Genomic DNA, 57671 nt, shown 5'->3' on the forward strand with positions numbered 1-57671 from the left:
GCAACATATTATGATGATGGATTTTATGCATATCTGGAGAAATAATAAAATAACTCAATATTTTATCTACCTTTTTATTCATTTTAATATTTGCGTGTGTAAACTGTGTAAAAATTAACGACATCGATTGGTAAATCATAACAATTGCAATTGGAGCACCAACTACAAAAACACCAAATAACGTAAACGCAAAACGAATCATACTTTCTAACGGATGATGCCTGTTTGCTGTAGTTGTATCTACTTTATGATCTGTATGATGCACCAAATGAATCATCCATAAAGGTTTTATTTTATGTTCAACAAAATGTGCCAAATACGCTCCGAAAAAATCCAATAATAAAACCCCTAAAACCACATACAACCATAATGGCATTGCTGGTAACCAATTGATAATTCCGAAATTATTGGTCTGCACCCAATCTGCAGATTGCAACAGCAAAAAAGCCAGTGAAAAATTAATTAAAATGGTTGTTGCAGTAAAAAATAAATTAGGAAAAGCATGTTTCCATTTTTTATAATTGAATCTAAAAAGTGGCAATGCACCTTCTAAAACCCAAAAAAAAGTGATTCCGCCAACAAGTAGTAAACTTCTATGTAAAGACGGAATTGTATCGAAGTAATTTATGATTGTTTCCAAAGAATTATATTTTTTCTAAAAATAAGAAAATTAAATAACACTTTATCTAACATAAATTGATGTTAAATTTTAAGTTTTTTTTTATTAAGTTTATGAAACATTTTGTATGTTTACTGAAATACTTGTGAAATTTAACTAACTAGGTTGATTTTAAACTACAAAAAACTAGATTTGCGTAATCTAAGTTAAAGTAGATTTAAGTAACAATAAAATTCAAGAAAACAATGAGCACGGTGATAGAAAGAGCTATAAAATTTAAAGAAACAAGCTTAAAAGCATTAACTACAAATCAAAGAATAATTATTTCAAGAGAAGCAAAAGAATTAATATTAGGGTTAAATGAAATCTACAAAGAAGAAAAGGACCCAGCTATTATGGACCTTATGAAAGAATTAACTTTAATAAAACAGAAAGTAGAAAAGCGTTTAAAAGGAAAACCTACAAGTTCTTAAATATTATAAATTAACTTCTTCTTTTTTTAACTTTAGACACCAAAGGCAAACGCTTCTTTAATGCTTCTACTATGTTATAAGCAGCAGGACAAATTTCGGTATTGCTTAGTGTTAAATCTGTAAGTTGAATAAACTTTTTTCTGTTTGTATGCGGATATTCTGAACAGGCTTTTGGACGCACATCATATATAAAACACGTATTATCGTTTTCATCAAAAAACGTACATGGCGCAGATTTTAAAACCATAAAATCATCTTCGTCTCTTTCTAAATATTGACTTTCAAAATTTGCGACTTTCATTTTTAAATGCTTAGCTATGCGCTCCACATCTTTCTCTGTAAAAATTGGGCTCGTTGTTTTACAACAATTTCCGCATGATAAACAATCCGTTTTTTCAAATTCAGCATCATGCAATTCTTGCATTACATAATCTAAATTTTTAGGAGTTCTTTTTTTAAGGTTTAAAAAATATTTTTTACTCTCTTTTTTTGCTTCTTCTGCTAATTTTAGCAGTTCTTCTAAACGTTGATTCATGTCTTTCATACAAGTACAAAAATAAGGGTATTTCTAAGAAGAAGCCTTTAAAATTTCATCTTTAAAATTTGAAAGAAAAAATGAAATAAAATATGTAATTTTGCACTTCAATTTTAAGAAACCAATGAGTATTCAAAACCATATAGAAGCTGCTGTAAAAAAAGGATTTTTAACTTTATATGATGCCGAAATTCCGACTGTAGAATTTCAAGCAACACGTAAAGAATTTGAAGGAGATATTACGGTAGTTGTTTTTCCGATGTTGCGATACAAGAAAGGAAATCCAGTTCAAATTGGAAATGACTTAGGAAATTACATTGTAGAAAACGTGCAAGAAGTAACTCGTTTTAATGTGGTAAAAGGGTTTTTAAATTTGGTGATTGATGATGCTTTGTATCTAAATTCATTTGATGCTATTTATAACAATGCAACTTTCGGATTTGTAAATCCATCAGAAAACGATGCCGTTTTGGTAGAATATTCTTCTCCTAATACAAATAAACCGTTGCATTTAGGACATGTTCGTAATAATTTATTAGGATATTCTGTTGCTGAAATTTTGAAAGCTTCTGGAAAAAAAGTCTATAAAACGCAAATTATTAATGATAGAGGGATCCATATTTGTAAGTCGATGTTAGCTTGGCAAAAATATGGGAATGGTGAAACTCCAACTTCTACAGGATTAAAAGGAGATAAATTGGTTGGGAATTATTATGTAAAATTCGATCAAGAATATAAAAAAGAAATCTCTCAGTTAATATCCGAAGGAAAATCCGAAGAAGACGCTAAAAAACAAGCTCCGTTATTATTAGAAGCACAAGAAATGTTACAAAAATGGGAAGCTGGCGATAAAGAAGTTGTTGCTCTTTGGAAAACCATGAATGCATGGGTTTATGAAGGGTTTGACATTACTTATAAAAATTTAGGCGTTGATTTTGATTCGTATTATTACGAAAGCAATACATATATATTAGGAAAAGACAATATTGAAGAAGGCTTGAAAAATGGCGTTTTCTTCAAAAAAGAAGATGGTTCTGTTTGGATTGATTTAACCGAAGACGGATTGGACGAAAAAATTGTGTTGCGTTCTGACGGAACAGCGGTGTATATGACGCAAGATATCGGAACTGCTGTGCAACGGTCTAAAGATTATCCAGATGTAAATGGAATGGTGTATACAGTTGGAAACGAGCAAGAATATCATTTTAAAGTATTGTTTTTAATCTTACAAAAATTGGGGTATTCTTGGGCAGATCAATTGTATCATTTGAGTTACGGAATGGTAGATTTACCTTCTGGAAAAATGAAATCTAGAGAAGGAACTGTTGTTGATGCTGATGAATTGATGGTAGAAATGACAGATACTGCAAGAAGTTTATCGCAAGAATTAGGAAAATTAGAAGGCTATTCTGAAGAAGAGAAAGAATCTTTGTATAAAACAATCGGATTAGGAGCGCTGAAATATTATATTTTAAAAGTTGATCCAAGAAAAAGAATTTTATTTGACCCAAAAGAATCGGTTGATTTTCAAGGAAACACAGGTCCATTTATTCAATATACCTATGCAAGGATTCAGTCGATTTTAAGAAAAGCTACATTTGATTTTTCTAAAAAGATAACTGATTTAGAATTGCATCCTAAAGAAAAAGAATTGATTAAAATTATTGAAAATTACCCTGAAATCATTCAGCAAGCAGCTGCAAATCATTCGCCAGCAATCATTGCTAATTATACGTATGATTTGGTAAAAGAGTTCAATTCTTTCTATCAAAATGTGTCTATTTTAGGCGAAGAAGATCAAGATAAAAAAATAATCAGAGTACAATTGTCAAAAAAAGTAAGCGATATTATAAAATCTGCTTTCTCTTTATTGGGAATTGCTGTTCCTGAGAGAATGTAAATCCCACCTTTAATCTTCCTTTAGGGAAGAAACTGTTGTGGAAAATACTATCCTAACCTTTCCAAAGGAAAGGAACTATTGTGGAAAAAGTTGATTATAGTTTTAGTAAATAATAAAAGTTAGTAAATTTGCAAGCGTTAGGGATTGAAGTGACATCCTTTTTTACACATTGTAAATTAACTGTCATTACAAGGAAGTATGACACAGTAATCTGTTTGGATTAAGAGATTGCTTCACTTTGTTCGCAATGACGTTGAAATTTAAAAAGTAAAAAAGATACAACGGAAAGCCCGCTCGAACGCCCAAAGAATTCAAAAATTAAAGAATTAAAAGATTGAAGACTTATTGAATCTTTTAATTATAAATCATTAAATAAAAAAACATGAAATACGACATCATTATTATAGGAAGTGGACCTGGAGGATATGTAACTGGAATTAGAGCATCTCAATTAGGCTTTAAGGTTGCCATTGTAGAAAAAGAATCTTTAGGAGGAATTTGTTTAAACTGGGGTTGTATTCCTACAAAAGCATTGCTAAAATCTGCACAAGTGTATGATTATTTAAAACATGTAGATGCCTACGGATTAAAAGCAGAAGCTATTGATAAAGACTTTGAAGCAGTTATTAAAAGAAGTCGTGGTGTAGCAGAAGGAATGAGCAAAGGTGTTGCTTTTTTAATGAAGAAAAACAAAATCGATATTATTAACGGTTTTGGAAAGATAAAAACTGGCAAAAAAGTTGATGTTACTGCAGAAGATGGTAAAGTAACAGAATACAGTGCAGATCATATAATTATTGCCACTGGAGCGCGCTCTAGAGTGTTGCCAAACTTACCTCAAGATGGTAAAAAAGTAATTGGTTATAGAGAAGCAATGAGCTTGCCAGCTCAACCAAAATCGATGATTGTTGTAGGTTCAGGAGCCATCGGAGTTGAATTTGCACATTTTTATAATTCGATGGGAACTGATGTAACAATTGTAGAGTTTTTACCAAATATTGTTCCGCTAGAAGACAAAGATGTTTCTAAACAATTTGAACGCTCTCTTAAAAAAGCAGGAATTAAAATTATGACAAATTCTTCTGTAGAATCTGTTGATATTTCTGGTGATGGCGTTAAAGCAACTGTAAAAACTAAAAAAGGAGAAGAAATTTTAGAAGCTGATATCGTTTTATCGGCAGTCGGAATTAAAACAAATATTGAAAACATTGGATTGGAAGATGTTGGAATTGTAACGGATAGAGATAAAATTTTGGTAAACGATTTCTACCAAACCAATTTACCTGGTTATTATGCAATTGGAGATGTGGTTCCAGGACCAGCATTGGCACACGTTGCTTCTGCAGAAGGAATTACTTGTGTAGAGAAAATTGCAGGTTTAGACACTGAAGCTATTGACTACGGTAACATTCCTGGTTGTACCTATGCAACTCCAGAAATTGCTTCTGTTGGAATGACAGAAGAACAAGCAAAAGAAGCTGGTTACGAATTAAAAGTTGGTAAATTCCCATTTTCTGCTTCAGGAAAAGCAACTGCAGCTGGAACGCCAGATGGATTTGTAAAAGTAATTTTTGATGCAAAATATGGTGAATGGTTAGGTTGTCATATGATTGGTGCCGGAGTTACAGACATGATTGCTGAAGCTGTATTAGGAAGAAAACTAGAAACAACAGGACATGAAGTTTTAAAAACAATTCATCCACATCCAACAATGAGTGAAGCAGTAATGGAAGCTGTTGCGGATGCTTATGATGAAGTAATTCATTTATAAAATTTCATAAAACAATATATTTATTAAAACCGAAGTTTAACTGCTTCGGTTTTTTTATATTTGGAACTTCAATAATTTTTCATGAAAAAGAATCTATTTGTTTTTTTTACATTTTGTTTTATTTTTTTGAGCTACAGTCAAAAAGCAAAACAAATAGATTATTCATTTATAAATTCTAATAAAGATTTTATTAAAACATTTGGAGATTTTTTTAATGTAAAATATAATGAGTCAGATTACAATATAATGGTTCGATATTTTCCAGAGACTATTTATCACGGAAAAAATGTAGTAGAAGTTTGGATTAGAACAAGTAAAACTTCAAAAGAATCAATAAAAAAACAGAAAATAAAAGTACATTCAGATAAATTAGGAAGGTTTTATAAAAGTAAAAAGGTTCACGATTTAAAAGAATTTCCTCAAGTACTATTTTATAAAAAAATGAGGTTTAAAAACCTCAACAAGCTATTAAATGACACAATTACTGTTTCAATAAATAAGAAAAAATATTTATTTTTCTTTTAACCGAAATCATCAATATGAAATCAACCAAGTTTTTATTTGCCTTTTTATTTTTATCAACGTTTGTTGTTGGTCAACAAAAAGACATTTGGCATTATATAGAAAATGAACAAGTAATAGCAGAAAATAAAGAAGACGCACATGCTAGTTTTACTTCGTTTTCAACTTTTGCAAATTTTCTAAAAAACACTCCTGATTATAAAAAATCTTTAAACGGAATTTGGAAGTTTAATTGGGTGAAAAACCCAGAGAACAGACCAAGAAACTTTATGAAACCTACGTTTATTTTAAATGATTGGAAAGAAATTAAAGTTCCGTCTAATTGGGAAGTTGAAGGTTTTGGAACACCCATTTATGTTAATCACCAATACGAATTTTCTGATTACAAAGCAATGGTTGCTGATGACATGGAGTTGATTGATAAAATTTATCCGAAGAATCCAGGGAAAGTTCCGCATTCATACAATCCAGTTGGTTCGTATCGCAGAGACTTTGAAATTGATAGTTCATGGACAGAAAAAGAAATTTTCTTACATATTGGTGCGTTAAAATCAGGTGGATTTGTTTGGTTAAATGGCAGATATATTGGGTATTCTCAAGGAAGTAAATTACCGAGTGAGTTTAACATTACTAAAGCTGCTAAAAAAGGAAAAAACACGATTGCAATTCAGATTTTTAGATGGACAGACGGAAGTTATTTAGAAGCACAAGATTTTTGGAGAATTAGCGGTATTGAACGAGATGTATATATTTATGCACAACCAAAAGTTAGAATTCAAGATATAGATATTCATGCAACACTAGACAATACGTTTACTGAAGGGTTTTTAGATGTAAGCATAGATTTTCAAAATCACGGAAAATATAATAAAGAACTTTTTGTTTCTTACCAGTTATTTGATGCAGATAATCATCTAATTGCAGAACAACAAAATAACACTGCGGTTTCTCCAAAATTTCGTAAAACTTCAAGTTTTTCAACGAATGTTATTAGTCCAAAAAAATGGAGCGCAGAACATCCTAATTTATATACTTTACGAATTATTACTAAAGATGCTCGTCAAAATTTAATTGAAATTACAGAACGAAAAATCGGTTTTAGAAAAGTTGAAATCAAAAATGGTTTGTTATTAGTTAACGGACAACGAATTACGTTAAAAGGTGTAAATGCGCATGAAGCAGCTCCAGAAACTGGTCATGTAATGAGTGAAGAATTGATGTTAAAAGATATTAAATTATGGAAAGAAAATAACATCAATGCTGTTCGATTAGCGCATTACCCAAGAGGAAGTCGCTTTTATGAATTGTGTGATTTGTACGGAATTTATGTAGTTGACGAAGCTAATATAGAATCGCACGGAATGTATTATGGAAAATATTCTTTGGCTAAAAAAGAAAATTGGAAAAAAGCACATCTAGACAGAATGTTACGAATGGTTGAGCGTGATAAAAATCATCCATCAGTAATTATTTGGTCGATGGGAAATGAAGCAGGGAATGGAACTGTTTTTTATGATGGTTATGAAGCAATTAAAAAATTAGACAAAAAAAGAAGACCTGTTCAGTACGAAAGAACATACAAATCTGATAATAACTTATTTAATATGGATTGGAACACAGATATTATTGTTCCACAATATCCATCTCCAGCAACTTTTGAAAGAATTGGAAATACAAAAACCGACCGACCATTTATTCCGAGTGAATATGCACATTCGATGGGAAACAGCACAGGAAATTTTGCTGATTATTGGGAAATTATAGAAAAAAATGATCATTTACAAGGTGGTTTTATTTGGGATTGGGTAGATCAATCTATTTGGAAAACCAATAAAAAAGGTGAGCGCTTTTATGCGTATGGCGGAGATTTTGGAGAAAATATGCCAACTGATAATACTTTTTTAAATAACGGAATTGTTTTTCCGGACCGAACGCCACAACCAGCTTTATACGAAGTTAAAAAAGCTCATGAATTCATCAATTTTAAAGATGTTGGTACAAATGATTCTAATGAGAAAATTATCAATATTGAAAATTTATACGATTTCACAAACCTAAATCAGTTTGATTTTAAAGCGGTAATTAAAGCGAATGGAAAGATTTTAAAAACCATCAACTTAATAGATGTAAATGTAGAAGCACATCGAAATAAAGATATTTTAGTTTCTTTAAATGATGTCAATTTTAAAGAAAATACAGAATATTTTTTAGAAATTTCTGCAACTACAAAAAACAAATGGAGTTTGTTATCAAAAAACTTTGAAGTAGCAAAAGAGCAAATCTATTTAAGTAATAAATTCACAAAAAAAGCAATTAAAGTTGACAATGGTTGGTATTTAAAATCTACAGATAACAACTCTAGTTTTACCATTTTTAACAATTACATAAAAGTAGCATTTGACAAGAAAAAGGGAAATATTACTTCATACGTTTTTAAGAAACAAGAATATATAAATTCTAAGAATGGTCCACAAATTAATTTTTGGCGAGCACCAACAGATAATGATTTAGGTAGTAGAATGCAGGAAAGAAATTTAGGCTGGAAAAATGCATCTCTAAATGCAACAGTTTCTAATTTTGAGTTTAAAAAATTAGATAATAATTTAATGCAAGTTATTGTAAACTACCAACTACCAACAGTAAAAACAACTCATACAACTATTTATACAGTAAATGGAAATGGTGTTGTGAAAATTGAAAACACACTTAACGAATCTACGTATAAAGGAGATATTCCAAGAGTTGGAATGCGCATGCAAATCCCAAAAGGATTTAATGAAGTTACCTATTATGGTCGTGGTCCTTGGGAAAATTATCAAGATAGAAAATCATCGACTTTTGTGGATGTTTTTAAAACAAATGTTTCTGATTTTTATGTTCCATATATTCGTCCGCAAGAAAACGGAAACAGAACAGATGTACGTTGGATGGCATTGATGAATTCAGAAGAAAACGGTTTACTAATTTCTTCTCCTTCTCAAAAAGGATTAAGCATTACCGCATTACACATGCCCAATGAAGATTTTGATATCACCAACGATTTAGATTATTCTAAAGAAAACAAAAATGCCGATTTTAGCAAACACACAACTGATATTAAAGAACAAAATTTAGTGCAATTAAATATTGATTTAGCGCAACGTGGATTAGGTGGTGATAATAGCTGGGGAGCAAAACCACAAGATAAATATCAGTTAAAAAGTGATAAAAAACATTCGTATTCTTTTTATTTAATTCCGTTTACAAGCGGAACAGTAGAGAAATTTGTAGAACTACAACAACAGTTTAAATAATGGCATTAACTACAAGTCAGAAAAAAGAAACTTTTAAAGTGCTGTTAATTGCTACATTAAAAATAACTATACCGGGTATCATTATTGGAGTTTTTCACAAATACGATTTTTGGGTCGGACTTTTATTATTTGGTTATTTAATGGTTTTTTTATACAAGAACTATTATAGATCAACAACCAAAAACTGGATTCTTTTAGCAGGAATGATTATCACAGGAATCCTTGGAATTTGTGCAGAAATTTGGGGAGTAAGTTTTCAATATTGGGAATATCACGATTTAACAAACAACAGACAATTGCCTTATTGGTTGCCATTTGCTTGGATGTTTGCATTCCGATTTATTTATGTGTTAGAAACGAAATTAATTCATTCTTTAGGATTACAAAAAATGAGTCATAAAACCTGGTTAGCTGTTTTTATCACAGCGTTTTTTCCTGCTTACGGAGAAGTAATCACAATTAATTTAGGGGTTTGGACGTATTCTTGGCCGTATCAATTTTTAGGCGTTCCATTATATGCAGTAATTTGTTTGGTTGCTCTGCATATGGGAATTAACTTTTTATTGAGTATTTGGGTGAAAAAGAAAAAAATAAACGACCCTGTTTTTGTTCGTCTAGATAAATTCTAATAACTCCAAGCAACAATTCTTGTTACTTTATTTCCTTGATGCATCGGAATTACTTTAAAAGATGTTGCTCCTAATTTTTTAGCTGATTTCTGTAAACTTTCTACATTTTCCTTTTTAGAAACCAAACTTGTAAACCAAATTACTTGTTCTTTATATAAAGAGCTTTGGTATAAATAATTGTGTAAAAAGGCTTTTTCTCCACCAACATACCACAACTCGTTATTGTTTCCAGCAAAATTCCGAACAGCATTTGTTCCTAGGTTTCTAGTTTTTCTTCTATTTGCTCCTCTTGCTTCTTCGGCTGACTTATAAAATGGCGGATTACACATTGCTGCTGTAAACGCATCTTCCGGTTCTATAATTCCGGTTAAAATATTATTTTCATCAAATTGTTGACGTAATAAAATCTGAGGATCTAACTTATTATCATCAATAATATCTTGAGCAGCATCTAAAGAATCTAAATCGATGTCTGTACCGACAAAATTCCAACCATAAACCGCATTTCCTAACAACGGATAAATACATGTTGCTCCCGTTCCGATATCTAAAATAGAAACATCTTTTTCATCTTTTAACAAATCATTTAAATGATGAATATAATCTACTCTTCCAGGAATTGGCGGACATAAATTTTCGTCCGGAAATTCCCAAACAGAAATTTTATCATAAGTAAATAATAATGCTTTGTTTAGTTCTTTTACTGCATTTGGATTTGAAAAATCAATTGTAATTGCATCAAATTTATTTTTAGTAACAAACTCTTTTAACAAAGGATTTTTATTGATTAACTCATCAAAATTATATCCTTTATTAAATTTATTTTTGGGATGAAGCCCTTTTTCTTTCATATCTGTTGTCATTGCGAGGAACGAAGCAATCTTTTAATAAAATCACAAATTTAAATGAGATTGCCACGTCATTCTTCCTCGCAATGATAGGCAATATTAATTCTTATAATTCCAGAACAGTAAACTCTAAATCCAATGGTTTTAAAGTTGATTTTAAAGCATCGATAAATGCGTCGCCATATTCTAAATAATATTCAGAAAAGTTGCGTTGACGTTCTTCTAAACTTTCATTTGGAAATAATTGCTTTTTAAGTTCTGTGATTCGAGTTACCAAATCGTGTTGACGCCTTTTCTCTGCTCTTAACAAGCGTTTCTCAAGATTCTCTAATCCATTTAGTTGCTTTTTTTCTTGCGCATTAACAGCGCCAATAAAAGAAACATCAGTTTCGTTAGCAACTCTTCTTAATGCTAAAAACTGTTGTTCTAATAATGTTTTTGCATCTAGAAAGTTAAAAGCAATATCTGAGTTCTCATTGACTTTCAGCTTCAACAAATCATCTTTATTCAAGAACAATTCCTCTGTAGAAATACTTAATTTTTCTAACTTCTTTTGTTGTTTGGTCGAAATCACTTGAACAGAATTTCGCAACACTAAAATTGGAAAAGGAACAGAAACCGAGTTAAAATAATCTTTTAATTGTAACCAATACGCCAATTCTCCACCTCCACCAATATAGGCTAGATTTGGTAAAATAACTTCCTGATATAAAGGTCGCATAATTACATTTGGCGAAAATAATTGTGGATTTTCTTTTACTTTGTTTAGAATTTCTTCTTTAGAAAAAGAAATCTCTGTGTTGTTTACTTTGTAAATTCCGTTTTCAAAAATAATACGTTCTCTCGAGTTTTCACTTAAATAAAATAAGTTGATTTCTCTTGGATTTACTTGTACTTTATAATTTTCTTCTAATTCTTTTATGGTTTTTGTAACCGTTTTAAAAGAAACTTGTTCTTCTAATTCTTGCTCAACAAACGGAGCAAATACTTCTTTTAATTGTTGGTCGTCTCCATCAACAATTACCAAACCGTATTTTGCAAATAATTGATTGGCAATATATCTTGTTGCTTCTGCTAAAGTGTTGTGCTCTACATATCCTTTTGTAAATAAAACTCTTAAAAAATCAGCATTTCTAGTAGTTCCGAGTTGTTTTGAAAAGCCTTCAAAAACTTCTTTTAATCCTTCAGTAGAAAAATGTCCTACTGCTCCGCCATCACTTCTATTCCACTGTACTTTTTTGTTTTTGAAATTAAAATAATTGATTTCATCAAAATCATGATCTTCTGTTGCCATCCAATAAATAGGCACAAAATGATCTGCAGGAAATTGCTCTTGTAATTCTTCTGCTAAATTTATGGTAGAAATAATTTTATATAAAAAATACAACGGCCCAGTAAACAAATTTAATTGATGACCTGTTGTTATTGTAAATGTATGTACTTGGGAAAGTGAATCAATATTTACTTGTGTTTCTTCAGAAATAGCAACATTTTTATATTGATTTTTTAATGCAGAAACCAATACTTTTCTGGTTTCTAAAGAAAAAGAAGTTCGTTTTTCTTCTAATTGATTTTTAAATCCGTTTACATCTGAAAAATGATTATAAAACGGCTTGATAGATTCTTTTTGCTCTAAATAATCGAGCATGGTATTAGAGAAAAAACCTGTTTTTTGAAAAGGAATTTGTGTTGCTTTCATCTATAACTTACTCACTTTACACTGGTTAAACAATATATTTAAAGTAGTATTAAACCTTAAACAATCACAGTCACTTTTCATATTAAAAATCTTTTGCTATTAATTTTATAAAAATACGAATTTTTGGTGGTTGGTCGAAATTGGCATATCAATCTAACAAATTTTTAACGCTTTCTTAGTTGTAAAATTTTTTATTTAAATAATTACAAGTAGATTTGAAAAAGCTAATCAAAAAACATCAAAATAAAATGAAACACAAGTCGATTCTCTTTCTTTTCATTTCAGTTATTTCATTTCAATTAACTGCTCAAAAACTTCAAACTCCAGATGAGTTTTTAGGTTATAAATTAGGTTCTCGTTTTACAAGACACCACAAAGTGGTTGATTATTTTAAATACATTTCTGAAAATACAGACAAAGTAAAATTTGAAGAATACGGAAAAACAAACGAGCTAAGAACCTTGGCAATTGCTTATGTTTCTTCTGCAAATAATATTAAAAATTTAGAAACTATTCGTAAGCAACATTTAACAAATGTTGGTATCGAAAACACTACTGAATTAAAAGATAAATCGATTGTTTGGTTGAGTTATAATGTACACGGAAATGAAGCTTCTTCTACAGAAGCATCTATGCTTACTTTATATAAATTGGTAACAGAAAACAGCAGTTATTTAGAAAACACGGTTGTAATTATGGATCCTTGTATCAATCCTGATGGAAGAGATCGGTATGCAAATTGGTACAATCAAGTTATGGCTTTGCCAAATAATGTAAATCCAGATGCTAGAGAACACAGTGAACCTTGGCCTGGCGGAAGACCAAATCACTATTTATTTGATTTGAATAGAGATTGGGCTTGGGCAACACAAGTTGAAACACAACAACGTTTAAAAGTATATAATAAATGGTTGCCTCATATTCATGTAGATTTTCATGAACAAGGAATTAACAATCCCTATTATTTTGCTCCAGCTGTAGAACCTTATCACGAAGTTATAACTGATTGGCAACGTGATTTTCAAACGCAGATTGGAAAAAACCATGCAAAATATTTCGATAAAAATGGTTGGTATTACTTTACAAAAGAAAGTTTTGATTTATTGTATCCAAGTTATGGTGACACCTATCCAACTTATGTTGGAGGAATTGGAATGACATACGAACAAGCTGGGCACGGACGTGCTGGTTTAGGAATTACAAAAGCAGACGGAGAAGTATTAACGCTTTGGGATCGTTTAATTCATCATACAACTTCTGGTATTTCTACGGTAGAAATGGCTTCTAAAAACTCTGGAAAACTTAATGCTGAGTTTAAAAAGTATTTTAGTGATAATAACTTTAAATATAAAAGTTATGTGTTACAAGGAAACAATAATAAAACCAATAAATTAATTGAGTTGTTAAACAGACACGAAATTACATATGGTTTTGCACAAGGAAAATCAGTTTCTGGTTACAATTATAATACAAGATCTAAAGGAAGTATGAAAACTTCTGTTAATGATTTAGTTATTTCTACAAATCAACCAAAAGCAAGATTGGTAAAAGCATTGTTTGAACCAGTTGCAAAATTAAGTGATTCTATTACTTATGATATTACGGCTTGGTCTTTACCTTATGCATACGGATTTAAAGCAATTGCTAGCGAAAGATTAGTTGCTACAACAAATAACACCATAAAAGTTGCAAGTTCTACTCCAAATTTTAATGCATACGCTTATACATTTGAATGGAATCATATTTCTGATGCAGCTTTATTAGCTGATATTTTAAAACAAGATTTTAGAGTTCGTTTTAATAGAAAAGAAATGATTAATTCTGGTAAAAAGTTAAAAACCGGAAGTTTAATTATTACTCGTGGAGATAATAAACACATCAAAAATTTTGACAACACACTTATTGCAATAGCAAACAAACATAATAAGAATACAAATTCAATAAACACAGGTTTTTCTGAAAGAGGTCCAGATATGGGATCTTCTGATGTAAGAGAACTTAAAAATCAAAAAATAGTTGTGCTTTCTGGGAAAGGAACTTCATCTTTAAGTTATGGAGAAATACAATATTTTTTCGAGCAAGATCTTAAATATCCTTTTACAGCAATTGATACAGACAATTTTTCTGTTAATATGTTAGATAATTATCACACATTGGTAATTCCGAATGGATATTACGGCGGCGTATTTTCTAAAAGCGAATTAACCAAATTAACTTCTTGGATTAGAAGCGGAGGAAAAGTGATTGCAATTGGTGGTGCAAACAGCATTTTTGCAAATAAAAGTGGATTTGGTTTAAAAACGAAATCTTCTAAAGATAATGATAAATCTGATAAAGAAGTTGAATTGATTAATTACAAAGATTTAGAAAGAGATCGTATTCAAGGAAGTATTACTGGTGCTATTTTTAAAACAAAAATTGATAATTCTCATCCGTTAGGTTTTGGTTATGGTGATGCTTATTTCACTTTAAAACAAGGAACAAGATCTTATGATTATTTAGAAAACGGATACAATGTTGTTCGTTTAGAAGACAATACTGCTTTTTCTGGTTTTGTTGGAAGCAGAGCTGATAAAAACTTAGCCAAATCATTAATTTTTGGTGAAGAAAATGTTGGTAGAGGAAGCGTTGTTTATATGATTGACAATCCTTTATTTAGAGCATTTTGGGATAATGGAAAATTGTTTTTCGCAAATGCATTGTTCTATACAAATCCAAATATGAAGAAATTGTAATTGTCCGTTCGAGCGGAGTCGAGAACTATGTATTTACCTCTCGACTCCGCTCGAGGAGACATTCGTTTAAAATAAAAGCCCACAAATTTGTGGGCTTTTATTATTTTCTAAAATGAATACGTAACTCCAATCATGGGTTCAATTGAAGTTGCTCCGGCTGAATCATATTTCAACTGACCAAGAATTCCGACTTTATCGTTGAGTTCAAAAATAACTCCACCACCAGCATTAAAACCGATATTACTCGCAGATACTCCACCAACTTTCACCGTTAAATAATTAAAACCTCCAATTCCGTAGTATTTTATTTTTTCGCCATACGTTAAATAATAACGCATGTCTAAATTGATGGAATAGGTTGTGATTCCTTTGGCAGAAAAGTAATACGAAAAACTTGGTGCAAATGCTGTATTTCCTGTAAATATATATTCAAATCCAGCGTTAATTCCCATATCAGAATTATTTGTCAGCTGATAAGAAGCACCAAAAAAGGCAGAAAAATCTCCTTTTTGTTGCGAATAAGAAAGCGTAGAAATACAAATTGCAAAAATAAAAAGTACTTTTTTAAGTTTCATAACTAGTTGTTTAAAAATTAATTAAACAATAGTACAAACTCTCTAATAGAAATAAAATACGACGAATTACTTATTTACCGGAGTTCCGTATAAATCGTAATCTCCAGCTTCATCAATTTTTACATCAATAAACTCTCCTATTTTTATATAATGTTTGGTTGCATCAACAATTACATCGTTATCTACATCTGGCGAATCAAATTCTGTACGTCCGTAAAAATATGCTCCATCTTTTCTATCGAATAAACAACGGAATGTTTTACCCACTTTCGCTTGGTTTAATTCCCAAGAAATCTGAGATTGAACTTCCATAATTTCGTTGACTCTTTTAAACTTTACCTCTTCAGGAACATCATCTTCTAACACATAAGCGCCTGTATTTTCTTCGTGAGAATATTCAAAAGCACCCAAACGTTCAAAACGCATTTCTTCTACCCAATCTTTTAATTCTTGAAACATTTCTTCAGTTTCTCCAGGATAACCAACAATCAACGTAGTTCTAATTGCCATTTCTGGAACCGTTTCTCTAAACTTATGAATCAACGCTGTCGTTTTTTCATGTGTCGTTCCACGTTTCATCGATTTTAACAATTCGGTGTTGATGTGTTGTAACGGAATGTCTAAATAATTACACACCTTTGGTTCGTTTTTCATTACTTCCAAAACATCCATCGGAAAACCAGTTGGAAATGCATAATGCATTCGAATCCATTCGATGCCTTCTACTTTTGTCAATGCAAGTAACAAATCTGCTAAAGCACGTTTTTTATAAATATCTAATCCGTAATAGGTTAAATCTTGCGCGATTAACATTACTTCTTTGATTCCTTTTTCGGCTAGTTTTGTCGCTTCTGTAATAATATCTTCAATCGGAGTAGAAACGTGTTTTCCACGCATTAACGGAATTGCACAAAAAGAACACGGACGATCGCAACCTTCTGCAATCTTTAAATATGCGTAATGTTTTGGTGTTGTAGTTAAACGCTCGCCAATCAATTCGTGTTTATAATCTGCTTCTAAAACCTTTAATAAATTTGGCAAATCATGCGTACCAAAATACTGATCTACATTTTTAATTTCTCTTTCTAAATCTGGCTTATAACGCTCACTTAAACAACCAGTTACAAAAACTTTATCAATTTCTCCAGCTTCTTTACGTTGCGCATGGTGCAAAATAGTATCAATAGATTCTTCTTTGGCTTTACCAATAAATCCACAGGTATTAATTACCACAATATTTCCTTCGTCATTTTCATCTTCATGAACCACATCTTTTCCGTTGGCTTTTAATTGCCCCATTAACACTTCACTATCATACACATTTTTAGAACAGCCCAACGTAACTACATTGATCTTGTTTTGCTTGATGGTTTTTGTACGCATATTTTTATTTTAAAATGCAAAGATACAATCTTAATCTACGTTTTTAAACATATTAGATTGTTAATAATGAGGGAAAAACTTTAGTTGATTTTGGGTTGATTTTTTGGTAACTTTGGATATTGCTGATATTACACATTGAAATGTTCGATTTAATATAAGTTAGGCACAAGCAGAAGAAAGTCCCCTGCAACGACAAAACTAAACCGTTAAAATAAAAAGAATGATAGCCAACCCACAAAGCAAGAGTCTTCCAGCCCGTCCCGCAACCATCCCTTCGCTTCCACACACTTACTTACTTTACCGACACTAACGATATTCGATTTAGATAATGAATGAAAAAGAATTAAATACATCAACTTTTAGTAACACATTTGAATCATTGAGTTTATTTAAACCGATTCATACGGTTAAAGAGTTTGATATAAAGAAAAACTTTGAGGAATTTATTGATATACCCTTCAATGATTTTCATTTATGTCTTAGTCGATTTTCAGTTAAAAGACCTTTAAAGTACGTTAATCACAATTTAATAACAGAATTATATGGATTTCTTGAAGCAAATTCGGTTAATTTTAAAAAGTCAATTATCGAATCTAAAGACGTAATTAATGATTCCGTTTTTAGTTTATTAAGAAAAGGGTCTTTCTGGGGAAAAGAATATGGGCTTGATATTTCAACTCCAAGAAAAATTGAAGAGTTTGAGACAATATGGCATCCAGAATATGTAAGACTTTTTGAATCTATCTATAAAAAATTATTACTGCCAATAATTAAAACCATTGATAAAAAGGAGAAATCAAACTTTGAAAAGACAAATGAAAAAAATCAATCAGAAAAATTAGAGGATTTAAACCTAAACGAGTTACTCAAAGGTAATAACAGAGTTATAAGAAATTCTATTTCACATGGAAAGGTGTCATACGATTATTCCCAAATAATCTACAACGATAGACACACAACAGAACAACATTTCCCTTCAGATTTATTGCGAACTTTTGATTCCTTAGCTGAGACTTGTAATTCGATTGTTGTAACATATATCTTATTATTAGCGAGATTCTATCAATCCGACAAAAAGATTGTGACAATGTTGCCCTTGAGTCTAAAGTTTTTATTCATGGATGGTTTATTATCATCAGACTATTTTGAACTTCTTTCTTTTCATGAGAGTATTGTGAATGGTAGCCCACAGCTCAATACAATTTGCAAAATTAATTCAACTAATAGGACAACGCATGTTTTTTATTCATTGAATCTTTCTTATAGTATATTTAAACATGTAGATACAAATTATGGCAGATTTGCAATCAGTCTAGAATGTGGGAAACCTATCCCTAGTTCAATCTTTATAGACGGGAAAAAGCTAAAAAAATCAATAAAAAACAATCTATCAATTGATGCATCTAAAGATGTTATTGAAACGAGCATGTTATGGCACGATTCTAATAATATTAGACGAAAAATTGCAAATTGGAGACATATATTAAAAATTCAATATAGAATATATAAAATTGAAAGGCAGAAGGAGCTTCGTCAAGCTGGATTTAGACAATTTAGTAAAAGGTTTGAAATTAAGGAAATTGAAAATAGAAGTACTGAAAAAGATGTGCGGATATATTCCCATGTCTGGATAAAAGATATTGACGATTTAGATATTGACAATTTCCATCGGCTGGTTAAGCATATTATAAAAAGCCTTAGAAGAAAGAGGTTTTCTCTTTCCAATTTCGGAGAATTGTCTAAAATAAAATATCATCCAAAGTACATATGGTTAGATATTTATTCTCAAGACAAATGCATAAGGTTTTATAAAAGACATTTAAATTCTGATTATCATGTTTTAAAAGCGGAATGGATAAAAAATATTCAAAGGAGAGAACCAATTCTGTTGAAGGAAACAGATGCAATTATTGGAAAAGTAAGATACAAGTACAACAAGGACTCTAAAATATTAAATTTAGTTAATAATGAAAAGAATAATAAAACTTAAATGATTCGATTTCAAGACAAAGAGCTATTTCACTTCATCCCTTCGCTCTCGGACGCTGAATTGAGAGACACTACAATCCTGATAAATAAACTGCAACTGCCTAACAATAAATATACTTAAGCTGGGGGCTTGCAGGTTAATTAAACTTTTATACTTTTATTGAAAATTGTAACGGTCAGATAGTTGGGAGCGGTTAAAGTCCCAGCCTCCGAATATTCTGTACGTTAGCGAAACACATAAAAACTCCTTCCTAAAATCTAGAATGCATTTTTCTTTACAATTGCACTATTTAGTAATTCATCCAATTTCAGTAACTTAGCTATCTAAGCGTATTATTTTCAAAACCAAACTCATGAAAAAAATAAAATTACTATTCTTCACAGTTCTGTGTTTATGTATAGCACAATCTACATTTAGTCAAGCATATACTTCAAGCCAAATAGATTCTATTGTAAAAAAAGCCATGTCAATTGGACCCAATGCAGGAGTTGCAGTTGCCGTTTTTAAAGACAATAAAATAGTGCATTTAAAAGGCTACGGAGTTACTTCTGCAAATACCAAAGAAAAGGTAAATGAAAATACATTGTTTGCCATTGCATCCAATTCTAAAGCATTTACAACCGCTGCTTTGGCAATGTTGGTAGATCAAGGAAAATTAAATTGGTTAGATAAAGTAGTCGATTATATACCAGAATTTAAAATGTACGATTCTTATGTAACAGAAAACTTTAACATTCAAGACCTACTAACTCACAGAAGCGGTCTTGGTTTGGGCGCAGGAGATTTAATGTTTTTTCCTGATGGATCAGATTTTAAAATTAAAGATGTACTCAATAGTTTTCAATATCAAAAACCAACCTCAGCTTTTAGAACAAAATACGATTATGACAATTTATTATATGTTGTTGCTGGAGAAGTTGTTGCTAGAATAAGCGGAATGAGTTGGGCGCAGTTTGTAGAAACCAACATTATGAAACCTTTAGGAATGCAACGTTCGGTTGGTGTGTATCAACGTTTAAAAGACAAAAGCAATGTGGCTTTTCCGCATTCTATAGAAAATGGAAAGCTCAAACAACTTGGACATTATATTAAGAATGATGAATCTTTAGGAGCTGCTGGCGGAATTTACGCAAGTGTAAACGATTTGAGTAAATGGTTGATGATGAACTTAAATAATGGAAAATATGGCAACGCTTTTAACAAGACCATGATTTCTAAAAAAAACCATGATGAACTTTGGAAACCTCATACAAATATTGGATTTAATGTAACTCCAAATGCTCCATACAAAACACACTTTAATGCGTATGGTTTAGGTTGGCGAATTAGCGATAAAGGAGGTTTTGTTACAGTTGAACACACTGGAGGTTTACCAGGAATGTTGTCTAGAACAATTTTAATTCCTGAGTTAAATGTAGGAATCGTTACACTTACAAATACGGCTCCTGGAGGAAATAGTTATTGGACCATTCCGAATTTAATTATGGATGGATATTTAGGTGTTCAAAAAACAGATTGGATTTCATTTATGGAAACCAGATTGAAACAAAATGCTTCTCAAAGCGATGCTGTAACAAAAGCAGTTTGGAAAACCGTCTCTAAAGCAAAATCAAATCATATTAAAAATTCCGATTATATTGGAACTTACAAAGACAATTGGTTTGGGAAAATAAAGATTTACGAGAAAAATAATAAGTTATGGTTTGCATCTGTTCGTTCTCCAAAATTAACTGGCGAAATGTTTTTCTACAAAGCAAATACCTTTGCCATCAAATGGAATTATCAAGACATGCCTGCTGATGCATTAGCAATGTTTACCTTGGATGAAGAAGGAAAAGCTGTGCGTATAAAAATGAGAGGAATTTCTCCAAACATCGATTTTAGTTTTGATTTTCAAGACTTAGATTTAAAACGGGTCCATAAGTAGTTAGGAATTAGTAGTTAGTAACCTATTATAAAAAAACTCCTTTCTAGATTTAGAAAGGAGTTTTTTATTTTGATAATATTTTATAGATCTTAACTAAACTCGACTAGACATAAAATTTATTTATAATTTTCAGGCGTTTTTCTCGCTTTAGTCAATTGTTCAAAAGCATATCCAGCTTTTAATAAAGTTCTTTCTGTAAATGGTTTTCCAACAAAGGTTAAACTAATGGGTTCTCCGTTTTTCTTGTATCCCATCGGCACTGTTAACGTTGGATATTTTGCAACAGCCGCAACACCAGAATGACGATTATTGATGGACAAAACAGCATCTAATTCTTTATCAAATAAGTCAATAAAAAATTTCTTTCCAACAGCACTTAAGCCATCTTTTATTAGTTCTAATTCTTCTAAGGTGGTTTTGTCTTTTACAATTCCGTCAAATAATTGTTGTCCGTACGGAGCGCGTAAAACTGAATCTTTTAAATTAAAAAGGGTAACATCTTTTACTGAATTTACACTTACATCTTTATCTGCATTATTTGCTAAATAGCTTGGTAAATCATGTTTCATATCAATATTTAACAAGGTTGTAAAACCCTTAAATTGTGCTCTTTCTGGATTGATTTCTATCATTTCTGCACCAGCATTTTTCATTTTCTGAACAGTTGCATTGTAAATAGAATCGGTTAACAAACTTTTTAAAACACCAAAGCGTTTGCCTTTTAAACTAGATGCTAAAATTGCATTTTGGAATTCGTTTTCTTTTAAGTTTTTATCAATGGAAGCAGCATCTTTTGTATCATGCCCAAACATTGCTTCTAAGAAAATCGCATTATCAATAATACTTTTTGTCATTGGTCCAGGCGTATCTAACGTACTAGAAATTGGTACAATTCCCGTTCTACTTAACACACCAATTGTTGGCTTTAATCCAACTACAGAATTTAAACTTGAAGGAGAAGTAATAGAACCAGAAGTTTCTGTTCCAACTGCTGCCACTGCAAAATTTGCAGCAACGGTTACACCACTTCCAGCAGAACTTCCGCCCGTTTCAAATTTCCCTCTTCCGTACGGATTTAATGTTTGTCCGCCAACTGCAGAATATCCTAACGGGCAACCAGAACAGAAAAAATACGCCCATTCACTTAGGTTTACTTTTCCTAAAATCAATGCGCCATTTGCTCTTAATTTTTCTACAATAAAAGCATCTTCTGTATTTTTATTTTCAACCAACGCAATTGCTCCTGCTGTTGTTGGCATGTCATTGGTATTGATATTGTCTTTTAATAAAATCGGCATTCCGTAAATAGAATATTCAGAATTGGCGCCTTTTTCTTTGTCTTTTTGACGCGCTTCTTTTAATACATTCGGATTTAATGCAATGATTGAGTTTAACGATTTTGTGCTATCGCTTTCAAACTTTCTGATTCGGTATAAATAAAATAGCGTTAGTTTTTCGTAAGATAAATCTCCATTATTAATATGTGCTTGCAACGTTGGAATATCACGTTCCAAAATTAGTGGCTTTAAGGTATTGTATTCTTTTTCTGAAAACTGCGTAAGTTCTTTTTGAAAAGGTGCAAAAACGTCATTCATATCTAAATATTTAGATTGAATCAGTTTGAATTGCATTCTTCTACTTCTATGATTTTGTTGTGCTGCTAATTCAGCAGATTCATCATATTTTTTAAAATTGACTGCTGGAGATTCTTCTTTACAAGAAATAATCAGCAAAGTAATTGCGAAAAGGAAAAGTATTTTTTTCATTGGTTGGTCATTTGAGAATCAAATATAATTCTTTTTAAAAAGAAAACTCCATGCTAGATTTTAGAAAGGAGTTTTTATGAATAAATTCACTATTAATCAATGATCAATATATTAAGTAGAATGTCTCCTCGAGCGGAGTCGAGAGGTGAATAATTATTTAAAATTACAAGGTCTCGACTCCGCTCGACCAGACAATAGTACGCTATTTAAAGAAACTATCTACAAACTCGTGTTTGTTAAACACTTGTAAATCGTCGATTCCTTCTCCTACTCCGATGTATTTAACAGGAATTTGAAACTGATCTGAAATTCCGATTACAACGCCACCTTTTGCTGTTCCGTCTAATTTGGTAACTGCTAAACTTGTAACTTCAGTTGCTTTTGTAAATTGTTTTGCTTGTTCAAAAGCATTTTGTCCAGTTGATCCATCCAACACTAATAATACATCGTGCGGAGCATCAGCTACTACTTTTTGCATTACGGTTTTTATCTTTACCAACTCGTTCATTAAATTGACTTTGTTGTGTAATCTTCCTGCAGTATCAATAATCACCACATCAGCATTTTGAGCTTTTGCAGATTGCAATGTATCAAATGCCACAGAAGCTGGATCTGAACCCATTTCTTGACGCACAATTGGCACATCTACTCTATCAGCCCAAACTTGTAATTGATCGATTGCAGCTGCTCTAAATGTATCTCCTGCTCCTAAAACAACTTTTAAACCTTTCTTTTTAAACTGAGAAGCCAACTTACCAATTGTAGTTGTTTTTCCAACTCCGTTTACACCAACAACCATAATTACATATGGTTTTTTATCCGCAGGAATTGAAAAATCTGTTTGATCTTCAACATTAGTTTCAGACAATAAACCAGCTATTTCTTCTCTTAAAATCTGATTTAACTCTTCTGTTCCTAAGTATTTATCTTTTGCAACACGTGCTTCAATTCTGTCAATAATTTTTAGCGTTGTATCTACACCAACATCAGATGTTACCAATACTTCTTCTAAATTATCTAATACATCATCATCTACAGTTGATTTTCCTGCAACTGCTTTTGATAATTTAGTAAAGAAACTCGATTTAGTTTTTTCCAATCCTTTATCTAAGGTTTCTTTTTTTTCTTTTGAAAATATATTTTTTAAAAAACTCATTATTATTTTTTAGAATACCCAAAAATACGGTTTTATTAAACAACAAAAAAGCTACTCTCAATAGAAAGTAGCTTTGTATATTTTTAGTATAAAGTAATTACTTTTTTGCTAAAAAGCTATCCACTTTAGATGGATCCATGATTGCTTCAACAAATGTATAAGCTCCTGTTTTTGGAGATTTAATCATTTTGATAGCTTTTGATAATCTTTTTGATCCTGTTTGTAATGATGCTACTGATTTCTTTGCCATGTTTCCTAATTATTTAATTTCTTTATGAACAGTCATTTTCTTTAAGATTGGATTAAATTTCTTTATCTCTAATCTATCTGGAGTGTTCTTTTTATTCTTAGTTGTAATATATCTAGAAGTACCTCTTTCTCCTGAAGCTTTATGCTCTGTACATTCTAAAATCACCTGAACTCTGTTTCCTTTTTTTGCCATCTCGGTTTACTTTTTTAAGGTTGGTTTATTTAGTTAAAAAACCATTAGCTCTAGCATCTTTTAAGACAGCAGAGATTCCTTTTTTATTAATATTTTTTAAAGCAGAAGCAGAAATTTTTAATGTAATCCATTTATCTTCTTCTGGAATATAAAAACGCTTTACCATTAGGTTAGCATCAAATTTTCTTTTGGTTCTGTTCAATGCGTGAGAAACATTGTTTCCAACCATTGCTTTTTTTCCTGTAAGTTCACAAACTCTAGACATCTTCTGACAGTATTTTAGTGTTATTTCTAAACGAGGTGCAAATTTAAGGTTTTTTTACACATACAACAAAACAATTTCAACTATTTTTTATAATTTCTTTTTGTAAAATTTCTAATGCTTTGCTTACCGTTCTATTTATTACTTTTTCTCTTGGTTGTCCAAAATTAAATCCTTCTACACAAACCCTTGTTTTTGTAGCTAATGCAATAAAAACTACACCAACTGTTTTATCTGTTTTATCGGTAGTTGGACCCGCATTTCCTGTTACTGCAATTGCATAATCTGTGTTTAATTTTTTTCTTGCTGCAATTACCATTTCTTCTGCTACCTCTTTACTTACAACTGTAAATTTTTTGATTGTTTTTTCTGTAACACCTAACAAACTTTTTTTAGCCTCTGCTGAATACGTTACAAAACTTCCTTTAAAATAAGCTGACGCTCCAGGAACAGAAACCAACGTTGCAGCAATACTTCCTCCTGTCAAACTTTCTGCTGTTGCAATTGTTTTTTGCTGCTGAGATAACAATTCGCCAACTCTTTTTTCGATAGAATCTCCTTCTTCAACTCCAACAATAATATCTAAAATTAAATGCTGAATTTCAGAAACTTTTTGTTGCAATTCTTTTTCTAAAATATCTTTATCATTTCCATTTCCAGACAAACGCAATCTTACCCTACCAAAAGATGGTAAATAGGCCAACTTAATATGTTTTGGTAGTGCGTTTTCAAAATCTTCAATTCGTTGTGCAACAATACTTTCTCCTTGCCCGTAAGTCATAATTGTTTTATGACTGATAAAAGGAAGTTTAAATTCTTTTTGAATTCTCGGCAATACTTCCATCGTCATTAATCCTTTCATCTCATAGGGAACACCAGGCAGGGAAATAAAAACGGTATCATTTTCATTAAACCACATTCCGGGAGCTGTACCATAATGATTTTTTAAATAAATAGCTTTTGATGGTAATTGCGCTTGGTATTTTTGAATCTCTGTAAACGGATGATCAACTTTTTTAAACAACGCTTTTATATGTTCAATAACTTCTGGATACTCTATAAACTGAGTATCGTTAAAATATGCTGCAATTGTTTTCTTTGTAATATCGTCTTTTGTTGGACCTAAACCACCAGTTATAATTACAATATCAACTCTTTCTTGCGCTTCTTTTAAAGCGTTTAAAATATGTTGCTCGTCATCCTGAATCGAAGTGATTTGATACACCGAAACTCCGATTTTATTCAATTCTACTCCAATCCATTGCGAATTAGTATCTACAATTTGACCGATTAAAATTTCGTCTCCTATTGTGATGATTTCTGCTTTCATATTTTTTAGTTGCAAAGGCGGCTCAAAGTTTTACTTTCTGTAATTTATTTTTTCTGTTTGACTTAAAATGTTCTCGAACTGATAAACTGCTACTGTCCACTGATAACTGATAACTGATAACTGATAACTGAATACTACTTTACTCTAATTTGAAAAGCTTGTTTTCCTTCAAGAGTTCCCGTTAACACATCGTTTTCTAAAACTTTTCCAACTCCAGCCGGTGTTCCTGTAAAAATAATATCTCCTTTTTTTAAAGTAAAAAACTGAGAAACATAAGCAATTAATTCATCAGTTTTCCACAACATTGCATTTGTATTTCCATCTTGAACAATTTCTCCGTTTTTATCTAATTGGAATTCTAAATTTTCTAAATCGAATTGTTCTTTCGGATAAAACTCACCAACAACTGCGCTTCCATCAAAAGCTTTTGCTTTTTCCCAAGGAAAACCATTTTCTTTACAATGTTGTTGAACATCTCTTGCGGTAAAATCAATTCCCAAACCGATTTCATCGTAATATTTATGTGCAAATTTTGATTCTATATGTTTACCTACTTTATTGATTTTTACTAAAACTTCTACCTCATAATGTACATCATCAGAAAAAGGCGGAATAAAAAATGGATTTTTTCTTGGTAAAATAGCAGAATCTGGTTTCAGAAAAATAATTGGATTTTCTGGTTTTTCGTTTGCTAATTCTTCAATATGCTTTGCGTAATTGCGCCCAATACAAATTATTTTCATCTTACTTTTATTGAAAGATTGAATGATTTAAAGATTAAATTTAGGTCTCGACTCCGCTCAACCTGACAACTGTTAATTGTTCACTGACAACTGATAACTGATAACTGAAACCTACGGAATCCAAACTTTAGGAAAATTAGGTTTTCTTTTCTCTAGAAAAGCGTCTCTTCCTTCTTTTGCTTCATCTGTCATATATGCTAAACGAGTTGCTTCTCCTGCGAAAACTTGTTGCCCAACCATTCCATCATCCGTTAAATTCATAGCGAACTTTAACATTTTAATAGATGTTGGCGATTTTTCTAAAATCTCTTGCGCCCATTGATAAGCAGTATCTTCTAATTCATCATGCGGAACAACAGCATTTACCATTCCCATTTCATAAGCTTCTTGAGCAGAATAATTTCTTCCTAAAAAGAAAATTTCTCTCGCTCTTTTCTGTCCAACCATTTTTGCTAAATAGGCAGAACCGTAACCACCATCAAAAGATGTTACATCAGCATCCGTTTGTTTAAAAATTGCGTGTTCTTTTGATGCTAAAGTCAAGTCACAAACAACATGCAAACTATGTCCGCCGCCAACTGCCCAACCTGGAACAACACAAATAACTGCTTTTGGCATAAAACGTATCAAACGTTGAACTTCTAAAATATTTAAACGATGATATCCATCTTCACCAACATAACCTTGATGTCCACGTGCTTTTTGATCACCTCCAGAACAGAAAGAATACACTCCGTCTTTTGTACTTGGTCCTTCGGCTGACAAAAGAACTACTCCGATTGAAGTATCTTCTCCTGCGTCGTAAAAAGCATCGTATAATTCTGAAGTTGTTTTTGGACGAAAAGCATTTCTTACATTTGGTCTGTTAAATGCAATTCTTGCAACTCCGTTTGATTTTTTATAAGTTATATCTTCGTATTCTTTGACAGTTTTCCATTCTGCTTTTATCATAATTGCTGTTTTTTATCGTTATGATTTAAAATCTAAAAGAACTTTAAATTTCTATTTACAAAAATAGGATATTAAGAACTATTATTAACAATTTTATAGAAGGTTTGTAATTAGCTCTAATTATCTGAAAAAAATAGTATTTTTATCCTCAATATTTTTACAACTTATGAAAAAAAATCTTTCTTTTTTGCTGCTTTTTATTGTTAGTATTTCTGCTTTTAGTCAAAGAGTAATTACTAAAAAATACGAATCTGAAGAGTTACAAGATGTTAGATCACTTCAAATCAGCTTACCTAAAGGATACGAAAGAGATACAATTACTAATTACCCACTAACAATTGTATTAGATTCTGAATATTTATTTGATTTATATGTTGGGAATTCTAAGTTGTTTTCTTATACAGACAAAGCACCCAAGCAAATTGTAGTAGGAATAGAAATGGCAGACACACGTTTAAAAGATGCGTCTTTTGACGAAACTAGAAATAGCGAGTTAACTGCAGATAGCAGAAGTTTTATCAAATTTATAAGAAATGAAGTATTGCCATATATCGAAGGAAATTATAAAACTTCTCCGTTTTTAACAATTGTTGGTAACGGAATTTCAGCAAATTTAATTACCCACTTTTTAAAAGATGAAACACCCCTTTTTAACGCTTACATTTGTTTGAACCCAACTTTTAGTCCAGACATTAGTATTCAAATGGAATCTTACGATTTAAACAAATTAAGTTCTATTGATAACACCTATTACTTTTATTTTAATGACGGAAATTTTATTAGCGGAGAAAAGCAACAACGAATTGGTTTGTTAAAAGCATATTTAAGTTCTTTATCTATAAAAAACTTTAATGTAAAATACGATTTTATAACTGAATCTCCAAGTAACGTTTCTGCAATTGGAGAAGGAATTCCGCGGGCTTTTGATAAGATTTTTGAAATTTATTCTGGAATTAACAAAGAGGAATTTGAAACAAAAATAAAAAATCTTTCTCCGTTAGATGCCATTACCTATTTAGAAAATAAATACATAGAAATTGATTATTTATTTGGTTCAAATTTAGGAATTAGAGAAATTGATATTATTGCAATTGAAAACATTATTATTGAGAAAGAAAATGGAGATCATTTAAAAACTTACGGAGAAATGATTTTAAACTTATATCCTTTTTCTCCTTTAGGACATTATTATCTTGGCAGATATTACGAAGCTGGTCAAAATTATTCTAAAGCTTTGCGAGAATATAGATTAGGTTACGGAAAAATGGATCCAGCTGACCCGAATGCAGATAAATTTTATCAAAATGTACAACGAATGCTTAGAAAAGGATAAAATTAGTTGACCAATTCTATACCATCTTCTTTAATCAATATTGTTTTTTCTTTATACAAAGTGCCAACAGCTCTTTTAAACGCTTTTTTACTCATTAATAATTTACGCTTAATTTCTTCAGGAGAACTCTTATCTGTTAACGGTAAAAATCCATCATGATCATAAATTGCTTCAATCACTTTTTCTGTATCTAAAGAAATTACATTTCTAAAACCTTGTGGCTGTAACGAAACATCAATTTTACCATCTTCTCTAATATTTTTGATGTAACCAGCAATTCGTTGGTTTTCTCTTAATTCCTGAAAAATTTCATTTCTATATAACAAACCTTCAAATTCTTCATCAATTAAAACGGTAAAACCTAAATTGGTTTCTGCTCCAATAATTAATGCTACTTTATCTCCTACTTCTATATCCATAATTTGTTATTTTAAATGATTAAAATATTCTTTTAATACTGTTTCGTTGATTATTTTATCTGTAAAGATTTCTAACACTTTTGGCGCATTTGACTCTTGATAAAATTCTTGTAATGCTGATGATACTTTTGTTGTTTCTAAAGCCGATATATATTCTAATTGATGCATTTTACACAAATGTTCTGCTGTTAACTGATGTGGAGTTTCAAAATACTCCAATGCATTTGTTGATTTTGGTCCAGGAATAAATCTAAAAATTCCGCCACCATTATTATTGATAAGAATAATTCTAAAATTCTTCGGAATGTAATTATTCCACAACGCATTGCTATCGTAAAAAAAACTCAAATCTCCAGTGATAAAAACCGTTTGATTTTCACTCGCAAAAGCCGCCCCAATTGCGGTGCTTGTACTTCCGTCAATTCCGCTTGTTCCTCGATTACAAAATATTTTAATCGAATCTTTAACATCAAATAATTGTGCGTATCTCACTACTGAACTATTCCCCAATTGCAATTGAGAATTTTCTGGAACACTTTCTAAAACCTGTTCAAAAACTTTTAAATCTGAATGCAATATTTTACTTAAATACTGTTGATGTTTTTCTGCTCGTTTTTCTTTTTCACGCAACCATTTTTGTTGATAATTACTTTCAATTTTATTGCTTTTTGAAATTAATTTTGATAAAAATGTAAATGGTTTCTCTTGAACATATTCTGACAAACAATGAAACGTGTTCATTGCTTTTTGTTCGTCAATATGCCAATGATGTGTTGGTTGGTGTTTTCTTAAAAATTGTTTTATTTTTTTAGATACAATCATTCCGCCAAAAGTTAATAAAACATCTGGTTTCAATTCAGAAAATTCTTCTTCTGATAACGGAAAAATTAATTTATCAATTGAATTAATGGTGTTTTCTGAGGCAATGTTTGAGGTGGTTTCTGTTAAAATAATTACAGAATTATCATTTTTAAATTGCTGAATTACACCTTGAAGTTCTTCATCTGGAAAAAGTGTACCAACTAAAATCATTTTTTTGGTTGATGCATTCCAAATTTCAGAAAACTCATTTATATCAAGAGATTGCTTCGTTTCTCTCGCAATGACAATCGGAAAAGTAAATTCATCAAGTTCTTCAACCGTTTCATACAAAGGTTCATCAAACGGAACATTGATATGAATGGGTCCTTTTTTAGTAATTGCAATTTGTAAGGCTTCTGAAATTATTAAAGAGTTCTCGACTCCGCTCAAACCGACATTTTTATTTGTTATATCATCTACTAAATTTGCAGAAAATAAAATATGGTTTTGAAACACATTTTCTTGTCTAATGGTTTGTCCGTCACCAATATCAATCATGTGCTTTGGTCTGTCCGCAGAAATTACAACTAACGGAATATTGCTGTAAAAAGCTTCTGCAATTGCCGGATAATAATTCAATAAAGCAGAACCAGAAGTACACACAATTGCAACAGTTTTTTGAGTTTGTTGTGCTATTCCCAATGCAAAAAAAGCAGCACAACGTTCATCAACAACGCTCATTGTTTTAATCTCTGGATGATTAGAAAAACCAACTGTTAACGGAGCATTTCTAGAACCTGGAGAAATTACAACGGTATCAATATGAAATTGATGACAAGCTGAAATTACAAGTTGTGCTAAAGGTTTCTTTGGGTACATATTATAGTTGCAAAGGTTCAAAGTTGCAAAGGCACAAAGCGTTTACAAAGACTACTTTGCAACTATTCTGAACTTTGCGACTTTGTAACTTATTTCTTTAATTTCCTTTTTTATAATCTTCTAAAAACTTTGCCAAACCAATATCCGTTAAAGGATGTTTTAACAATCCTTCAATGGCACTTAAAGGTCCAGTCATTACGTCTGATCCTAATTTTGCACAATCTATAATATGCATAGTATGACGCACAGAAGCTGCTAAAATTTGAGTTTCAAATCCGTAGTTGTCATAAATCTGACGAATTTCTGCGATTAAGTTTAATCCGTCAGTAGAAATATCATCCAAACGACCAATAAATGGCGAAACATAGGTTGCACCAGCTTTAGCAGCCAACAATGCTTGTCCGGCAGAAAACACTAACGTTACATTTGTTTTAATTCCTTTTGATGAAAAATATTTACACGCTTTTATGCCGTCTTTTATCATTGGTAATTTTACCACAATTTGCGGATTTAAAGCTGCCAATGCTTCTCCTTCTTTTACCATTCCTGCAAAATCTGTTGCAATGACTTCTGCAGAAACATCTCCTTCAACCAAATTACAAATTGCTTTGTAGTGGTTGATGATATTTGCTGCTCCTGTAATGCCTTCTTTTGCCATTAAAGACGGATTTGTAGTAACGCCATCTAAAATTCCTAAAGCCTGCGCTTCTTCTATTTGCGATAAATTTGCTGTGTCTATAAAAAATTTCATGTTCTTAAATTTAGTTCTGTAAAATTATAATTTATAATGATTCATTAGTAGTTTTTCGTACATTTTATCTGGTAAAATTCGTTTTAAAACAATCGAAAATTTTTCCATAATTCCGCCTACTTTATAATGAATCTTCGGATTTTTATTTTCAATAATGCTATAAACTGCTTTTGCCATTTCTATCGGATCCATTCCGCCATCAACATGTGCATCCATCAAATCTAAATTTTCTTGATAGGTTTTTTTATACGCAGAATTTTCAAAAACTGGCGTATGATATCTTCCTGCTGCAATGTTTGTGGCAAAATCTCCTGGAGCAACATTTACCAACTGAATTCCGAATTGCTTCACTTCCATTCGTGCTGCTTCAGTAATCAATTCTAATGCGCCTTTTGTTGCAGAATACACGCCACGAAAAGGCAATCCCATATAACCAGCAATTGAAGTTACATTAATTATTTTTCCGCTTTTTTGCTTTCGCATTTGTGGCAATACTGCTTTCATTACATCAATAGCACCAAAAAAATTAGTATCAAAAACCTTTTTCATTTCTGCTGTTGGTGTATCTTCTATTGAACCTGTAATTCCCATTCCAGCATTATTGATTAGCACATCAATTCTTCCTTCGTTTTTAATAATTTCAGAAACTGCATTTTGTATAGATGTGTTATCAAGAACATCTAGAGCTACCATTTTATAAAGTAAATTGCTATCATTTTTTATTGTTCTACTGGTTCCGTAAACTATCATTCCTTTTTCAGAAAGGTAGTTTGCTATGGATTTTCCAATTCCTGAGGAAGCACCAGTAATAAGAACAACTTTTGGCATAGTTTATTAAAAAATTGAAGTATTCAAAAATTAAAAAAATCCATTTAATCTTTTAATTTTTAATCTTTTAATTCGTTTACAAATATCTTAAAAGAAAATGGAGAAATCTAAATTTAGCGCATAAAAAATGGCAAGCTATCTACATCACACTGCTACAACCTAATACCTTTGCTGCGTTCCCGCCCTGGAGGATTCAAAGGGAGCTAGTTGTGTAGGACTTGCCGCTGCAAATTTACAATGATTTTTAAAGTTGCGCAATGTTTTTTTATCAATTTTGTAACAAAAAGCACACTTTGGTTACTAATCAAATAGTTAATGATAAATAATTCAAAATTGATATATTTATCTTTAACAAAAACGAAAATCATATATTTGTATAACTAACTAAATATCAAAACACAATGGAAAATCAAGCATCTAGTAAAAGTATTATTTTAAATTATGGATTATACCTTGGTATAGCTTCTGTACTAATTAACTTAGTTAATTATGCAATTGGAGATTATTTAAAACCTCATTGGTCAATTGGTGTTTTAAGCGGTATTATTATGATTGTTATCATCGTATTTGCTTATAAAAAATTTAAAGAAATTAATGGCGGTTTTATGTCTTGGGGTCAATCACTAAAAATTGGTGTTGGCTTAACGGTAATTAGTGCTATAATTGTAATTGTTTATCAACAATTATTTCAAAACTTTATTGAGCCAGAATATATGCAACAAATGTTAATGGTGCAAGAACAAACATGGACAGACCAAGGGATGACTAGCGAACAAATTGATGCAGCTAAAACAATGATGCAAAAGTTTCAAGGTCCTTTAATTTCATCTGCAATTGGAATTGTTGTTGCTGCATTTTTTGGATTTGTTGTTTCTGCAATAACAGGAGCAATCATGAAAAAATCTGAAGAAGAGCAATACTAGTTTTTAAGAAAAATTTAAACGATATAAAGGTAAAATATCTTCGGATGTTTTACCTTTACGTTTTTACACAACCTTATAATTTATTAACGAATGGATATATCGGTAGTTATACCTTTATTAAACGAAGAAGAATCTTTAGAAGAATTATATAGTTGGATTGCTAAAGTGATGCAATCCAATTCTTATGTTTTCGAAGTTATTTTTATTGATGATGGCAGCACAGATACTTCTTGGGATGTAATTGAAACTCTTTCTAAAAAACATACTGAAGTTAAAGGAATTCGTTTTCAAAAAAACTATGGTAAAAGTCAAGCATTAGATGCAGGTTTTGAGCTCGCAGAAGGAACTGTTGTAATTACTATGGATGCTGATTTACAAGACAATCCTGATGAAATTCCTGAATTATACAATTTAATCACAAAAGAAAATTTTGATCTAATTTCTGGCTGGAAAAAGAAACGTTACGACAATGTAGTAACTAAAAACATTCCGTCTAAACTTTTTAATTTAGCCGCTAGAAAAACTTCAGGGTTAAAACTACACGATTTTAACTGCGGATTAAAAGCATATAAAAACGAAGTTGTAAAAAGCGTTAAAGTTAGCGGAGAAATGCATCGTTACATTCCAGTTTTAGCAAAAAACGAAGGTTTTACTAAGATTGGAGAAAAAGTTGTGCAACATCAAGCAAGGAAATACGGCGTTACTAAATTTGGTATGAGTAGATTTGTAAACGGATTTCTAGATTTAATTACCATCTCTTTTTTATCAAAATTTGGGAAACGACCAATGCATTTTTTTGGGCTTTGGGGAAGTATGGTTTTTGCCGTTGGTTTTTTAGCCGCTGGATATATTGGCGTTATGAAATTGTATAAACTATCCGCAGGATTAAAAACAATTTTAATAACAGATAATCCCTGGTTGTATATTTCTTTAACCGCTATGATTATAGGAACACAACTATTTTTAGCAGGTTTCCTTGGAGAGCTTTTAATTAAAACAAAAAGCCACGAAAAGCATTACTCAATTAAAGAAACCTTAAATATCTAAATCCGTATCTTTGCGGACAGAAAATTTTTACATGAAAGAGATTTTAGAACAAGCAAAAGGTTGGCTTTCTGACACGTTTGACTCAGAAACAAGAACAGAAATTCAACAATTAATCGATACAAATTCTGATGATTTAGCAGATCGATTTTATAAAAACATGGAATTCGGAACTGGCGGAATGCGTGGAATAATGGGCGCAGGAACTAACCGAATTAACAAATATACGTTGGGAAAAGCAACGCAAGGATTAAGTAATTATTTACAGCAATGTTTCCCAAATAAAGATTTAAAAGTAGCCATTGCATTTGATTGCAGACACAACAGTATAGAATTTTCTAAATTGGTGGCAGATGTACTTTCTGCAAATAACATTCAGGTATTTTTATTTGAAGATTTACGTCCAACGCCAGAATTATCTTTTGCTGTAAATCACTTAAATTGTGATGCAGGAATTGTGTTAACTGCTTCTCATAATCCGCCAGAATATAACGGTTACAAAGTATATTGGAATGATGGCGGACAAATTGTTCCTCCGCACGATAAAAAAATTATTGATGAAGTAAATTCATTAGAATTTTCTGAAATCAACTTTAAAGCAAACGAAAATTTAATTACAAAAATTGGTGCAGAAGTTGATGAAGCTTTTTGGAAAGCTTCTGTTAAAAACGGAACATTTAATGTTGAAAACAGAGCAGAATTAAAAATTGTTTTTACGTCTTTACACGGAACATCGATTACATTAATTCCTGAAGCATTAAAACGTGCTGGTTATACAAATGTTCATATTGTAAAAGAACAAGCAGAACCAAACGGAGATTTCCCAACGGTAAAATCACCAAATCCAGAAGAACCAGAAGCGTTAAAAATGGCCATCGATTTAGCCAACAAAATTGATGCAGATATTGTAATTGGAACCGATCCAGATTCTGACAGATTAGGAATTGCAGTTAGAGATTTAGACGGAAATATGAAGTTGTTAAACGGAAATCAAACGATGAGTATGATGACCGATTTCCTTATCAATCAATGGGAATTAAAAGATAGATTAAATGGTAATCAATTTGTTGGCTCAACAATTGTATCTACAAATTTAGTTAACGAAATTGCAGATTCTTACGGAGTTGAAACCAAAGTAGGTTTAACTGGTTTTAAATGGATTGCCAAAATGATTAAAGATTTTCCTAATCAAGAGTTTATTGGTGGCGGAGAAGAAAGTTTTGGTTATATGGTTGGTGATTTTGTGAGAGATAAAGATGCAGTTACATCAACATTATTAGCTTGCGAGATTGCTGCAAACGCAAAATCTAACGGAGGTAGTTTTTATAAAGACTTATTAGAATTATACATCAAAAACCATTTTTACAAAGAACATTTAATTTCTATTGTTAAAAAAGGAATGGATGGCGCAAATCAAATCAAACAAATGATGATTGATTTACGTAAAAATCCACTAACACAAATTGATGGTTCTAATGTTGAATTTTTATGTGATTATCAATCATCCATCAAAAAAAATCTAATTACAGGTGAAGAAATTGTGATGGATGTTCCAAAATCTAACGTAATTATTTATCATACAGAAGACGGAACAAAAGTTGCGGCAAGACCAAGCGGAACAGAACCAAAAATAAAGTTCTACTTTAGCGTAAAATCTAAATTAGATACAATTGAAAATGCTGTTGAAACAGAATCAAAATTAGATGCTAAAATTCAACGTATTATAAAAGAGTTACATCTATAATGAAATACTTTAAACAAATATTACAATTTGCTAGGCCTTACAGAAAATTTGTGTTTTTAAACGTATTGTTTAACATTTTGTATGCTATTTTTAATGTACTTTCTGTATTGGCTTTTATTCCTGTTTTAAACATTCTTTTTAAGCAAGAAAACAAAATTACTTCGCAACCTATTTATAACGGAATTAGCTCTGCAGGTTCTTATATAAAAGAAAGTTTTTATTATTATATTTCTCAAAAGATAGAAAACGAAGGTGTTATTCAAGTACTATTATTTATTTGTTTGGTAACTTTTGCGTTGTTTTTTCTTAAAAATTTATTTCGCTATTTAGCATCTTATGTGTTGGTTTTTTTACGAAACGGAACGGTTAAAGATATCAGAGATAGTTTGTATCAGAAAATTGTTGAACTACCAATCGCATATTTTTCAAAAAAGAAAAAGGGAGACATTATTGCAAGAATGACTTCGGATGTTCAAGAAATTGAAATCTCATTTCTTACTTCTTTAGAAGCTATTGTAAGAGAACCATTAACGGTTGTTATATCGCTTATAATGATGATTGTGATTAGCTTAAAACTAACATTGTTTATCTTTATTCTTTTACCTGTTTCTGGATTTATTATTTCTGCAATTAGTAAAAAATTAAAGGCAAATTCTTTAAAAGCTCAAAAAGAAACTGGTAATTTTTTATCATTTATTGAAGAAACATTAACTGGTTTAAGAGTAATTAAAGGTTTCAATGCAGAAAACATTATTGGAAGAAAATTTAAAGAATCTACACAAAAATTTAAAGAATTAATGACTAGTGTTTTACATAGACAAACTCTAGCTTCACCAATGAGTGAGTTTTTAGGTTCTGCAACCATAATTGCTATTTTATGGTACGGAGGAAAATTAGTGTTAGAAAATAATAGTCCTTTAAAACCTGAAGAGTTTTTAACGTATATTATGTTGTTTTACACCGTTTTAAATCCTGTTAAAGCAATTACAACTGCGTATTATAATATTCAAAAAGGAAATGCTTCTGCAGAAAGAATTGTTGAAGTTTTAAGTGCAGAAAATGAAATTGTTGAAGAAGAAAATGCGCTGTCAAAAAGTACTTTTGATAGTGAAATTGTTTTTGATAATATCTCTTTTAAATATGACGATGAGTATGTGCTTAAAAACTTTTCATTGACAATTCCGAAAGGAAAAACAGTTGCTTTAGTTGGACAATCTGGAAGTGGAAAATCTACTTTAGCAAATTTAATTACACGTTTTTATGATGTAAATGAAGGTGCTATCTTTATTGATGGAATTAACATTAAAGACCTGAAAAAGAAATCATTAAGAAATTTAATGGGAATTGTAACGCAAGATTCTATTTTATTTAATGATACTGTTGCAAATAATTTAACTCTTGGTTTAGAAAACGCAACAGAAGATCAAATTAAGGAAGCTGCAGAAATTGCCAATGCGCATGAGTTTATTAAAGACTTGCCAAGCACTTACGACACCAATATTGGCGATAGTGGAAACATGCTTTCTGGCGGACAAAAACAACGTTTAAGTATTGCAAGAGCTGTGCTTAAAAATCCACCAATTATGGTTTTGGACGAAGCAACTTCTGCATTAGATACAGAATCAGAACAATTAGTTCAGGTTGCTTTAGAAAAAATGATGCAAAACAGAACTTCGCTAGTAATTGCACATCGCTTATCAACAATTCAAAAAGCTGATACAATTGTAGTTTTGAGAAAAGGAAAAATAATTGAGCAAGGAAAACACGAAGATTTAATGCAAGTAGAAGGAGATTATTTTAAGTTAGTAACCATGCAGAATTTGGATTAAAAATGACTATTAAAAAAATAAACAAATCGTCTTTGTTTATAAAAGAAATAAGCAACCTTTGCTTTTTTTGGTTTGTTGGAGTTGTCTTCTTTACTTTATTTAGAGTAACATTTATTGTTTTTTTTAATGGAGACATTAATAAAGATTTATCTTTTTCTGAATATTTAAATGCTTTTTTTATGGGATTTCGGTTTGATATAACTGTAATTTCTTACTTTTTACTCCTTCCTTTTTTAGCTAGTTTTATTTTAATCCCAACAGGAAATTATAAAATAGTACTTTTTATCAGAAAATTATTTCAATATCTTTTTTCTATTTTATCTGTACTAATTTGTGTGATTACTATTAATTATTATCAAGAGTATCAAGATCAGTTTAATCACTTTCTTTTTATGGGGTTGTATGATGATAAAAAAGCAGTTTTACAAACTATTGCTGCAGATTATCATCCAATAAGTAATATACTTATCATCCTCATTTTAATTTTTATTTTATTAAAAACATTTCATTTTTTTGAGCATAAAAAAAGAATCTTTTTATTTATAAACTCTTTAAAATTGAAGCGTAAAATTAGTATTATTGGCAGTGTTGCTTTTATTTTATTTATAGGAAGCATTAGAGGTTCTTATACAGAAAATCCTGTAAGACGTTTTTACTCTGCTGTTACCTCAGATGATTTTATAAACAAAACAATTATCAATCCGTTTAGAGCATTAAATTATGCTGTTAATGATTATAATGAAATAAATAAATCGTATGATAAAAATCCTTTTGGAGAAACGCCTACAACTGTTAAAGATAATTTTACTTTAATACAAAAAGCAATAAAGAAAGAAACGGATTCAACGTTTATTTCAACTTCAACAAAGCCTAAACAAATATTCTTAGTGGTAATGGAAAGTTATGATTCTTGGCCTTTACAAGAAAAATATAAAGATTTAAACATTAGCAATAATCTTAGAGAAATTAGAGGTAAAGGATTGAGTTTTACTAATTTTTTACCCGCTGCAAATACTACGATGAACTCTTTAGCAGCAATTATAACCGGAGTTCCTTATTGTGGTGTTAATATAAATAATATTGGTGCTCTTAGAAGTTTTCCTAGTTCTATCTTTACCCAATTTAAAGAACTTGGGTACGAAACAAACTTCTTTTTTACAGTATATTCTTCTTGGCAAAATTTAGGGAATTTTTCAAAAAAACAAGGCGTAGATAATGTATATGATGGCACAAGTAGTAACGCTCCAAAAGGTATTTGGGGAATTAATGATGAAAATCTTTTTAAAAATGTTTTAAACAAGGTTGATACAACAAAAAACTCTTTGAATATAATTTTAACTATGAGTTATCATACACCATATGAAGAAGATGTATATGCTAAAGGCTATCAGTACAAAACACTAAATGATTTACCTGAAAAGTACAGGAAAATATACGATAAAGACAAAATGCCTTTTAATGTTTTAGGGCATCTTTGGTATTCTGATAAAATTTTAGGAGAATTTGTAAAAAAAGCCGAAACTAAATACTCTAACTCGCTATTTGCATTTACTGGAGATCACTTCTCAAGAAATTATATTAATGGTGCACCTACGCTTTATGAGACTTCTTCTGTACCATTTATCCTTTACGGCAAAGGAATTCCGGCAAACAGTATTAGAACGAATCCTGGAAGTCATATTGATATAGCTCCTACTCTTATTGATGTAATCACAAATAAAAAGCAAGCATATTATAGTTTTGGAAACTCACTTTTAAGTAAAAATTATACTCAAAAAATTGGTATCGGTTACAACAAAACAATAACAAAATCTCAATTATTTGAATACAATAAAAACTATGGAGCAAAAAAGCAAATTTTAAATAATACGGAACACCTGCTAGAAAAAAATATTAGAAAAAAACACGATAGCTTACTGTCTTTAGCATGGTATTACACAATAAAAGGCGACAGTATTAAATAAATACTCTTATTTTTTTAACCCTAATTCTTTGCCTTTTTTTAGCATAAATTGATACGACGCTTCATATTCATTCGGAATTACGCCTTCTAAAATAGCTTCTTTTATCGCTTCTTTTAATTGACCTATTTCTCGGCAAGGTTCTAAATTAAAGGTTTTCATAATTAATTCCCCAGAAATTGGTGGTTGAAAATTTCGCACATGATCTCTTTCTTCAACTTCCTTTATTTTTGTTCTAACCAATTCAAAATTCTTGTGGTATTTTTTAAATTTTGTTGAATTTTTAGTGGTGATATCAGCTTCACACAAAGTCATTAACGATTCAATATCATTCCCTGCATCAAAAATCAAACGCCTAACTGCAGAATCTGTAACTTCACTAGCCAATACAATTGGGCGCGAACTTAATAATACCATTTTCTGAACAAATTTCATTTTGTTATTCAACGGCATTTTTAATCGTTTAAAGAGTTTAAAAACCATTTTTGAACCCACAAATTCGTGCGCATGAAATGTCCAACCTATTTTTTTATGAAACTTTTTTGTGGGTGCTTTTCCTATATCGTGTAACAAAGCAGCCCAACGCAGCCAAACATCGTCGGTGTTTTCAGAAATATTATCAACCACTTCTAGAGTGTGATAAAAGTTGTCTTTATGTTTTTGTCCTTCTACTTCTTCTACACCTTTTAAGGCAATCAATTCTGGTAAAATCAACGGTAATAATTTCGTTGCTTCTAATAATAAAAATCCAACTGAAGGTTTTGTAGAAAGCATAATTTTGTTCAGTTCATCTACAATACGCTCTTTGGTGATAATTTTTAATCGCTCTGCATTTTTAGAAATTGCAGCTAAAGATTTTGGTTCAATTGTAAAATGTAATTGACTTGCAAATCTTATAGCACGCATCATTCTTAAAGGGTCATCTGAATACGTAATAATTGGTTCTAATGGTGTTCTAATAATTTTAGATTGTAAATCTTTTACGCCATTAAACGGATCTAATAATAAACCAAAATCTTTTTTATTTAAACTTAGTGCCAATGCATTGATTGTAAAATCTCTTCTATTTTGATCGTCTTGTAACGTTCCTTCTTCTACTTCTGGATTTCTACTTTCTTCAGAATAGGATTCTTTTCTAGCACCAACAAACTCAATTTCTATGTCTTTATAACGCAACATTGCTGTTCCGTAAGTTTTAAAAACTTGTACTTTTGGTTTTGTTGGTAATAATTCTGCAACTTTTTCTGCTAACTCAATTCCGCTTCCAACAGCAACAACATCAACATCTTTTGCATTTCCTCTTTCTAATAAATAATCACGTACAAAACCACCAATTACATAACTTTTTACTCCCAATAATTCTGAAGCTTTAGAAATATAATTAAAGATTGATGCAGAAATTGCGTCTTTATAAAATTGCTGTTGCATGTACTTTTATTCTTTTTTAATATAGAATTTATTAATTTCTGTTAGTGCGTTTTTTAACACATCGTAATGTAATTCTGCATCTTTAATCGGGTTTAAATCTAAATCGGTAATATCAAACAAACCTGTAGCAAATACTTTGGTAATTCTGTCTTTTTCTATAATTGCGTAATTATTATTATAACCACTTACAAACCAATCTACTGGTTGTAAATTATATAAATCTTGACCAAAACTATAGGTATTCATTGGAGATTTTACACCCAAATAATTATTCATTAATGTTGGTACAATATCGTAATGCAAAGAAAGTTCATCGTATTTTTTTGGGGCTTTAGAAGCATCAAATAATAACATTGGTACTTGAATTTGATATTTAGAATAATTACCACCGTGTTGCCAATATCCTTTTTTATTGTCATTCAGTTCTTGTCCGTGATCTCCAGTAACAACAATAATAGTTGACTCTAACAAGTTTTCACGCTCTAGTTTATCAAGAATTTTACCTATTTGATCATCTATAAAATGTATAGAATTTTTATACCTATTAAAAAGTAAAGTTGGATCATAATCATCATCTAGATCTAAATAATTTACAACTTTTAAAGAAGGCTTAAAAGGTAAATCATACTCTTTTGGATATTCATATGCGTGTGCTGCATCATAAAAAAGAAAACTAAAAAAAGGCTTTTTACTCGATGTATTTACCGAGTTTAAAAATTCATTTGTAATTTCTCTATCTCTACCAATTACTGTTTTTGATTTTGATGACAATCTTAAATTTGGCACTTCTGAAAATACATTTTTATCAAAAGTTGGGTTCTGAATTGTTGCGCTTGCTAAAATATTAAATGAATAATCTTGTTGTAACATTTCATCGATAAATACAGGCGATTTTTCTATTCGTGTAAATTGTTCCCAATACAAACCAGAAATGCCATAAAACATAGAAAAAATTCCGCCATCTGTTCCGTTAGAACCGCTAAAATGATTTGTAAAGTGTTGCGATTTTTTTGATAATTTATAAATATTTGGAGTTACAATACTATCCATACAATCAAACCTCCAAGAGTCTATAGTTAAAAACAGAATGTTTTTTTGGTTTTCTGGTCTCTCAGAAATAATTTTTTCTAAAGGATATTTTACAGTATTTGTATAACTAATTTTATATAAATCTCTATTTTTTCTTGCTTTTTCTGGATCTACAAAACCATTATCTGTTAAAAACCTTTTTGCCGTTAACGGATGAAATAATGGATAAACATGACTAATTTGGGTAATTGGTCTGTAATAACTTGCGTCAGCCCAAGCATACACTAAATGTGTAAACAAAAGCGTAACGATAAAAATCCAGGAAAGTAGTTTTGTTCTAAGATTCCAATTTTTTGCAACAATTTTTTTTGCAATAAATAAAATAAGAATTTGTAATAGTATTAGTCCGATAATCTTTAATACTACTAAAAAAATCGTTGTTCCAGAAAATTGAAAAACATCTGTAGCATTTTTACCAAAAACTAAATTAAAAACAAAAGGTGATAAATGATATCTAAACTGACTAAAAACCATGCTATCTAACCCAAGAAACAGTAAAGAAAACAATGATAAAATCAGAAAGAAAATTCTTGAAACTTTTTTACTTTTGGTTATAAAATAAATTAAATAACTAATAAAAAGAGTTGGTAAAAAGAGTAAAATAAAATGACTAATTGTAGATAAAAAACTAAATAAATTAGCTAAAAAATAATCTGAACTTTCTAAATATTTTATATAGGTTTTGGCAATATAAAATACAATAATCATGTTTAATAAAAAACCTACAAACAGCTCTTTTCTAAAAATTTTCCTCGTATTCATTGTGTATCTGCTATTCTCGAAGTGTTATAATAGTGCCATCTTCATTTATTTTTAAAATTCTTGATGGTGATTTTGAAAATTCTTCAAGTTGCAAATTTACCATATAATCAACGCTATCCAAAATAGTTACTGATATTTCTGAAAATGATTTTGGAGTTGGTTCTCCACTAATATTTGCAGAAGTAGAAACAATTGGTTTTCCGAATGCATTAATTAAGGTTTTACAAAAATCATTTTGTACAATTCTAATGGCAATGGTGTTGTCTGACGCTATACAGTTTTTCGCCAATCCCTTCGGATTGTTATAAATAATGGTTGTTGGTTTTGTAGCTTTTTCTAGTTCTTCAATTGCTTTTTCTGTAATGTTTTCTACATATTCAGAAAGCATTGTAAAAGAATCAACCAAAATGATGAGGCTTTTACTTTCTGCACGTTGTTTTATTTTATAAATTTTTGAAACTGCTTTAGAATTTGTCGCATCACAACCAATTCCCCAAACAGTATCAGTTGGATATAAAAGTGTTTTCCCTTCTTTTAAAGCTAGTGCAAAACGCTGAATTTCTTCTGAGTTCAAAATCGTTTATTTTATTCGTTTTTCTTTGCTACCGTTGCGTATTGCATAAAAAACATATCAAACTGAGAACCTAATAGCACAATATTAAACAACACTGCAAACGGAAAGTATAAAAAGGATTTTGTTGTGTTTATTCCTTTGATTGTTAGAATATTATATCCACAATCTTTATACATTCTTTTAATACTTTTCTTTGTAAAAAAACGATAATGCGTTCTGTCTAAAATTAAGTCGTCTGTATATTTCCAATCTCTGTTAAAAATCAGTTTAAAAAGATTTTTAGAATACCGAACATTCGGAATTGAAGTAACTAAAACTCCGTCTTTTTTCAATTTTGTTTTTAAACTTACAATATCATTCCAAGGTTCTAACAAATGTTCAATCACATCATTCATTACAATAGCATCAAAATAATTATCTGGCAAATCATTTAAAACTTCATCTAAAGTTCCTAGAAGTACTTTTGTTAATTTCTGAGTTGCTTCTTTTGCTGATTCTTCAAAAGGTTCTACGCCCCAAGTTTCTACGCCATCTTTTACCAATTGAGCAGAAAAATTACCAGATCCACAACCAATTTCTAAAATAGTTTTTGCAGATTTTGGAATAAAACCTAACATTTCTGGCCTTACATTTTTATAATATTCTGCGTCTTTAATATCCATACAATTTTGGTTTATTATTCTTTTTTAAAAGGTAAATTCATTGATCTTTTACTCAACCAAGTTCCTTTTTTTAGTGAATGACTATAATATTTTATCAATTCTATAAACAAATATAGATTTAATTTTAGTTTAGGTATAAAAAAGAAACATATTCCGATAATTGCTGCAATGGTTTTAGAAACCAAACTTATAAAAATAAGCAATCGCAATAATAAAAAACGTGTCAATCCTTTAAAGTGATTATGAATATAAACATGTTTAGAAATTAACACTTCTGATTTGGTAATTTTGGATGTATTGATATTAATTCTAGATGCTCCGCCGTGATTATGAATAATGTTTACATTTTTAAGCAACACAACTTCTCCGTTTGCATTTCTTACTTTTTTACACAAATCTACATCTTCAAAATACATCCAATAATCTTCGTTCCAACCATTTATTTTTTGAAACCATTTTCTAGAAATAAAAACAACCGAACCAGAAACCCAGTCAGGAAAAATCTTTTCATCGTCTTGTTTTGTTTCATTTGAAACTAATCTATAAATTGCTCTTGTTATTCCGAATAGTGTAAACAGACCAGGAAATACTCTATCTGTAGCTTCATAAGAGCCACTGTTATTTAATTGATTACAAGAAACAATTCCGTAATCTTCATTAGCATTTAAACTATTTAACATTGCATAAATTGCATCTTCGTTTGCAATGGTATCAGGATTTAAAAATAACATATTTTTTCCAACAGAATCAATTGCTCCAAGATTACATCCGTTTGCAAAGCCATTATTTCCTAAGTTTTCAATAAATTTAAACTGCGAATATTTTTCAGAAAACGTTTTTAATTTTCCATCATTAGAATTGTTATCAACTACAACTACTTCAAAAGTGAATTTTTCTTGTTTAAAATGCGTAAGTGCATTTAAACAATCTTTTAAATGTTTCCAACTTTTATAATTTACAATGATAATAGAAACTTCCTTTTCTACATGATTTACTTCAAAGTTTTCAATCGGATTTTTTACAACTTTAGCCGTTTTATATTTTAAATTCAATACCTCAACATATCTTCTCCAAACTCCAAATGCATGCGCCCAAGAAATTACAAATCCTCGGTAACCATCTAGAAAGCCAAGTTGAATTACAAACTGAATAAAAAACCGAACAAAAGGTTTTAAAAATAAATAAAAAGGTGTTACAAACAGCCCTTTTTCTAAAAGTTCTAATGCTTGTAATTTTGCATATTTTTTGAGCTTATTTTTATATTGATTGTACTCCTTATACGAATAGTGATTTAGTTTCCCTTTTAAGAAACCTATTTTACCATTTGTTGAAATTTCTTCATGAACTTTTCCGACATATTTACACGAGTTTTTACGAAATAATCGAATTACTTTATCTCTTCGCCAACCACTAAAATTTATTTTTTTATTTTTAAAGAAAAAGCTTCTGTAAATATAAAAAGCATCAAAACTTGTGGTAGAATTTACAGTTTGTAAAATTTCTTCTTTTAAGTTTTTAGGTACTGTTTCATCTGCATCTATTAGAAAAATCCAATCGTTGCTTGCTTTTTCTATAGCAAAATTCTTTTGACTCGAAAAATCATCAAATTTTCTTTGGATTAAAATAGCGCTAGATTTTTCTACAACTGCAACGGTTTTATCCGTGCTAAAAGAATCAATTACAATAATTTCATCAGCAAAACTAACCGAATCTATGGCTTTTTGGATATTAGATTCTTCGTTAAAAGTTGGAATAATTGCTGTAATTTTTGTCATAAAACTAAACGGCTACATCATATTCACGCAAGGCGTCATTTAATGATGTTTTTTTATCTGTACTTTCTTTTCTTTTTCCGATGATTAATGCGCAAGGAACATTGAATTCTCCCGCAGCAAATTTTTTGGTATAACTTCCTGGAATTACAACCGAACGAGCAGGAACAACTCCTTTCATTTCAATTGGTTTATCACCAGTAACATCTATAATTTTAGTGCTCATTGTTAACACAACATTAGCTCCTAAAACTGCTTCTTTTTCTACCTTAACTCCTTCTACAACAATGCAACGAGAACCAATAAATGCGCCATCTTCTATAATTACTGGCGATGCTTGTAATGGTTCTAAAACTCCGCCAATTCCAACACCACCAGATAAATGTACGTTTTTACCAATTTGTGCGCAAGAACCAACTGTTGCCCAAGTATCAACCATTGTTCCTTCGTCTACAAATGCGCCAATATTTACGTAACTTGGCATTAAAATAGTTCCAGCAGAAATATATGCACCATGACGAGCAACTGCATTTGGCACCACTCGAATTCCTTTTTCTGCGTAATTTCTTTTTAACGGAATCTTATCGTGATATTCAAAAATACCCGCTTCTAAAGTTTCCATTTTCTGAATTGGAAAATACAAAACAACACCTTTTTTTACCCATTCATTTACTTGCCATCCATTAGAAGTTGGTTCTGCAACCCTTAACGTTCCAGAATCTAATAAATCGATTACTTTTCTGATTGCTAAAATTGTGTTTTCTTCTTTTAGTAATGCTCTATTATTCCAAGCTTTTTCTATTGTTTCTCTTAAGTTCTCCATTCTGTAAAGTATATTTCTGCAAATATAAATTTATCTGTAAAAATCTAAGCGAAGATACATTATTTAAACAGATCTTTTTATCCTGTTTAAAATCCTTATTTTTGCAAAAAGATTTTTAAATGAGTAGAATTTTAGCCATTGATTTTGGTAAAGTAAGAACAGGAATTGCCGTTACAGACGAATTGCAAATTATTGCTTCTGGTTTAACAACTGTTGAGACTAAAGATTTAATTGCTTTTTTAAAAGACTACACAAAAAAAGAAAAAGTGGAACTTTTTTTAGTTGGATTGCCAAAACAAATGGACAATACTAATAGCGAAAGCGAAGTGTTAATTGTAGCGTTTCTAGAAAAATTAAAGAAACAATTTCCGACAATTCCAATCCAAAGAGTTGATGAACGTTTTACCTCAAAAATGGCTTTTCAAACAATGTTAGATGGCGGAATGAAGAAAAAGCAACGTCAAAATAAAGGTTTGATAGACGAAATAAGTGCCACAATTATTTTACAATCCTATTTATATAACAAATAGATTTATGTCATTGCGAGGAACGAAGCAATCTTATCAATAAAAAAACAACACATCATTAGAATTCATAATTCAAAAATTCGTAATTCGTAATTCTAATTCGTATTTTTGCAACCAAATTTTACAATAAATGATATTACCAATAGTAGCTTACGGTGATCCTGTTTTAAGAAAAGTAGGAATAGAAATCGAAAAAGAGTATCCAGAATTAAACACTTTAATTGCCAACATGAAAGAAACTATGTACAATGCAAGTGGTGTTGGTTTGGCTGCACCGCAAGTTGGAAAAGCAATTCGTTTATTTATGGTTGATACTTCTCCTTTTGCAGAAGATGAAGAGTTAGAGGAAGAAGAAAGAAAAATATTGGCAGATTTTAAACATGTTTTTATCAATCCAAAAATTATTGAAGAAACTGGAGATGAATGGGCTTTTAACGAAGGTTGCTTAAGCATTCCTGATGTTAGAGAAGATGTGTTTAGACAAGAAGAAATTAAAATCGAATATTTAGATGAAGACTTTAAAAAACACAGTAAAACTTTAAATGGTTTAGCTGCTAGAGTTTTTCAGCACGAATACGATCATATTGAAGGAATTTTATTTACTGATAAATTATCATCATTAAAGAAACGATTGATTAAAAAGAAATTAGAAAATATATCAAAAGGAAAAATAACAGCTGATTACAGAATGCGTTTCCCGAAATTAAAAAAGAATAAAAAATAATGTCTGTTCTAGTAGACACAAAAAAATAAAATTTATGGAGTTTAATAAAATTATTGCAGTTACAGGCAAACCAGGTTTGTTTCAAGTAGTTTCACAAACAAAAACAGGAATTGTAGTTGAGTCTTTGACAGACAAAAAACGTTTTCCGATTCTTTCTACTCAAAATGTGAGTTTGTTAGAAAACATTGCCATTTTCACGTACGAAGAAGAAGTTCCTTTATTAACTGTTTTTAAATCAATTTTTGAAAAAGAAGAAGGAAAAGAAACAATTAGTCATAAAGAAAGTGGAGCAAAATTAACTTCATTTTTTTCTAAAATTTTACCAGATTTTGATCAAGAACGTGTATACACATCAAACATCAAAAAAATTGTACAATGGTACAATATGTTAATTGCGGCTGAATTTGATTTTTCAAAAATAGAAGTACCAACTGAAGAAAAAGAAGCCTAAGTTTTTGTAAAAAAATCCTTTAACTTCTTCATTGTAAAGTTTTACTTACTTTTGTTTTAGAATAATTTTTAATAAAAAATAATATTATGAAACAAATTATCATTTTGTTGCTTGTAATTATTGCATTATTCATTGGTTTTGGTAAATACAACGAATATAAAAGATTTAACACATCAGAAGTTAATTATAAATCTGATGTAGCTTTAGATTTCAATTATCACAATAAAGATTTAATTTACAGATATTTAAACGAAATAGAAAGTTTAAATAGTTTTGTAATTTCACAAAAAAACGCAAATGATATTGATGTAAGAAGTCCAGAAGAAGATGACGAAGAAACAAAATTTGCTGTTAAAGAATATTCAGAAAAATTAGCCAAAGTAAAATATTATGAAGCTTTTTTAGAGCAATCTAACTCCTTAAAAGAAAAAGGATTATCAAACGAAGAAATTATTTATTTAGAAAATACTGGAACAAGTTTAACCAATTACAAAATTCAACAAAGCCTTAATAAAATCAAAAGCTTATTTGATGCTACTAAAAAAATAAATTACGGTCAAAAAGGCCCTTTAATTTTTGAAGTTCAGAAGCAATTGGTTGCAAATGGAATTGATGTTGAAATTGATGGAATCTACAAAATTGCTACAAAAGGCGGCATCAAAGTTTTCGAAGAAAGAAATGGTTTATATCCAGACGGAATTTTAGATATTTTAACAATAGACGCTCTGTTTACCAACAATTCTAATTAATAAAAATTAACACATTATTCTTGAATTCTAGAGAAGAACAATTAAACGCTTTTAATAGATTATTAGACATCATGGATGAACTCCGTGAAAAATGTCCTTGGGATAATAAACAAACCTTAGAATCGTTACGACATTTAACAATTGAAGAAACCTACGAATTAGCTGATGCAATTTTAGACAACGATTTAGAAGAAATTAAAAAAGAATTAGGCGATGTGTTATTACACATCGTTTTTTATGCAAAAATAGGTAGCGAGAAAAAAGCATTTGATATTGGTGATGTTGCCAATGCAATTTCTGATAAATTAGTTGATAGACATCCGCATATTTACGGTGATGTTGTTGTAAAAGACGAAGAAGAAGTAAAACAAAACTGGGAAAAACTAAAACTAAAAGAAGGAAAAACTTCTGTTTTAGAAGGCGTTCCTAAAAGCTTACCTGCGGTTGTAAAAGCAAACCGAATTCAAGATAAAGTTGCTGGCGTTGGTTTTGATTGGGAAAAACCGCAACAAGTTTGGGAAAAGGTTCAAGAAGAATTGTCTGAGTTGAACAAAGAAGTTAAAAACAGCAACACAGAAAACATCGAATCTGAATTTGGAGACGTATTATTTTCTATGATAAATTACGCACGTTTTATTGGCGTAAATCCAGAAAATGCGTTAGAAAAAACCAACAAAAAATTCATTAAACGATTTCAGTTCTTAGAAAAAGCAGCTAAAAAAGAAGGCAAAGAACTTTCTGATATGTCTTTAGTTGAAATGGATGTTCATTGGGAAAACTCGAAAGAGTTTTTCAAATAATCTAATTGGGAAAAGTCTAAGAACTTTTTCAAATAGTATTGTATATTGTCATTCCTGCGTAGACAGGAATCTTAAAACTATTTAATTAAATACGATTCCTGCTTTCGCAGGAATGACATAAAAACATGAATATACTTATAATTACTGGTGGATCTAATGGCATCGGAAAAGCCATTGCAGAAAAATATACTTTAGAAAATTATACGGTTTTTTCAATTTCTAGAAGTAAAGCAACTAACGTTTCTTTTCAACAATCTACCGCAGATTTAAGCAATACAACTGAAGCTATCAACGCAATAAATGCTGTGTTTTCTAAAATTGATTTAAACACAATTTCTTCTATTATTTTATTAAACAACGCAGGAAGTTTAGGAGAAATAAATACGCTTGGTAATTTAGATTCAGCAATAATTCAACAAACAATTCAGTTAAATACCACTACTCCATTAATCTTATCCAATGAGTTTATAAAACTCACCAAAGAGCTCAATTGCAAAAAACAAATTATTAATATTTCTTCTGGTGCAGCAACGAATCCGTATTCTGGTTGGTCTGTGTATTGTACTTCAAAAACTGCATTAGATATGACAACTAGAGCAATTGCAACAGAACAAAACGAAATTAAAAACGGCGTAAAATGTGTGGCAATTTATCCTGGAGTTGTAGATACCAATATGCAAACTGCAATCAGAAAAACTTCTGAAAGGGAGTTTAAAAATGTGCAACGTTTTAAAGAGTTAAAAGAAAACAACGAATTGTATTCTCCAGAATTTGTAGCTGATAAAATTTATGAAATTGATACTTTAAATCAATTAGAAAATGGTGATATTGTTGATATTAGAAAAATATAATTTGATTCTAAACTCGTTTTTCGATAACTTCGTTCATCTCTGTTAGAAAGAAATACATGAATTTAGAAGTAGAAAAATATCTTAGCAATCTTAGCAAATGGAAACAAGAATTAACACGTTTGCATTACCTAATTGCTGATTGTGGATTGGTCACAACTTTTAAATGGAAACATCCTTGCTATACTTTTAAAGAAAAGAATATTGTTATCATTCATGGATTTAAAAATTACTTTGCAATTCTTTTTCCAAAAGGCGTTTTATTAAACGACTCGAAAAATATTTTAATTCAACAAACAGAAAACACACAATCTGCTCGGCAAATCCGATTTACAACTCTTTTAGAAATTGAAACACTAAGAACAACCATCAAAGAATATATTTACGAAGCTATTGAAGTAGAAAAAGCAGGGTTAAAAGTAACTAAGAAAAAAACATCAGATTTTGAAATACCAGTTGAATTGGAACAAAAATTTAAAGAAAATTCGGATTTTAAAGCTGCTTTTAAAAACTTAACAGAAGGAAGACAACGAGGTTATTTATTACATTTTTCTCAGCCAAAACAAGCTAAAACTCGAATTTCAAGAATCGAAAAAAATACTGCACGGATTTTAAACGGCAAAGGTTTACATGATTGTATTTGCGGATTATCTAAACGAATGCCAAATTGTGATGGCTCTCATAAACAATTAGAAACAAATACATATGATAATTAAAGTAGAAACTACAATTAATGCTTCTTTAGAAAAAGTTTGGGAATTTTGGATCAATCCTAAACATATTACACAATGGAATTTTGCATCAAACGAATGGTGTTGTCCAACTGCAATCAATGATTTAAAACCAAATGGAGAATTTGTTTGGCGAATGGAAGCAAAAGATGGCAGCATGGGATTTGATTTTACAGGAACTTATCAAACTGTAATAATTAACGAGTTTATTTCTTATAAAATGGAAGACGGACGAATTGTAAATATTAGATTTTCAGCTCAAGAAAACGGAATTCAATTAACAGAAACATTTGAAGCTGAAGGCACAAATTCTGATGAACAACAAAGTGCTGGCTGGCAAGCTATTTTAGAAAATTTTAAAAAGTATGTAGAATCAAATAGATAAAAAAAGCAGCCAATTGGCTGCTTTTTTTATTATGCTAATTTCTTAGCATTTTTTACTTTTTGTTTTGTGAGCGCAAGTTCTATTACTTCGCTCATATCTGAAACATAATGAAAGGTCAATCCTTTTAAATAAGATTCTTTTATTTCTAAAATGTCTTTTTCGTTTTCTTTACACAGAATAATTTCTTTAATATTTGCTCTTTTTGCAGCCAATATTTTTTCTTTGATTCCGCCTACAGGCAACACTTTACCACGTAACGTAATTTCTCCAGTCATTGCTAACTTGTTTTTTACCTTACGCTGTGTAAACACAGAAACCAACGACGTTAACATGGTAACTCCAGCACTTGGCCCATCTTTTGGTGTTGCGCCTTCTGGCACGTGAATATGCACATTGTATTTATCTAAAATCTCAGGATTTACCCCAAAACCTTCTGCATTTGCTTTGATATATTCCATCGCAATAGTTGCAGATTCTTTCATTACTTTTCCTAAGTTTCCTGTAATCGTTAAATTTCCTGTTCCTTTAGATAAAATAGATTCGATAAATAAAATATCTCCACCAACAGCTGTCCAAGCTAAACCGGTAACAACTCCAGCAACATCATTTGTTTCATATTTATCGCGTTCTAATCTTGCAGGACCTAATATTTTTTCAATATCAGTATTGGTTAACGTAATTTCATAAGTTTCTTCCATTGCAATAGATTTTGCAGCAAAACGTACCACTTTTGCAATTTGTTTTTCCAATCCACGAACACCAGATTCACGCGTATATCCTTCTATAATCTTTTCTATTTCTGCTTTTCTTAACTTTAAATGTTCTTTTGTTAAACCGTGTTCTTTTAATTGTTTTGGTAATAAATGTCTTTTTGCAATTTCTATTTTTTCTTCAGTTGTATAACCAGATACATTAATGATTTCCATTCGGTCTCTTAACGCCCAAGGAATTTGGCCTAAGTTATTTGCTGTTGCAATAAACAATACTTTAGAAAGATCGAAACCAACTTCTAAATAATTATCGTAAAACTCAGTGTTTTGCTCCGGATCCAAAACCTCTAACATTGCAGAAGAAGGATCTCCTTGATGACTGTTACTCAGTTTATCAATTTCATCTAAGACAAAAACTGGATTTGCAGTTCCTGCTTTTTTCAAGTTCTGAATCAATCTTCCTGGCATTGCGCCGATGTATGTTTTTCTGTGTCCGCGGATTTCTGCTTCATCGCGCAAACCACCTAAAGACATTCTAACATATTTTCTTCCCAACGATTCTGCAACCGATTTTCCTAACGATGTTTTTCCAACTCCAGGAGGTCCGTATAAACAGATAATTGGAGATTTCATATCATTTCTCAGTTTTAAAACCGCCAAATGTTCTATGATTCTTTCCTTTACTTTTTCTAATCCAAAATGATCTCTATCTAAAATCTTTTGCGCTCTTTTTAAATCGAATTTATCAATAGAATATTCTCCCCAAGGCAATTCTAACAACAATTCTAGATAACTTCTCTGAACACCATATTCTGCCATTTGCGGATTCATTCTACGCAAGCGAGCTAATTCCTTATCAAATGTTTCACCAACTTCTTTGGTCCATTTCTTCGTTTTAGATTTTGCACGCATTTCCTCTAATTCTTCATCGTTAGAAACACCGCCTAATTCTTCTTGAATGGTTTTTAATTGCTGATGCAAATAATATTCGCGCTGTTGCTGATCCATATCAGTGCGTGTTTTCGACTGAATATCATTCTTCAACTCCAAGCGTTGCAACTCTTTATTTAACCGTTTTAATGTTAATAAAGCACGCTCTTTTAAATTGTGTTGCTCTAATAATTCTTGCTTTTCTTTAACAGATAAATCCATGTTTGATGAAATAAAATTCACCAAAAACGAATTACTTTGAATGTTTTTTATTGCAAATGAAGCTTCTGAAGGCAACATCGGATTTACTTTAATAATCTGCAATGCTTGTTCTTTTATAGAATCGATAATTGCATCAAACTCTTTATTTTTTTCGTCCGTTTTATCTTCTACAGCTGCTTTTGTAGTTGCCTTTAAATACGGTTCTGTCTGAATTACTTGATCAATTTCAAAGCGTTTTTTTCCTTGAATAATTACTGTCGTATTTCCGTCAGGCATTTTTAACACTCGTAAAATTTGTGCTACAACACCGATTTTATGAATGTCTTTTTCTGTAGGGTTTTCTACTTCTGGATTTTTTTGTGCAACAACACCTAAAATTTTATCTCCAGCATTGGCATCTTTTATCAATTGAATGGAGGCATCTCTTCCTGCAGTAATCGGAATTACAACTCCAGGAAATAACACGGTATTTCTTAAAGGTAAAATTGGTAAAACCGACGGAATTTCTTCTTTGTTTATAATTTCCTCATCTTCTGGTGTCATCAACGGAATTAATTCCGAATCTTCATCTAACATGTTGTGAAGCGACAAACTGTCTAATCCTAATATTTTAGCGTTACTCATAGTATTTATATCTGTCAAGTTGACATTTAATCTTTTATTTGTAATTAATTGAAGCTCGCAATTATTGTTTATAATATTGATAATCAATAAAATAAATATAATTCTTTTTAGACTTCTACTCTAATAAGACAATTGTTGTGCCAATGGATTTGAGTTTTAGATTTAGTTGGTTTCTAAACTTATTTTTCGGCAACTTCGCTTACTCTTGATATAAAACATGTATGTTAATTTTCTTTTAATATTGAAACGTTTGATATCAAGAGTTAGCAAGGTCTCAAAACTCTATTCAAAAATCACAAATAAACAAGAATGTAATTGAATTGAGAGTAATTTTACAGATTAGATACTTTTTTTCGATACTCAATTCCCCATTTTGCTAACTCATCAATAAGTGGAGCAAGTGTTTTTCCGTATTCCGTAATAGCATACTCAACAGTAATTGGTTTTGTATTCATAACTGTTCTAGTAACTAAGTGATTTAATTCTAAATCTTGTAATTCTTTAGAAAGCATTTTAGTTCCGATTCCGTCTACTTCTCGTAGCAAATCCATAAAACCTAATTTAGTACCTTCTATCAATGTTCCCAAAATATGAAACTTCCATTTTCCAGACAAGATGCTCATGGTATCACTAATCGCTTGCATTCGAATTTGACAAACGGGAGTGTCGTTAATTACTGATTTTTTCTTCATTTCTTGTAATATTTATAACGTAAATATCTATTAAACCTTTTTTAGTAGTTTCTTAGAGGAAACTACTATCCAAAAGGAAATCCATATCAAATATACATTTAAGTAGTTGTATATTTGTAATAATGTCATAAATTAAAATTTATAGTAATGAGCACAAATACAACAAACAACAATCCTCTTTTATGTGATATAGAAACTGGAATGTGTGAAACACCAGACGAAAACACAAGTACTGTAACTAAAAAAAACATACAATCTACCAAAAAGTCTGTAAAACTACTTTATTTTACCGATCCAATTTGTTCTTCTTGTTGGGGCATTGAACCACAATTGAGAAAATTGAAATTAGAATATGGAAATCACATTGATATTGAATATAGAATGGGTGGTTTATTACCTGATTGGAATTATAATAGTGGTGGCATTAGCAAACCTTCGGATGTTGCTCAACATTGGGATGAAGTAAGTATTCATTATGATATGCCAATTGATGGAGATTTATGGTTAGAAGACCCGATGAATTCTTCTTATCCGCCTTCTATCGCTTTTAAAGCAGCGCAATTACAAGATGAGGTAAAAGCTCTTTTGTTTATGAGAGAAATGCGAGAAATGATGTTTTTAAAGAAAAAAAATCTTGCAAAATGGGAACACATGGCAACTGCTGCAAAAAGCGTAAGTTTAAATGTTGATCAGCTAAAAACTGATTTTGAAGCAAAAGCAAAAAACCTATTTGAAGAAGATTTAAGAATAGCTAGAGAATATGGCGTTAGAGGATTTCCTACTATTATAGTTATGGATTCTGAAGGAAATCAAGAAACTGTTTATGGTTCAAAACCATATGCCTTTTATGAAATGGCAATTCTAAAAATGAATGCAAATATCACTAAAAGTGAATACAATAAAAATTGGGAAACACTTTTTGCAAAATATCATTCGCTTACAGCAAAAGAATTTTCGGTACTTTCAGGAGCACCAAGAATAGAAAGTGAAGCAATGTTAAATGCACTTTCAGACAATCAAAAATTAGAGAAATTAACTACAAAAAACGGGTCTATTTGGTTCATTAAAGAATAAATAAAAAAGACTCTGAAAAATCAAAAAAAAAACCAAAAGGTAATATTGATTGACAACAATCTTACTTTACAGATGCAGCTAACTTAAGCATTTTATCGCTTAGAGAAAACAGCCATTGTAACTGTTCCCAAACCAAATGAGCTTCTTGAAGGTCTTGCTCTGTTTGTTTCTCTTTAGGTGTTAAGTTCTTTATTTCAGCAGAATTAATGATAGCCAACTGCTCCTCAAAAAGTAATTCGTTTTTTGTTGAGAGCTCTATTATATTCAACTTTTTATTATTTAAACACTGAAGCGCCGTCTCCAAATTATTCTCAATTATTTCTGTTACTATCTTAAACTGATTAGATGCTTCTGTGGTTTTATGATACTGAATAAATGTACTTAACGAAGCTAATGAAGCTAAAAAAGTATGATTCAAAACGACAAGTTCATAATTTTCATCCATTTTATTTTGCTTCGATTTAGGCTCTTGTGCCATGCGTTGAAAAGCAGAATTTAAATTAGAGGTTTCTAAAAATGCTTCTTTACGCGCTATATTATAAGAAGTTGGTAAATTTCCTTTCTTCTGATAATATTCGGTAATTTTAAATAGAAATTTCTTTTTAGCTAGTATGCTTTTTTCGATACTTTTTTTAATATCAACTGACTCCCAAGTTGGCCAAAGTAACAGCATTGCAGCATAAGAAAGTCCAGCACCAACAACAGTATCTAAAATTCTAAATTTTATAACACTCAAAATATCCGGACTAAGAATTGCGTAAATAAAAACTACACTCAACGTAATAAATGCTGCAGAAATCTTAGAGTTTTTTTGTATTAACGCAAATGCAATCACCAAAGAGATAACTCCCATGGCTCCGTACACATAAAAATCTTGAATAATAAAAACTACTCCAGTTGCAATTGCACCACCGATAAGTGTACCAATTATCCGGTCTTTTGCTCGATTTTTTGTAAGTCCGTAGTTTGGACGCATAATTACAATAATCGTTAATAAAATCCAATACGGATTCTGAAATGGGAAAAGCGAACC

51 protein-coding genes and 1 other RNA gene (2 of these 52 cut by a window edge) are annotated in these 57671 nt (G+C 30.6%); 24 read left to right on the top strand and 28 right to left on the bottom strand.

The window, feature by feature from the left end; all coding sequences use genetic code 11:
• A protein-coding gene (locus ABDX67_RS08760) for a sterol desaturase family protein (protein ID WP_347174636.1) crosses the window boundary here: on the bottom strand, positions 1-640 show its 5' portion. Its footprint begins 188 nt before the window's first position; 640 of the gene's 828 nt are visible here — the first part of the coding sequence; the start codon lies at positions 638-640; the stop codon falls past the left edge of the window.
• Positions 641-864: 224 nt separating this feature from the next.
• On the opposite strand from ABDX67_RS08760, the gene ABDX67_RS08765 reads away from it, so the two are divergent.
• Entirely contained in the window at positions 865-1092 is a 228-nt protein-coding gene (locus tag ABDX67_RS08765) for a hypothetical protein (protein ID WP_347174637.1), read from the top strand.
• Positions 1093-1102: 10 nt separating this feature from the next.
• Here ABDX67_RS08765 and ABDX67_RS08770 read toward each other — a convergent pair whose 3' ends face one another.
• The gene (locus ABDX67_RS08770; protein ID WP_347174638.1) at positions 1103-1627 is read right to left on the bottom strand and encodes a YkgJ family cysteine cluster protein; all 525 of its coding nucleotides are present in this window, start codon (positions 1625-1627) and stop codon (positions 1103-1105) included.
• 124 nt (positions 1628-1751) lie between these two features.
• Between ABDX67_RS08770 and argS the strand changes: the two genes are divergently transcribed.
• The 5 genes from argS to ABDX67_RS08795 all read left to right on the top strand — a co-directional run bounded on the left by argS (position 1752) and on the right by ABDX67_RS08795 (position 9742).
• Positions 1752-3527 (top strand): arginine--tRNA ligase, encoded by a 1776-nt coding sequence (argS, locus tag ABDX67_RS08775; RefSeq protein ID WP_347174639.1) that lies wholly within the window; start codon positions 1752-1754, stop codon positions 3525-3527.
• 382 nt (positions 3528-3909) lie between these two features.
• The gene (gene lpdA / locus ABDX67_RS08780) at positions 3910-5298 is read left to right on the top strand and encodes a dihydrolipoyl dehydrogenase (RefSeq protein WP_347174640.1); all 1389 of its coding nucleotides are present in this window, start codon (positions 3910-3912) and stop codon (positions 5296-5298) included.
• A gap of 81 nt (positions 5299-5379) precedes the next feature.
• The gene (locus ABDX67_RS08785) at positions 5380-5823 is read left to right on the top strand and encodes a hypothetical protein (RefSeq protein ID WP_347174641.1); all 444 of its coding nucleotides are present in this window, start codon (positions 5380-5382) and stop codon (positions 5821-5823) included.
• A gap of 14 nt (positions 5824-5837) precedes the next feature.
• The gene (locus ABDX67_RS08790; RefSeq protein WP_347174642.1) at positions 5838-9113 is read left to right on the top strand and encodes a glycoside hydrolase family 2 TIM barrel-domain containing protein; all 3276 of its coding nucleotides are present in this window, start codon (positions 5838-5840) and stop codon (positions 9111-9113) included.
• Positions 9113-9742 (top strand): hypothetical protein, encoded by a 630-nt coding sequence (locus ABDX67_RS08795; RefSeq protein ID WP_347174643.1) that lies wholly within the window; start codon positions 9113-9115, stop codon positions 9740-9742. The genes ABDX67_RS08790 and ABDX67_RS08795 overlap by 1 nt, the downstream gene beginning before the upstream one ends.
• Here ABDX67_RS08795 and rlmF read toward each other — a convergent pair.
• A complete protein-coding gene (gene rlmF / locus ABDX67_RS08800; RefSeq protein WP_347174876.1) occupies positions 9739-10593 on the bottom strand; it encodes a 23S rRNA (adenine(1618)-N(6))-methyltransferase RlmF in 855 nt (284 codons plus the stop codon). The genes ABDX67_RS08795 and rlmF overlap by 4 nt on opposite strands.
• Positions 10594-10696: 103 nt before the next feature.
• Positions 10697-12289: a bacillithiol biosynthesis cysteine-adding enzyme BshC gene (gene bshC, locus ABDX67_RS08805; protein WP_347174644.1), complete on the bottom strand. Its 1593-nt coding sequence runs from the start codon at positions 12287-12289 to the stop codon at positions 10697-10699.
• Between the two features lie 248 nt (positions 12290-12537).
• Here bshC and ABDX67_RS08810 point away from each other — a divergent pair, with 248 nt between their 5' ends.
• Complete coding sequence (locus tag ABDX67_RS08810; protein WP_347174645.1) at positions 12538-15024, top strand: M14 metallopeptidase family protein; 2487 nt, start codon at positions 12538-12540, stop codon at positions 15022-15024.
• Positions 15025-15131: 107 nt separating this feature from the next.
• On the opposite strand, the gene ABDX67_RS08815 is transcribed toward ABDX67_RS08810, so the two are convergent.
• Positions 15132-15599 carry a hypothetical protein gene (locus tag ABDX67_RS08815; protein ID WP_347174646.1) on the bottom strand — a complete coding sequence of 156 codons (468 nt, stop codon included), beginning with the start codon at positions 15597-15599 and terminating at the stop codon, positions 15132-15134.
• A gap of 66 nt (positions 15600-15665) precedes the next feature.
• Positions 15666-16982, bottom strand: a complete 1317-nt coding sequence (gene rimO / locus ABDX67_RS08820) for a 30S ribosomal protein S12 methylthiotransferase RimO (protein WP_347174647.1) — start codon at positions 16980-16982, stop codon at positions 15666-15668.
• A 328-nt stretch (positions 16983-17310) separates the two neighbouring features.
• Here rimO and ABDX67_RS08825 point away from each other — a divergent pair, with 328 nt between their 5' ends.
• Entirely contained in the window at positions 17311-18972 is a 1662-nt protein-coding gene (locus tag ABDX67_RS08825) for a hypothetical protein (protein WP_347174648.1), read from the top strand.
• Positions 18973-19324: 352 nt separating this feature from the next.
• Entirely contained in the window at positions 19325-20899 is a 1575-nt protein-coding gene (locus ABDX67_RS08830; protein ID WP_347174649.1) for a serine hydrolase, read from the top strand.
• Between the two features lie 116 nt (positions 20900-21015).
• Here ABDX67_RS08830 and ABDX67_RS08835 read toward each other — a convergent pair whose 3' ends face one another.
• The 8 genes from ABDX67_RS08835 to ABDX67_RS08870 form a co-directional block, all read right to left on the bottom strand.
• A complete protein-coding gene (locus ABDX67_RS08835) occupies positions 21016-22665 on the bottom strand; it encodes an amidase family protein (RefSeq protein WP_347174650.1) in 1650 nt (549 codons plus the stop codon).
• Positions 22666-22867: 202 nt separating this feature from the next.
• Positions 22868-23821 (bottom strand): signal recognition particle-docking protein FtsY, encoded by a 954-nt coding sequence (gene ftsY / locus ABDX67_RS08840; RefSeq protein WP_347174651.1) that lies wholly within the window; start codon positions 23819-23821, stop codon positions 22868-22870.
• Between the two features lie 97 nt (positions 23822-23918).
• Positions 23919-24071, bottom strand: a complete 153-nt coding sequence (locus tag ABDX67_RS08845) for a DUF4295 domain-containing protein (RefSeq protein WP_347174652.1) — start codon at positions 24069-24071, stop codon at positions 23919-23921.
• Positions 24072-24080: 9 nt separating this feature from the next.
• Positions 24081-24263 (bottom strand): 50S ribosomal protein L33, encoded by a 183-nt coding sequence (rpmG, locus tag ABDX67_RS08850; protein ID WP_188599328.1) that lies wholly within the window; start codon positions 24261-24263, stop codon positions 24081-24083.
• Positions 24264-24288: 25 nt separating this feature from the next.
• The gene (rpmB, locus tag ABDX67_RS08855; RefSeq protein ID WP_347174653.1) at positions 24289-24528 is read right to left on the bottom strand and encodes a 50S ribosomal protein L28; all 240 of its coding nucleotides are present in this window, start codon (positions 24526-24528) and stop codon (positions 24289-24291) included.
• A 76-nt stretch (positions 24529-24604) separates the two neighbouring features.
• The gene (locus ABDX67_RS08860) at positions 24605-25855 is read right to left on the bottom strand and encodes a competence/damage-inducible protein A (protein WP_347174654.1); all 1251 of its coding nucleotides are present in this window, start codon (positions 25853-25855) and stop codon (positions 24605-24607) included.
• A gap of 134 nt (positions 25856-25989) precedes the next feature.
• On the bottom strand, positions 25990-26598 hold the full coding sequence (locus ABDX67_RS08865; protein ID WP_347174655.1) for a fumarylacetoacetate hydrolase family protein: 609 nt from the start codon (positions 26596-26598) through the stop codon (positions 25990-25992).
• 111 nt (positions 26599-26709) lie between these two features.
• Positions 26710-27549 (bottom strand): 1,4-dihydroxy-2-naphthoyl-CoA synthase, encoded by an 840-nt coding sequence (locus ABDX67_RS08870; RefSeq protein ID WP_347174656.1) that lies wholly within the window; start codon positions 27547-27549, stop codon positions 26710-26712.
• A 166-nt stretch (positions 27550-27715) separates the two neighbouring features.
• Here ABDX67_RS08870 and ABDX67_RS08875 point away from each other — a divergent pair, with 166 nt between their 5' ends.
• The gene (locus ABDX67_RS08875; protein WP_347174657.1) at positions 27716-28882 is read left to right on the top strand and encodes an alpha/beta hydrolase-fold protein; all 1167 of its coding nucleotides are present in this window, start codon (positions 27716-27718) and stop codon (positions 28880-28882) included.
• A 2-nt stretch (positions 28883-28884) separates the two neighbouring features.
• Here ABDX67_RS08875 and ABDX67_RS08880 read toward each other — a convergent pair whose 3' ends face one another.
• The 5 genes from ABDX67_RS08880 to ffs form a co-directional block, all read right to left on the bottom strand.
• Positions 28885-29301, bottom strand: coding sequence for a S1 RNA-binding domain-containing protein (locus ABDX67_RS08880; RefSeq protein WP_347174658.1), 417 nt, complete (start codon positions 29299-29301; stop codon positions 28885-28887).
• Positions 29302-29307: 6 nt separating this feature from the next.
• On the bottom strand, positions 29308-30981 hold the full coding sequence (gene menD / locus ABDX67_RS08885) for a 2-succinyl-5-enolpyruvyl-6-hydroxy-3-cyclohexene-1-carboxylic-acid synthase (protein WP_347174659.1): 1674 nt from the start codon (positions 30979-30981) through the stop codon (positions 29308-29310).
• Positions 30982-31078: 97 nt separating this feature from the next.
• Positions 31079-31732, bottom strand: coding sequence for a fructose-6-phosphate aldolase (fsa, locus tag ABDX67_RS08890; protein WP_347174660.1), 654 nt, complete (start codon positions 31730-31732; stop codon positions 31079-31081).
• A 24-nt stretch (positions 31733-31756) separates the two neighbouring features.
• A complete protein-coding gene (locus ABDX67_RS08895; RefSeq protein ID WP_347174661.1) occupies positions 31757-32560 on the bottom strand; it encodes an SDR family oxidoreductase in 804 nt (267 codons plus the stop codon).
• Between the two features lie 125 nt (positions 32561-32685).
• Positions 32686-32784, bottom strand: an RNA gene (gene ffs / locus ABDX67_RS08900) — signal recognition particle sRNA small type.
• Between the two features lie 177 nt (positions 32785-32961).
• Here ffs and ABDX67_RS08905 point away from each other — a divergent pair.
• From ABDX67_RS08905 to ABDX67_RS08925, 5 genes are all read left to right on the top strand, one after another.
• Positions 32962-33483, top strand: a complete 522-nt coding sequence (locus tag ABDX67_RS08905; RefSeq protein ID WP_347174662.1) for a DUF4199 domain-containing protein — start codon at positions 32962-32964, stop codon at positions 33481-33483.
• Between the two features lie 90 nt (positions 33484-33573).
• Positions 33574-34530, top strand: coding sequence for a glycosyltransferase family 2 protein (locus ABDX67_RS08910; RefSeq protein WP_347174663.1), 957 nt, complete (start codon positions 33574-33576; stop codon positions 34528-34530).
• Positions 34531-34561: 31 nt separating this feature from the next.
• Positions 34562-36271, top strand: coding sequence for a phospho-sugar mutase (locus ABDX67_RS08915; protein ID WP_347174664.1), 1710 nt, complete (start codon positions 34562-34564; stop codon positions 36269-36271).
• Complete coding sequence (locus ABDX67_RS08920) at positions 36271-38100, top strand: ABC transporter ATP-binding protein (protein WP_347174665.1); 1830 nt, start codon at positions 36271-36273, stop codon at positions 38098-38100. The genes ABDX67_RS08915 and ABDX67_RS08920 overlap by 1 nt, the downstream gene beginning before the upstream one ends.
• Positions 38101-38102: 2 nt before the next feature.
• Positions 38103-40064 (top strand): LTA synthase family protein, encoded by a 1962-nt coding sequence (locus ABDX67_RS08925; RefSeq protein WP_347174666.1) that lies wholly within the window; start codon positions 38103-38105, stop codon positions 40062-40064.
• A gap of 6 nt (positions 40065-40070) precedes the next feature.
• Here the strand turns inward: ABDX67_RS08925 and ABDX67_RS08930 are convergent, their stop codons facing one another.
• From ABDX67_RS08930 to ABDX67_RS08955, 6 genes are read right to left on the bottom strand one after another with little or no spacing between them, the layout of a single operon-like run.
• Positions 40071-41489, bottom strand: a complete 1419-nt coding sequence (locus ABDX67_RS08930; RefSeq protein ID WP_347174667.1) for a CCA tRNA nucleotidyltransferase — start codon at positions 41487-41489, stop codon at positions 40071-40073.
• Positions 41490-41495: 6 nt separating this feature from the next.
• On the bottom strand, positions 41496-43340 hold the full coding sequence (locus ABDX67_RS08935) for a DUF3413 domain-containing protein (protein ID WP_347174668.1): 1845 nt from the start codon (positions 43338-43340) through the stop codon (positions 41496-41498).
• Positions 43341-43350: 10 nt separating this feature from the next.
• Entirely contained in the window at positions 43351-43914 is a 564-nt protein-coding gene (locus ABDX67_RS08940) for an L-threonylcarbamoyladenylate synthase (protein WP_347174669.1), read from the bottom strand.
• Between the two features lie 11 nt (positions 43915-43925).
• On the bottom strand, positions 43926-44576 hold the full coding sequence (locus ABDX67_RS08945) for a class I SAM-dependent methyltransferase (protein ID WP_347174670.1): 651 nt from the start codon (positions 44574-44576) through the stop codon (positions 43926-43928).
• 14 nt (positions 44577-44590) lie between these two features.
• A complete protein-coding gene (locus ABDX67_RS08950; protein ID WP_347174671.1) occupies positions 44591-46351 on the bottom strand; it encodes a glycosyltransferase in 1761 nt (586 codons plus the stop codon).
• Positions 46352-46355: 4 nt separating this feature from the next.
• Positions 46356-47171 carry a 2,3,4,5-tetrahydropyridine-2,6-dicarboxylate N-succinyltransferase gene (locus tag ABDX67_RS08955; RefSeq protein WP_347174672.1) on the bottom strand — a complete coding sequence of 272 codons (816 nt, stop codon included), beginning with the start codon at positions 47169-47171 and terminating at the stop codon, positions 46356-46358.
• Between the two features lie 119 nt (positions 47172-47290).
• Here ABDX67_RS08955 and ruvX point away from each other — a divergent pair, with 119 nt between their 5' ends.
• The 8 genes from ruvX to ABDX67_RS08995 all read left to right on the top strand — a co-directional run bounded on the left by ruvX (position 47291) and on the right by ABDX67_RS08995 (position 52386).
• Positions 47291-47701 (top strand): Holliday junction resolvase RuvX, encoded by a 411-nt coding sequence (gene ruvX / locus ABDX67_RS08960; RefSeq protein ID WP_347174673.1) that lies wholly within the window; start codon positions 47291-47293, stop codon positions 47699-47701.
• A 127-nt stretch (positions 47702-47828) separates the two neighbouring features.
• The gene (gene def / locus ABDX67_RS08965) at positions 47829-48422 is read left to right on the top strand and encodes a peptide deformylase (protein ID WP_347174674.1); all 594 of its coding nucleotides are present in this window, start codon (positions 47829-47831) and stop codon (positions 48420-48422) included.
• 34 nt (positions 48423-48456) lie between these two features.
• Positions 48457-48873, top strand: a complete 417-nt coding sequence (locus ABDX67_RS08970; protein ID WP_347174675.1) for a DUF5606 family protein — start codon at positions 48457-48459, stop codon at positions 48871-48873.
• Positions 48874-48959: 86 nt separating this feature from the next.
• Positions 48960-49622 (top strand): peptidoglycan-binding domain-containing protein, encoded by a 663-nt coding sequence (locus ABDX67_RS08975; protein ID WP_347174676.1) that lies wholly within the window; start codon positions 48960-48962, stop codon positions 49620-49622.
• 20 nt (positions 49623-49642) lie between these two features.
• Complete coding sequence (gene mazG, locus ABDX67_RS08980) at positions 49643-50422, top strand: nucleoside triphosphate pyrophosphohydrolase (RefSeq protein ID WP_347174677.1); 780 nt, start codon at positions 49643-49645, stop codon at positions 50420-50422.
• A 125-nt stretch (positions 50423-50547) separates the two neighbouring features.
• Positions 50548-51273, top strand: a complete 726-nt coding sequence (locus ABDX67_RS08985; protein WP_347174678.1) for an SDR family NAD(P)-dependent oxidoreductase — start codon at positions 50548-50550, stop codon at positions 51271-51273.
• Positions 51274-51329: 56 nt separating this feature from the next.
• Positions 51330-51986, top strand: a complete 657-nt coding sequence (locus ABDX67_RS08990) for a DUF1801 domain-containing protein (protein ID WP_347174679.1) — start codon at positions 51330-51332, stop codon at positions 51984-51986.
• Positions 51976-52386 carry an SRPBCC family protein gene (locus ABDX67_RS08995; protein ID WP_347174680.1) on the top strand — a complete coding sequence of 137 codons (411 nt, stop codon included), beginning with the start codon at positions 51976-51978 and terminating at the stop codon, positions 52384-52386. Before ABDX67_RS08990 ends, ABDX67_RS08995 begins: the two co-directional genes overlap by 11 nt.
• Before the next feature lie 29 nt (positions 52387-52415).
• On the opposite strand, the gene lon is transcribed toward ABDX67_RS08995, so the two are convergent.
• Both lon and ABDX67_RS09005 read right to left on the bottom strand, forming a co-directional pair.
• A complete protein-coding gene (gene lon, locus ABDX67_RS09000) occupies positions 52416-54872 on the bottom strand; it encodes an endopeptidase La (protein WP_347174681.1) in 2457 nt (818 codons plus the stop codon).
• A 332-nt stretch (positions 54873-55204) separates the two neighbouring features.
• Positions 55205-55564: a winged helix-turn-helix transcriptional regulator gene (locus ABDX67_RS09005; RefSeq protein ID WP_347174682.1), complete on the bottom strand. Its 360-nt coding sequence runs from the start codon at positions 55562-55564 to the stop codon at positions 55205-55207.
• 147 nt (positions 55565-55711) lie between these two features.
• On the opposite strand from ABDX67_RS09005, the gene ABDX67_RS09010 reads away from it, so the two are divergent.
• Positions 55712-56638, top strand: coding sequence for a ClpXP adapter SpxH family protein (locus ABDX67_RS09010; RefSeq protein WP_347174683.1), 927 nt, complete (start codon positions 55712-55714; stop codon positions 56636-56638).
• Positions 56639-56699: 61 nt separating this feature from the next.
• Here ABDX67_RS09010 and ABDX67_RS09015 read toward each other — a convergent pair whose 3' ends face one another.
• Positions 56700-57671: the final stretch of an FUSC family protein gene (locus ABDX67_RS09015; protein WP_347174684.1), read on the bottom strand. It continues 1161 nt past the right edge of the window; only the last 972 of its 2133 coding nucleotides appear in the window; the start codon falls outside the window, past its right edge — the gene reads right to left on this strand; it ends in the stop codon at positions 56700-56702.

It is taken from the genome of Polaribacter uvawellassae (assembly GCF_039748955.1).
In the GTDB taxonomy this organism is placed as follows: Bacteria; Bacteroidota; Bacteroidia; order Flavobacteriales; family Flavobacteriaceae; genus Polaribacter; species Polaribacter uvawellassae.

What these genes read in the sequence shown, in the direction of transcription:
- ABDX67_RS08815 (WP_347174646.1), bottom strand. Translation starts at nt 15,599, where the DNA reads ATGAAACTTAAAAAAGTACTTTTTATTTTTGCAATTTGTATTTCTACG.
- lon (WP_347174681.1), bottom strand. Translation starts at nt 54,872, where the DNA reads ATGAGTAACGCTAAAATATTAGGATTAGACAGTTTGTCGCTTCACAAC.
- ABDX67_RS08935 (WP_347174668.1), bottom strand. Translation starts at nt 43,340, where the DNA reads ATGAATACGAGGAAAATTTTTAGAAAAGAGCTGTTTGTAGGTTTTTTA.
- ABDX67_RS08770 (WP_347174638.1), bottom strand. Translation starts at nt 1,627, where the DNA reads ATGAATCAACGTTTAGAAGAACTGCTAAAATTAGCAGAAGAAGCAAAA.
- ABDX67_RS08925 (WP_347174666.1), top strand. Translation starts at nt 38,103, where the DNA reads ATGACTATTAAAAAAATAAACAAATCGTCTTTGTTTATAAAAGAAATA.
- ABDX67_RS08790 (WP_347174642.1), top strand. Translation starts at nt 5,838, where the DNA reads ATGAAATCAACCAAGTTTTTATTTGCCTTTTTATTTTTATCAACGTTT.
- ABDX67_RS09005 (WP_347174682.1), bottom strand. Translation starts at nt 55,564, where the DNA reads ATGAAGAAAAAATCAGTAATTAACGACACTCCCGTTTGTCAAATTCGA.
- ABDX67_RS08870 (WP_347174656.1), bottom strand. Translation starts at nt 27,549, where the DNA reads ATGATAAAAGCAGAATGGAAAACTGTCAAAGAATACGAAGATATAACT.
- ABDX67_RS08825 (WP_347174648.1), top strand. Translation starts at nt 17,311, where the DNA reads ATGAATGAAAAAGAATTAAATACATCAACTTTTAGTAACACATTTGAA.
- ABDX67_RS08880 (WP_347174658.1), bottom strand. Translation starts at nt 29,301, where the DNA reads ATGGATATAGAAGTAGGAGATAAAGTAGCATTAATTATTGGAGCAGAA.
- ABDX67_RS08845 (WP_347174652.1), bottom strand. Translation starts at nt 24,071, where the DNA reads ATGGCAAAGAAATCAGTAGCATCATTACAAACAGGATCAAAAAGATTA.
- ABDX67_RS08895 (WP_347174661.1), bottom strand. Translation starts at nt 32,560, where the DNA reads ATGCCAAAAGTTGTTCTTATTACTGGTGCTTCCTCAGGAATTGGAAAA.
- ABDX67_RS08785 (WP_347174641.1), top strand. Translation starts at nt 5,380, where the DNA reads ATGAAAAAGAATCTATTTGTTTTTTTTACATTTTGTTTTATTTTTTTG.
- rlmF (WP_347174876.1), bottom strand. Translation starts at nt 10,593, where the DNA reads ATGAAAGAAAAAGGGCTTCATCCCAAAAATAAATTTAATAAAGGATAT.
- ABDX67_RS08970 (WP_347174675.1), top strand. Translation starts at nt 48,457, where the DNA reads ATGGAGTTTAATAAAATTATTGCAGTTACAGGCAAACCAGGTTTGTTT.
- rimO (WP_347174647.1), bottom strand. Translation starts at nt 16,982, where the DNA reads ATGCGTACAAAAACCATCAAGCAAAACAAGATCAATGTAGTTACGTTG.
- ABDX67_RS08865 (WP_347174655.1), bottom strand. Translation starts at nt 26,598, where the DNA reads ATGAAAATAATTTGTATTGGGCGCAATTACGCAAAGCATATTGAAGAA.
- rpmB (WP_347174653.1), bottom strand. Translation starts at nt 24,528, where the DNA reads ATGTCTAGAGTTTGTGAACTTACAGGAAAAAAAGCAATGGTTGGAAAC.
- argS (WP_347174639.1), top strand. Translation starts at nt 1,752, where the DNA reads ATGAGTATTCAAAACCATATAGAAGCTGCTGTAAAAAAAGGATTTTTA.
- ruvX (WP_347174673.1), top strand. Translation starts at nt 47,291, where the DNA reads ATGAGTAGAATTTTAGCCATTGATTTTGGTAAAGTAAGAACAGGAATT.
- ABDX67_RS08810 (WP_347174645.1), top strand. Translation starts at nt 12,538, where the DNA reads ATGAAACACAAGTCGATTCTCTTTCTTTTCATTTCAGTTATTTCATTT.
- ABDX67_RS08910 (WP_347174663.1), top strand. Translation starts at nt 33,574, where the DNA reads ATGGATATATCGGTAGTTATACCTTTATTAAACGAAGAAGAATCTTTA.
- ABDX67_RS08945 (WP_347174670.1), bottom strand. Translation starts at nt 44,576, where the DNA reads ATGGATATTAAAGACGCAGAATATTATAAAAATGTAAGGCCAGAAATG.
- fsa (WP_347174660.1), bottom strand. Translation starts at nt 31,732, where the DNA reads ATGAAATTTTTTATAGACACAGCAAATTTATCGCAAATAGAAGAAGCG.
- ABDX67_RS08975 (WP_347174676.1), top strand. Translation starts at nt 48,960, where the DNA reads ATGAAACAAATTATCATTTTGTTGCTTGTAATTATTGCATTATTCATT.
- ABDX67_RS08835 (WP_347174650.1), bottom strand. Translation starts at nt 22,665, where the DNA reads ATGAAAAAAATACTTTTCCTTTTCGCAATTACTTTGCTGATTATTTCT.
- ABDX67_RS08955 (WP_347174672.1), bottom strand. Translation starts at nt 47,171, where the DNA reads ATGGAGAACTTAAGAGAAACAATAGAAAAAGCTTGGAATAATAGAGCA.
- ABDX67_RS08875 (WP_347174657.1), top strand. Translation starts at nt 27,716, where the DNA reads ATGAAAAAAAATCTTTCTTTTTTGCTGCTTTTTATTGTTAGTATTTCT.
- ABDX67_RS08950 (WP_347174671.1), bottom strand. Translation starts at nt 46,351, where the DNA reads ATGACAAAAATTACAGCAATTATTCCAACTTTTAACGAAGAATCTAAT.
- ABDX67_RS08920 (WP_347174665.1), top strand. Translation starts at nt 36,271, where the DNA reads ATGAAATACTTTAAACAAATATTACAATTTGCTAGGCCTTACAGAAAA.
- menD (WP_347174659.1), bottom strand. Translation starts at nt 30,981, where the DNA reads ATGTACCCAAAGAAACCTTTAGCACAACTTGTAATTTCAGCTTGTCAT.
- ABDX67_RS08985 (WP_347174678.1), top strand. Translation starts at nt 50,548, where the DNA reads ATGAATATACTTATAATTACTGGTGGATCTAATGGCATCGGAAAAGCC.
- ABDX67_RS08830 (WP_347174649.1), top strand. Translation starts at nt 19,325, where the DNA reads ATGAAAAAAATAAAATTACTATTCTTCACAGTTCTGTGTTTATGTATA.
- ABDX67_RS08905 (WP_347174662.1), top strand. Translation starts at nt 32,962, where the DNA reads ATGGAAAATCAAGCATCTAGTAAAAGTATTATTTTAAATTATGGATTA.
- ABDX67_RS08765 (WP_347174637.1), top strand. Translation starts at nt 865, where the DNA reads ATGAGCACGGTGATAGAAAGAGCTATAAAATTTAAAGAAACAAGCTTA.
- ABDX67_RS09010 (WP_347174683.1), top strand. Translation starts at nt 55,712, where the DNA reads ATGAGCACAAATACAACAAACAACAATCCTCTTTTATGTGATATAGAA.
- rpmG (WP_188599328.1), bottom strand. Translation starts at nt 24,263, where the DNA reads ATGGCAAAAAAAGGAAACAGAGTTCAGGTGATTTTAGAATGTACAGAG.
- ABDX67_RS08860 (WP_347174654.1), bottom strand. Translation starts at nt 25,855, where the DNA reads ATGAAAGCAGAAATCATCACAATAGGAGACGAAATTTTAATCGGTCAA.
- ABDX67_RS08930 (WP_347174667.1), bottom strand. Translation starts at nt 41,489, where the DNA reads ATGCAACAGCAATTTTATAAAGACGCAATTTCTGCATCAATCTTTAAT.
- ABDX67_RS08795 (WP_347174643.1), top strand. Translation starts at nt 9,113, where the DNA reads ATGGCATTAACTACAAGTCAGAAAAAAGAAACTTTTAAAGTGCTGTTA.
- bshC (WP_347174644.1), bottom strand. Translation starts at nt 12,289, where the DNA reads ATGAAAGCAACACAAATTCCTTTTCAAAAAACAGGTTTTTTCTCTAAT.
- ABDX67_RS08990 (WP_347174679.1), top strand. Translation starts at nt 51,330, where the DNA reads ATGAATTTAGAAGTAGAAAAATATCTTAGCAATCTTAGCAAATGGAAA.
- lpdA (WP_347174640.1), top strand. Translation starts at nt 3,910, where the DNA reads ATGAAATACGACATCATTATTATAGGAAGTGGACCTGGAGGATATGTA.
- ABDX67_RS08995 (WP_347174680.1), top strand. Translation starts at nt 51,976, where the DNA reads ATGATAATTAAAGTAGAAACTACAATTAATGCTTCTTTAGAAAAAGTT.
- ftsY (WP_347174651.1), bottom strand. Translation starts at nt 23,821, where the DNA reads ATGAGTTTTTTAAAAAATATATTTTCAAAAGAAAAAAAAGAAACCTTA.
- ABDX67_RS08915 (WP_347174664.1), top strand. Translation starts at nt 34,562, where the DNA reads ATGAAAGAGATTTTAGAACAAGCAAAAGGTTGGCTTTCTGACACGTTT.
- def (WP_347174674.1), top strand. Translation starts at nt 47,829, where the DNA reads ATGATATTACCAATAGTAGCTTACGGTGATCCTGTTTTAAGAAAAGTA.